A 57671-nucleotide genomic window follows, 5' to 3' on the forward strand; every position below is an offset into this window, starting at 1 on the left:
TGACCGCATCCACTCCAACGATGGAGCTGATTGACTGCACCGCCGGATCAGAAAGAATGGCTTCTGCTGCTGACTGCTGCAAAGCAGACATCCGCTCGAAAGAAACCTCAGGCGCTCCCTGCACTCGGACTTGCAACTGGCCCGTGCTTTGCGTGGGAAACAGGCCCTTGGGCATGGCCCAGTACAACAAGCCCGTAAGCACCAGCGTGGCCAACGCCACGAGCAAGGTCAGCGGTTGATGCCTGAGCACCCAGGTCAAACCCCTATCGTAGCGGCCCACAACCCAGTCCATCCCCCGCTGCACTGAGCGCCCTATCCCACCCGTGGGTGCATGCAGGGTACGCAGCCAGCGCGCCGACATCATCGGCACAAGCGTGAGGGAAACGACAGCTGATATCAAAATGGTGATGGCCAGCGTCACCGCAAACTCACGGAACAGGCGGCCTATCACCTCCTGCATGAACAGCAGCGGAATCAGCACCGCGATCAAAGACACCGTGAGCGAGACAATGGTGAAGCCAATCTCACCAGCGCCTTCCATAGCCGCCTGAAACGGCTTCTTGCCCATCTCCATGTGCCGGGAAATGTTCTCAATCATGACGATGGCGTCATCCACCACAAACCCGGTGGCGATCGTCAAGGCCATGAGACTCAGGTTGTTCAAGCTGTAACCCAGCAAGTACATGGCCCCCATGCTGCCCAACAAGGATATGGGCACCGCGACGGAAGCAATGACGGTGGCACGGCCACTGTGCAGGAAGAAAAAAATCACCAGCACCACCATGACCACGGCAAGCAACAGCTCCATCTGAACGTGCTGAACGGAAGCGCGGATGCTGGTGGTGCGGTCCGTCAACACCTCCACGCTCACGGTCGTGGGCATGCTCTCGCGAAGACCGGGCAGCGCTTTTTTGATCGCGTCCACGGTACTGATGACATTGGCGCCCGGCTGTCTCTGCACATTCAAAATGATCGCAGGCGTCAGCGATGTTTTTGGGGGTGCAGCGTCTTGCGTGGTGGGATCCGCCTGGATAGCAGCCCAAGCGCCCAAGCGGCTGTTTTCCGAGCCGTTGATCACCCGGGCAACGTCTTTCAGCCGTACGGGTGAGCCATTGCGATACGCCAGGATCAGCTCCTGGTAGTCCGCAGCCGTCATGAGCTGGGAATTGGCATTGATGGTGTAGGAGCGCTGGGGTCCGTCAAAGCCACCTTTGGCGCTGTTGCTGTTGGCTACGCTGATGGCCGAACTCACGCTGTCCAGACCCATGCCCAGCGCGGCCAGCGCATCCACATTGCCTTGAACACGAACAGCCGGGCGTTGCCCGCCCGCCAGCGTGACCAGACCCACGCCACTGATTTGGCTGATCTTCTGGGCCAGGCGCGTATTGACCATGTTCTGCACTTCGGTCAACGGCAAGGCCGTGGAGGAAATGGCCAAAGTGAGAATCGGCGCGTCGGCCGGATTGACCTTGGCGTAGATTGGCGGGGCGGGAAGGTCGGCCGGCAGCATGGAAGCCCCCGCATTGATGGCAGCTTGCACTTGCTGCTCAGCGGATTCCATGGACTGCGACAGTGTGAACTGCAAGGTGATGATGGACACCCCCGCCGCACTGGTGCTGGCCATGCGATCAAGCCCTGCCATCTGGCCAAACTGGCGCTCCAGGGGCGCCGTGACCGTGCGGCTCATCACGTCAGGACTACCGCCCGGGTAGAGCGTTTGCACCTGGATGGTCGGGTAATCGACCTCGGGCAATGCCGCCAGGGGCAAAAAGCGCAGACCCACCAAACCTGCCAGCACAATGGCGACCATCAATAGGCCAGTCGCAACGGGGCGCTGAATGAAAAGTCTAGAGATATTCATGGCGCACGCGCTGGCTTATTCTCTGCGTGGCCCCTGGCCCTGGGCACGACGCTCACGCATCTGCTCCAGGTAAGCGCGCCGTTCGTCTGGGGACATGGCCATGAGTTTCTGCCGTGTCTCAGGCGACAAACGACTGGCCCACTCTGGCGAGCTCGCAGCCGAGGCTGGTGTGGCAGCACTCCGTGCTTCAATGGCACCAGCTGCTGGACGGCTGGCAGCCGCCGATGCCTGACTGGCTGAAGGGCCTGGGGCCGACGCACCGCGAGCTCGCCGGTTAGTGGCCCCAGCTCCGGGCGCAGCACCAGCGGGCCGATCTCCAGCCAGTTGCACACGAGCGCCGTCCTTGACGGCATCACCGCCTTCGGTCACGACCAACTCTCCGCCATTCAGGCCAGAGACGATCTGAATCTGGTCCGTGGTCGCCAGCCCTCTCTTGACGCTTTGCATGTGAGCCACACGCTCACTGTCGATCACATAAACGTAGTCACCCTTGGGTCCTGTGCGTACTGCGGTCACAGGTACGAGGACGCCAGAAGCCACGCCCAACCGAAGCTGGATATTGACGAACTGCGATGGGAAAAGCTCACTGTCTGCGTTGGCAAAACGTGCCTTGGCCCTGACCGTGCCAGTGGTGGTGTCTACCACGTTATCAAGCGTGGAGAAACTCCCGCGCTCAATTACCCTGGAGCGCGTGCGGTCCAATGCCACCACAGGCAGTTGGCCCGTTCGCTGAGCCGCCAACACATCCGGCACCCGATCCTGCGGAACTGCAAACTGGACGTCTATGGGAGCCATTTGAGTCAGCGTGGCAATGGTGGTGCTCCCTGCCTGCATCATGTTGCCGGGGTCCACTGCGCGCAGACCCACTCGCCCCGTGATGGGCGATGCAATGCGGGCATAGGAGACATTCAATTTGGCCGCATCCTCGGCAGCGCGATCGCTCTGAACCGTGCCTTCAAGTTGTTTGACAAGCGCCGCCTGGGTATCTACTTCCTGTCTGGCAATGGAGTCTTGAGCCCAGAGCGTCTGATAGCGCTGCAAAGTGACACGAGCTGCAGCCAGCTGAGCTTCATCGCGTGCACGCTGGCCCTGTGTCTGCGCCAGCGATTGTTCAAACGGACGAGGATCAATGACCGCCAGGATGTCGCCCTTCTTGACGCCCTGCCCTTCGGTGAACCGGACTTCTGTCAGCACGCCCGACACCTGGGGTTTGAGAGCCACCGTGACCACGGGGGTCACGGTTCCTAGAGCTTCTATGTAAATGGGAAGCTCGCCCCGGTGCGCGCTGGCCGAACCCACGGTCACGGCCAGCCTGCCGGCGCCCGCCCCCGGGGGTGGCCCGCCACTGACCCTGCCTGGGGCAGGTGCTGGCGCCTTGGATCGCTGTACGAGCCACCAGGCGCTTCCCACTAGCAAAGCCATTAGCAAGAGCCCCACGACCCAGCTCAGCCAGCGGCGCCGGGGCTGGGCCTGAACGGCCGTAGCTGCAGCAGAAGTATCAGGCGGCGTAGCTTGCATGGTCTGAAATGAAGTGGGATTAACCTGGCGTTTGGGCTTGGAAATCGTAGCGTCTCACCAAGGACGCTCAGTGTCGGCCATCTTAAGATTTGTAAAGCTGAACATACCAGGGCTCAAAGTGGAGATTTAACCTGCAGCGCTGACGAGCCTCTGGGCTGCGTCTCTAGTCGCAAGCTGTTCAGTTAAACCCAGTCCGTTCGCGCTGAGCCTGTCGAAGCGTCGCACCCGGCTTCGACAAGCTCAGCCCGAACGGGTATTTGTGTTCTTAAATGAACAGCATTGTTTCTAGTCGTGTAACCGCCACCGGGCAACTCGGAGCGTGCTGCCCGCCTCATGGGCCACCGCCAGAGCGAACACCACCCTTACCGCACTGCTTCTTCCATGCCTTACTCCTGCCAGACCACCGTGCCCGTAAGCCAGGTCACCAGAACGATGACCCCAAACGCCAGCCTATACCAGGCGAAGGGCACAAAACTATGATTCGAAATGTAACGTAGAAGCCACCGAACGCAGATCCAGGCACTGATAAAGGAGAACACAAGCCCAACCCCAAACAATGGAATATCCGCTGTCGACAGGATTGCACGCTCCTTGTAGAGCGAATAGACGCCGGCACCGATCAAGGTAGGCATGGCGAGGAAAAACGAAAAGTCCGTTGCCGCCTTGCGAGACAGCCCAAGCAGCATGCCACCGATGATGGTGGCACCGGAGCGACTGGTCCCCGGGATCATCGCCAGGCATTGCACCAGGCCAACCTTGAGCGCATCCCATGCGCTCATGTCCTCCACGGTGTGGATACGCGCGGCACTTTGCGGGCGCCGCTCAGCCCAGAAGATCACGAAGGCGCCCAAAATGAAGGTAGTGGCCACAACAAGGGGCGTGAACAGGTGCGCCTTGATGACTTTCCCAGCCAGCAGGCCTAAAACCACTGCCGGTAAAAAGGCTATCAAAACATTGACCACGAAGCGCTGCGCACTGCGGCTGGTGGGCAAAGCCACGGCCGTCTCCATGATCTTCTGCCAATAGACGATGATGACCGCCAGGATGGCGCCGGTTTGGATCGCAATCTCAAAGACCTGAGCCTTGGTACCTGTGAACCCCAGGAGGCTTCCAGCCAGGATGAGGTGGCCCGTGGAAGATATGGGCAGGAACTCCGTCAGTCCCTCTACGATGCCCATGATGGCTGCCTTAAGAAGTAAAACGGTGTCCAAGAGAGTCCTTTTTCTGCAATAGCTCGATTCGCGGCTTCGGGCGCGGATTCTACGTCCGCCAGGCGTGATGGCGCGTGCACCCCCCGATTGTTTCAGTGGTCGTCAACGGCTTGCTGTGCCCGTCCCGCTCGCTCCTCGGATGCGGCATTCCGCGCCAACAGGCTGCATTTCGTCGCAAGAGGCTGGCAGGGCTTCGCTCTGCCCGGCACAGTCATGCCATCGACACCCTACTTTCAGGAGTTTCCATGCTGTTGACCGACCTGCTGATCGCCCACCCCGAAGAGATTTCCACCATCATTGGTCATACCCCCGCCTGGGTAGGCGGGCTTCTGGCAGGACTGGCTTGGTTGGGATATTCCGCCAGCCGGCCCCGCGACGTCCACATCTGGCGCCTGGCTTTGATGCCGGTGGCCATGGGTGGCCTCGCCCTGTGGGGCGTCCACTCGGCATTCGGCGCCGGAGGCCGTCTGGCAGAGGTGCTGGCCGTCTGGGCTGCGTGTTATGCCGGAGTGATCGCCGCAAGTTGGAACATGAAAGCACCGCAGGGCACAACCTACCGGGCCGCCACGCGCAGTTTTCATATGCCCGGCAGCTGGATTCCTCTTGTGCTGATCATGATGGTCTTTCTCATGAAGTACGTCATAGGCGTGCAACTTTCCATGGAACCAGCGCTGGCCAGGCATGCTGGCTTCGAATTCACCGTGGCTGCCCTGTACGGAGCGCTTTCAGGCATGTTCGCCGCCCGTTCGCTTCGCGTGCTGCGCCTTGCAAACCGCCCAAGGTCTTCCCTGGTGAACCTGGCCTGAGATCGGCCCAGTACCGGAAATATCGAGAATGCGTCGCCGAGACGCGCAAAATGCACCTCATGAACACTCCCACCACCCCCATCATCGTCCACCACCTGGAGCAATCGCGCTCGCAGCGCATTCTGTGGCTGTTGGAGGAACTGGAACTGCCGTATGACCTGGTCCTCTATCGTCGCCACCCACAGACCATGCTGGCACCGCCCGAACTCAAGAAAATCCACCCGCTAGGGAAATCTCCCGTGGTCTGCGTAGACGGCATGACGCTCGCTGAGTCTGGCGCCATCATCGAGACGCTGAACGAGCAATACGGCAATGGGCGGTTGAGCCCCACCCCTGGGACGCCAGAAGCGCTCCGCTACAGGTATTGGCTTCACTACGCCGAGGGCTCTGCCATGCCGCCGCTTCTGCTCAAGCTCATTTTTGACCGAATCGCCAACGCCCGCATGCCATTTTTTGCCAAACCCATTGCCAAAGGCATTGTCGGCAAAACCATGAGCGGGTTCATTTCTCCCCAGTTGAAAACACATCTGGGCTTCATGGAAAGCGAATTGGCAGAGCGCGACTGGTTCGCTGGTGCCGAGTTCACTGCCGCGGACATACAGATGAGCTTCCCTCTGGAAGCGGCTCAAGCACGCGCTGGGCTTGACTCCAGCTATCCACGCCTGACCGAATGGCTCAAGCGTATCCACGCTCGTCCGGCGTACCAGCGAGCGGTCCAACGTGGGGGTCCCAGCGCCCCACTTAGCTGAAAAGCACACGACTGAGTTGCTCGATCGAAACTCCCCATGCGCATTGACTGGTCTGCCACGTTGCGCCACCTGCTACAGGTCGTGGCGTTCTGTTGCATCGTGGCGGTGCTCACCACCACGATCTGGCCCAACAGCCTGTATTGGGTTCAAGTGGGCAATGCCTTGTGCGTAGGCTTGATCACGTGGGGCGTCATCGAGTTCGGCCGCTACTTCATCGATGAACGCCACTGCCATCGCTCCGCCAATGGCGGTCATGGGTGGCCCAAAGGCTGGAGAGGCCTTGGCCTGGCGGGCATCGGAATAGGCTGCGGGTTCTACTTTGGCACTGCGCTGGGAAATTTCCTCTTCGGGACAAGCAGTCTGCGCAGCACACGCGACGACCAGATTGGTTTGGTCGTGACCGTGGTCGCGGGCGCCGCAGCGACTTTCTACTTCCACTTGCGTGGCAAGGCCGCCAATCTCATGGCAGACAAAAATGCCGCCGAGAGAGACGCCACCGAGGCGCAGCTCAAGTTGCTCCAGGCTCAGCTTGAGCCGCACATGCTGTTCAATACGCTGGCCAACCTGCGCGCCTTGATAGCCATCGACCCAGCAGCCGCACAACTCATGGTCGATCGAATCAACGACTACTTGCGCGCGACCCTCAGTGCGTCTCGATCAACCACGCATCCACTGGCATCCGAGTTTGACCGGCTGCGTGACTATCTGGAGTTGATGTCTATCCGCATGGGTGCGCGTCTGAAGTGCTCCATCGAACTGCCCGAGGACCTGCGCGGGGTCCTGGTACCTCCTCTCATCCTGCAACCCCTGGTTGAAAACGCCATCAAGCATGGGCTGGAGCCTAAAGTGGCTGGCGGCCTCATCACAGTCAGGGCCCGGCGAGAGGGCGCGGAGGTATTGGAACTCGAAGTCTCGGATACCGGCGTTGGATTTGAAGCGACACCTTTGGCCCCTGCCCAGGAACATACCAGTTCAGGCAGTTCTGCAAAGGGTTCAGCAACCGGCTTCGGCTTGTCTCAAGTGCGTCAGCGTGTCGCCACTGCGTACGGGGTCAGCGGCGTCTGCATTGTTCGATCGAATCCAGGCGCAGGCACCACCGTGCTCATCCGCCTCCCCCTGAAAGGTGCCAGCCTATGAAAGCCCGGCAACCCACGGCTCTCATCGCGGAGGATGAACCCCTGCTGGCTGCAGCTCTTGAAGCTGAACTCGTCAAAGCCTGGCCCGATCTGCGCATTGTCGCTGTGGTGGGCGACGGTGCCAGCGCAGTCGACCGAGCACTCGAATTAAAACCGGACGTTCTCTTTTTTGACATCCGGATGCCCGGTCTGAGCGGCCTGGACGCCGCTGCCGAGCTCACCGACGCATGGGACACCTCCAGCAAGCCTTTTCCGGCACTGGTGTTCGTGACCGCCTACGATCAGTATGCCGTTCAAGCGTTTGAAGCCAATGCACTGGACTACATCCTGAAACCGGTGCAACCTGCCCGATTGATCAAGACGGTGGAAAAGCTATGTCTGGCCATCGACCGGGCGTCAGAGCCGGCTGGTAGTGCCGCGACCGCCGACGATTCTCTTCAAACCACAGCCCACCAACTGGCTCTGATGATGAACGCACTTCAGCCCCCTGCGCCCACACCCATTGCGCGGCTGCGCCAGTTGCAAGTCAGCAGCGCCGCAGCCAGCAACGTGATTCGACTGGTACCTTTGTCGGACGTTTTGTATTTACAGGCAGCAGACAAGTATGTCCGCGTCATCACGGAAGGTGGCGAGCACCTGATCCGCACACCGCTGAAAGACTTGCTTGCGCAGTTGGACCCTGAGGAGTTCTGGCAAGTTCATCGGGGAACGCTGGTACGGGCCGGGGCGATTGATTCCGTACAGCGAGACGAAACCGGCAAGTACCTGATCACGCTGCACAAGCATTCAGATCGTTTGCCCGTCAGCCGGCTTTACAGCCACCTCTTCAAGCCGATGTAGATCAATCAGGCGTAATGCTTGAGTGACGCCGTCTGCACGGGCCTGCATGGGTTCATCAACGCCGGCCCGCCCTGGTCAGCAGAAAAAAGCCCACTCTTGCGAGCGGGCCTAAGGGTGGTCACCTTGGAGAAATCGTTATTCGGCTCAACTAAGCGCAAATAGGCGATACAACCGGACTTCAGCGCCAATGCCCATGGCCGTGTCCGTGGCCATGACCTCGGCCATGTCTGGCGCGCCAGTCATGTTTGTGGTGCCCTCGCGGCCCGGCAGGCACATAGTAGACCGGAGCAGGCTGATATACAACCCTTGGCGGAGGCTGATAATAGACAGGAGGTGCTACATAGACAGGTGGCGGAGCCCTGTACACGACCGGTGGTGGCATATACACGGGCTGCGGTGGGTAATACCCGACGCCTGAGCCCACTCCCACTGAAATGCCTGGGCTGCCAATCCCGACGGACCAGTGAACATCGCCGCGCGCCTGGGCTGCAGCACTGAAGCCCAAAGCTGCGGCGCCGACCAGACCGAGGGCGATGAAGCGCTTGAAAGCGGTTGCGGGGCCTGACTGAACTGGGTTCATATCAAATTCTCCTAAAAAGGCCGTGTAGGAACTACACAAAAAAGCTCGTGACGGTAAGACGCAATGCCCGGACAAACTCCAGACAAACGGCAAGCTTGTATTTATTAAACGTTCAAGACCCGATACAGAGCACATCCATTAGGTGAAAGCCGTGTCAAGCGGTAACACCAAAAATGCCACAGGGAGCCGGCCCTGCTCCTGCCCAGCGGCTCCAATGCCAGACCTGCGCCTCTGAAAAGAGGCTGCGCAAATCGATAAAGCATTTGTCCCCCTAGAATTCAGCTATGTCTTCTCCTTCCGAACCGGCGAAAACCGGCAACGCGGCCAAATCGGCCAAAACGCCCGACGCTCCAAAGCCAAGCAACTTCCTGCGCCATATCATTGAGGCCGACCTTGAAAACGGCGCTTATGCTGGCCGCCGGTGGGGCGGCGCCCCAGGTGATGGACCCCATCACGCAGCCGGCATTTCTGACCCTGCCAAAATCCGCACCCGATTCCCGCCTGAGCCCAATGGCTACCTGCACATCGGCCATGCCAAAAGCATCTGGCTCAATTTCAGTCTGGCCGAGCAATATGGCGGCGTGTGCCACCTGCGCTTTGACGACACCAACCCTGAAAAAGAAGAACAGGAATATGTCGACAGCATCCGCGAAGCTGTGAAATGGCTAGGCTACGACACGCTATTGGCTGATCAGCCGCAACAGCCGGGCACAGAGCAGCCCCACGAGTATTTCGCCAGCAATTATTTCGATTTCATGTATCGGGCTGCCGAATACCTGACCGAATCCGGCTACGCCTACGTAGACGAACAAACGCCGGAACAGATGCGCGCTAATCGCGGCGATTTCGGCACGCCCGGCACCAACAGCCCGTTCCGTGACCGGACCCCTGCCGACAACCTGCGCATCTTGCGCGAAATGCGCGATGGCAAGCACGCAGATGGCTCCATGGTGCTGCGCGCCAAGATTGACATGGCTTCGCCCAATATCAATATGCGCGATCCCACCATCTACCGTATCCGCAGGGCCACCCACCACAACACAGGCGACAAGTGGTGCATCTACCCCATGTACACCTTCGCGCACCCTCTGGAAGATGCGCTGGAACAGATCACGCACAGCATTTGTACGCTGGAATTTGAGGACCAGCGCCCGTTCTACGACTGGCTTTTAGAGCGCCTTGCCGAAGGCGGTCTGCTGACAGCGCCCCCGCCCAGGCAGTATGAGTTCGGACGGCTCAACGTGGGCCATGTCATCACCAGCAAAAGAAAGCTGCGTCAACTGGTGGAGGAAAACCATGTGTCCGGCTGGGATGATCCACGGATGCCTACATTGGCAGGCCTGCGTCGCCGAGGCTACACGCCTGAATCACTGAAGCTGTTTGCCGAGCGCAGCGGCGTTACCAAGACCGGCGGCGCATGGACCGACTATGCGGCCCTGGACGCTGCCTTGCGGGAAGCGGTCGATCCCAAGGCCGTCAGAGCCATGGCAGTGCTGGAGCCCATCAAGCTGGTCCTGGAAAACTGGTCGGAAGTCTTCGGCAGCGATGAGCATCTGGAGCCTTGCGTCGCGCCACGGCATCCCCATCACCCTGAAATGGGCCAACGCAGCTTCAAGCTCGGAAAAGAGGTCTGGATTGAGCGCACAGACTATGAAGAAACGCCTCCGAAAGGCTTTTTCAGGCTGTTTCCGGGTAACAAGGTCAGGTTGAAATACGGCTACGTCATAGAGTGCACGGGCGCCACCAAGGATGCTGCCGGCAACATTGAAACAGTGCTTGCCAAGATCATTGCCGACACCAAATCAGGTACCCCCGGGGCCGACAGCGTGAAGGTCAAGGGTGTCATTACCTGGGTAGGTGTGGCCGATGGCAAATCTGCAGAAGTACGCCTGTATGACCGTCTCTTCACCGAAGAACAGCCCGATGCGGGTGGGCGCGATTTTCTGTCAGTACTCAATCCCGGCAGCTTGACGATTGTGCAAGCCATGGTGGAGCCTGATCTGATCAATGCTGCACCCGAGGATCACTTCCAGTTTGAACGCCACGGCTTTTTCGTGGCGGATCGGCATGATCATTCCTCAGAACAAAATGGGCAGGGCCGGCTGGTGTTCAATCGCATCACTGGACTAAAAGACTCCTGGGCCAACAAGTAGAGCGTCTTGGGCCGTCACTTACAAGATGCCGATTCAAGAAGATGATTTGGCACTATGAAGGATTGATCTTATTAACCAGGGCGTGGACCACGCCGAATGGACATTGATTATCCAGCCTCTGCGACCGGAGGCTGGATAATCCTTGAAAAACTGCCCAAGTGCGGAAGTTTGGACGTTTGGAAGTTCGAAAGTATTGCAATTGCAGCGAAGGCTTGAAAGCCTCCTCAAAGCTTTCCTGCGGCAGCCCCCTCTGTGCGAAGAGTAAGCTCAACCAACTCTTCAATAATCAATGCCCGATAGTAATAAGCAAGCCAGGCGCCGCATGCCAGGAGCGTCTGACTCAACCCCTCTGGTGTCGCATCCGCCACTTCGATGAGCAAGCCCGCTTTTCCGGATTGCGCCAGTTCCACATAACGAGCCATGAACTGATCTTCTCGGCCTACTGAGGGCATCCCTCCTACCTCTGCCGCGCGCTCTGAAAAAGCCGCGATGATGGCCTGCGGAGTGGCGACTGCAACGGCCCCCACGCCTTCCACCTCATTGACCTTTAAAGCGGCCGCCTCGGCCGCTTTGGTGTCAGCGAACATGGCAAAGAGGTGGCCTTTCGGATAATAGGCTCCCATCGAGAGGTGACTGCTGGGGACAGCAAAAGCATTCATAAGAAACTCCGTTCCTGTTGGTTTTTTGTTTATTCTTCCTCGTTTCCTGCAACACCTCTGTAGGACGGTGACGCGGGATACCGCCTGCGGCTTTACTAGATAAAACTTTCTTACTTCTCAGCGATAACGCCAAGGAAATTAGTGCAACTTTTTTCCTCACATTCCAGTTCTGCCTTCACAATCCACGCATGTCGTTATCTGAAATCGCGCTTTGGTCCGCGCTGGCTGGTGGGGTGTTTACACTTTTCACGCTGACTTTGAGCCTGTTCCTCTCCGATCGCCGGAGCCCCGGCACGCTGAGAAACGTGATGTTCGTATTGGCGATTGGCGTTTCGGTGATATTGGTATGCGGACTCCCTGAAACGCTGTTCCCACACCTCAATACACTCGCCTGGCGAGTTGCGAAGGTTTCGGTGGGCCCGCTTTCTGCGGCCCTGACGCTTTCTTATCTGAACCTCTGGATGGGCGGCAGCCGCGAGGACAAAGTCGTGCACCACCTTCTGCTTTGGGGATCGCGCGCCATGCTCCTGGCTGGGCTGGCCCTGGCAGGCTCAGCCGCCTTGATGCCCGACCAACAATACTCCCAAGTGCTCGCAACCGCAGCCGTGCTGAACTTGATGGCAGTGGTTCTGGGCATTGGCGTCACCCTGCGCGCCTCGGTTCTGGGCGACCCCCTTGCTGGTTGGATGGCCATTGCCTGCGTCATACTTTTTTTCATGACGTCCGGCTTGTATCTTCGGGCCTTGGATGTTCCTCTGGGGCTGGGAGTCTGGGCATTCACCGCTGCCTCAACGCTGGCCTATTTTCTGTTGACGTCCATCCTTGTCAGCCTGCGCAATCACGAGAACCGGCGTTTGTCGCAGTTGGCCAGACTTGACCCGACGGTGGAACCCATCACTGGACTGCCCAGTGGAGCCAGCCTGGTGTCCAAGGTGGAACACACGCTCTGGCTGGCCGGACGCAAGCAAAATAGATCTACCGTCATTTGCGTCTACCTCAGCAATCTGTATGAACTGGCTGACACCGTGGAGCGCGGTGCAGACTCTCAGATTCTCCCTGTGATGGCCGCCCGGATTCGTCGTATCGTGGGGTTTCGCTGTGTGGTGGGTATCTACCACCCCCGCTGCTTCATCATCGTTCAGGACACAGACCGGCACAGGGAGCGCTCCAGTTCCGTCCTACCGCGCCTGCGCACACTCTTGCCCCAAGCCATGCAGGTCCTTGGGCCAGATGCGCAGACCCACACCTTCCATCCGGAAATTGGAATCGGGGTGGTTGAAACTGCCGCCACCAGCTCCAAGGTGCTGGATGTCCTTCATGAAGCGGAACGTCAGGCGCAATACTCAACGCCTGTGGAGTCCGAAGACAATATCGTGACCGTTCAGTAGCAGGTGGGGGCCCGAGCGCCACCGCATCCCCGTCGCAGGGCTCCAGGGAGCCTCCAGGCTCCTAGGCTGCAAGCTGCGCGTCCACCTGCAGGTGCGAGCGAGCCAACTCCCATACCTTGAGTGGAGACTCGGTTTTCAGTTTATGGTCGCTCCAAACCTGGCGCCATAAGCGTGCGCCTCGGCGGCCGTGGTGCATTCCAAGCATGTGGCGCGCAATGGCGGACCAAGGGGTACCGTCCTCCGCCGCGTCACGCACCATATAGGCCACCATCTCAGCTTCCACTTCGTCCTGCGAAAGGCCACAGGCAGAGTTTCCGAAGAAGCGCGCATCCCAGTCGCTCATGATCCAGGGGTGGTGGTAGGCTTCGCGCCCCACCATGACTCCGTCCACATGCAGAAGATGCTCAGCTATCTGCTCGTTGGTAGTCACCCCTCCGTTGAGCACAATGGTCAAGTCCGGAAAATCTCGTTTGAGCCTGTAGACCAGTTCATACCGCAGCGGTGGAATCTCCCGATTTTCCTTGGGGCTCAGCCCTTTGAGCCACGCATTGCGCGCATGCACAATAAACACTCTGCAGCCTGCCAGGCTCACCGTGCCGACAAAATCGCGCACGAAGTCATAGCTTTCTTCGCGGTCAATACCAATGCGGTGCTTCACGGTGACGGGGATATCCACGGCATCCACCATGGCCTTGACGCCATCAGCCACTAACTGCGGTTCTGCCATCAAGCAGGCGCCAAACGCACCGCGTTGAACGCGTTCACTGGGACATCCGCAGTTCAGGTTGATCTCGTCATACCCCCAGCGGGCGCCGATGCGCGCGCATTGAGCCAGATCTGCGGCATCGCTTCCCCCCAATTGGAGGGCCACGGGATGCTCGCACTCGTCCATGCGCAAATGGCGCCGCTCTGCTCCATGAAGCAAGCCGCCGGTGGTCACCATTTCGGTGTAGAGCAACGTGTTCTTGGTGAGCAATCTGTGGAGGTAACGGCAATGCTTATCAGTCCAGTCGAGCATGGGCGCAACAGACAGGCGCCAAGGGGCATGTCGGTCGGATTGGTCTCTGGCGCCGATAGACAGACTTTCGCTGATTGCGGTTGCGTTCCCCTGCATTGCCCTGATTTTCCCTGGTTTCGTCGTATTTCGAATTCAAAAATGCCGCTTCCAATTCAAGGCAGCACAGAGCGGGAATTACAACATGCCGGCATGAAGACAGCATTATTCGAGGACATAGCCGCCACAGCCTTCGTTTCGGAGGTCCTTAGGTCTGTCTACATCATCAAATGCCCGCAGTCAGGCCTAAAATTGCCAGGTGAACCAGATTTTGAACATTTCCGCCTATAAATTCGTCTCGTTGCCCGACGCAGAGGCACTGCGCTCGCTGCTGCATGAGCGTGCGCAGGCAGCAGACCTCAAGGGCACCATCCTTCTGGCCGAAGAAGGCATCAATCTTTTCCTGGCCGGGCCGCCCGAGGCGGTGCGTGGCTTCGTGGCGCAACTTCACGGGGACGCTCGCTTTACCGACATCACCCCCAAGGAAAGCTGGTCAGCCACCCAACCGTTTCGCAAGATGCTGGTGAAGGTCAAGGGTGAGATCATCCGTATGAACCATCCCACCATCCGTCCCGCCAATGGGCGTGCCCCTGCGGTCACGCCCGCCACCGTGCGGCGCTGGCTGGAACAGGGCGCAGATGACCATGGCCGCCCGGTCGTGACCCTGGACACCCGCAATGACTTTGAAGTCGATCATGGCACTTTCGAGGGCGCCATCGACTGGCGAATTACCAAGTTCACCGAATTCCCGGCCGCTTTGCAGGCTCACAAAGCCGACTTGCAAGGCAAAACCGTCGTGAGCTTTTGCACCGGGGGCATCCGCTGCGAAAAGGCGGCCATCCTGATGCAGGAAGCAGGACTGGAGCATGTCTTCCAACTTGAAGGCGGCATACTCAAGTACTTCGAGGAAACCGACGGAGCTCATTTCCAGGGCGATTGCTTCGTATTCGACGAACGCAGGACGCTGGGCCAGGACTTGAAAACAACCCCCTCGTGAAGACGGGGGTTTTTCTATCGTTGTTGCTTCGATACTTCGACGTAGAACCTGGCTACACAACGGCTGCTGCAATGGCAGCACCGGCAGAACCGGTATAGGTGGCCGCAATGGCTGCCTCAAAACGCGCTAGACTTCAACAGACCGCCCCCTAGCCAAGGCTGCATTCGATTCGAGCAGCACCAGCCATTTTTTTTCAGCAACGTTAAGCTGCAAGGAAGCAAGATGAGCTCGATTCACTGGCTATTTGGTAGCGCTCGCCTGCGCGCACTTTCCCTGGCACTCTCCTTCTGTGCTTCGGCGGTTTCTGCCGCTGACGCGTTTCCCAGCAAATCCGTCACCATTCTCGTCAATGGTGGTGCCGGCAGCTTGCCTGATAACTTTGCTCGCCCTCTGGCCGACCGCCTGCGTCAAAGCCTGGGACAAGCCGTGGTCGTGGAGAACAAGCCCGGGGCTGGCGGCATGGTGGCGCTGCAGACGCTCAAAGCCAGCCCCGCGGATGGTCATACGCTGGCCATCATCACCAATGCCCATGCGGTGTGGAATCCCTTTGTGTTTTCCAAACTGACCTATGACCCGGACGAGTTGCTTCCGGTGAGCCCGCTGGCCGTGATTCCCATGGCTCTGGCAGTAAATCCCAAGGTGCCTGCGCAGACACTCGAGCAACTGGTGGCATTGGCCAAAAACCAACCCGGAAAGCTCAACTACGCTTCGTCATCCAACGGCAGTCCGCCTCATGTACTGTTTGAATTGTTCAAGGAGCAATCCGGAACCAGGATCGAACACATTCCTTTCAAGACCGGCCCTGATGCTTTGACATCCGTGACCGCAGGCGATACGCAGATCTATCTGGCTGGCACTTCTCTGGTGGAGCCCATGGTCAAGGACGGCAGGCTTCGCGTGTTGGCAGTGAGCCCGAGCGTCAAAAGCCCAAGCTTCACGGGGGTTCCCACTTTCGCTGATAAAGGCTACAAAGGATTTGAGGGCGCTGTCTGGCTGGGTGTGGTCACCAACAAGGGGGTTCCCACTGCAGTGGTAGATAGGCTTAACCGGGAAATCGCTGTGATCTTGCAAGATCCAGCGGTTCAAAAAGTCATAGAGGCGCAAGGTTCCCTGCCCTACCATGCATCACCCGCAGCATTCGCAGAGCGCATTGCACAGGACAAGGCGCTGTGGACACCCATACTGAAGAACCTCGATCTCAAGGCCAACTGAGCAGGCAGTGAACGAATTCCGCACGCACGGAATTCATACACCCAGCTGAGCCTGAATCAAGAACCTGATTGAAACCCACAGGGATTTTTACAAGCCATATGAAATTGATTGACGACATCGTGAGCCAGGCCGCGTATTTGCGCACGGTCAGGCGTGACATTCACGCTCACCCTGAGCTGGCATTTGAAGAGACGCGCACGTCGGATCTGGTGGCAGGCCTGTTGACGCAGTGGGGCATTCCAATTCACCGTGGTCTGGGCAAAACGGGGGTCGTGGGCATCCTCAAACATGGCAGCTCCACGCGCGCCATCGGACTGCGTGCCGACATGGACGCGCTGCCCATGCAGGAGTCCAATCAGTTCGAGCATGCCAGCCAGCACCCCGGCAAAATGCACGCCTGCGGACATGATGGCCACACGACCATGCTGCTGGGTGCGGCGCAGTACCTGGCACAGCACCGCGATTTCGACGGCACTGTCTATCTCATATTTCAGCCGGCCGAGGAACACGGGGGTGGGGCACGCGAGATGATGCGCGACGGCTTGTTTGAACTTTTTCCCATGGATGCTGTATTTGGCATGCACAACATGCCAGGCATTCCGGTTGGAACCATAGCAGCCTCGCCGGGGCCCGTGCTGGCTTCCAATAACGAATTCAGGATCACCGTGCGCGGCAAGGGCGGCCATGCTGCCATGCCCCAGCTGTCTGTGGACCCTATTGCCGTTGCCAGCCAGATCCTGCCTGCACTTCAGACCATCATCACGCGCAGCAAAAAGCCTCTGGAAACAGCCGTGGTGTCGGTCACGATGATTCACGCGGGCGATGTGCCCAACGTGATTCCGGACACCTGCGAAATCCAGGGCTCGGTGCGGGCCTACACCGCAGAGACCCTGGACCTGATCGAGCGTCGCATGCGCGAGATCACGGAACATGCGGGTGCCATGTTTGGCGCGGCATGTGATTTTGAGTTTCGGCGCAACTACCCCTCCACCGTCAATCACGAGGCAGAGACCGCCGTCGCCCGTCAGGTCCTGTCAGAGATGTTGCCTGCTTCCCAGGTCATCACGCAAACACCGATCATGGCGGCCGAAGACTTTTCCTTCATGCTTGAAGCCGTCCCCGGTTGCTACGCCTTCATTGGTAACGGCGAGGGCGATCACCGCGATCCAGGGCACGGAGCGGGGCCATGTGTGGTGCACAACACCAGCTACGACTTCAATGACGACCTGCTCCCGCTTGGGGCTAGTTTCTTTGTGCGGTTGGTGCAGCGCTGGTTGGAAAAGGCCTGAGTCTCCCCGTAAAGAACGCCTAAGGAAGCTGCGCCCTGAATGGTATTTTTCTGGGACCGCCGAGCTCCTCACAATGCTGCCGAGGAGCTGCCCCTTCTCGAGTAGTTCGTCTTGCAGGCTGGTCGCTTTGGCGCACACCATATATGCAAACCGACTATGAATATCAACAATTGTTCGTTGAGGTTTTATCGATGAATTAACGAGAATTCATACCTTACCTGACTCAAAAAACGTCTCGAAAGGCATGACTCGCTATGGTTTTTCACCTGCCCCCCGTTCGCACGATGGTGGCCGCGCTGGCCACGGCGGCCTCGGCCTCGGCCTTTGCAGCCGAGCCCATTCCAGTTGGATTCTTCTCCCACCTCTCGGGCAACTTCGCCGAGTACGGCGCGAGCTTCAAGAACGCCGTCGAGCTCTACATCGATAAACTCAACGCTGACGGCGGCATCAACGGACGCCCCATCAAACTGCTGATCGAGGACGACCGCAATTCTCCCCAGGAAGCGGCCACCGTCGCCCGCAAGATCGCCTCGTCCCCTGGTGTGGTGCTGGCCATCGGTTCGTGGTCCACCACGGCATCGCTTGCTGCCGCACCCATCTTCACCGAGGCGAAGATTCCACAGATAAGCCCGACCTCATCGCACCCCGATTTCAGCCGTCAGAGCCCGTACCAGTTCCGCCAGAACAACACCGACGACATCCTGGCCCAGTACAACGCTGACACCATCCACAAAAAGCTGAAAGCCAATCGCATCGTCATCCCGTACTCCCAGGACGACTGGGGTGTGTTTACCGTGAAGGCGACGTCGGCGTCCATCGAAAAGGACGGAGGAAAAGTGCTGCTGACCGAAGCGGTCATTCCAGGCTCTAAAGACTTCCGTCCGTTGATCAGCAAAATCAAAGCGGCCAATCCCGATGGCGTCTTTTTGGCGCTACCCTACCAGGAAGCTTCGATCTTCATCCAGCAACTGCGCCAAGCGGGCGTCCATATCCCCGTCGGAGGAGGCATTCCGTTGACCTCGCCCAAGTTCATCGAACTGGCGGGCAAGGCCGCCGAAGGAGTGGTGGTCCACAGCATATTCTCACCAAGCGATCCGTCGAAGAAGGCCTTCGTGGATGCATACACCGCTAAGTACAACAAGTCGCCCGACCAGTTCGCGGCCCTGGCCTACGACGCCGCCGGGGTCGGCGTCGCGGCCATTCGCCGGGTGGTCCAGTCTGGCAAGCCACTGACCGGCCAGGCCGTACGCGACGAGCTGGCCAACGGCCCTGCCTATCAGGGCGTGACCGGTGTGTCCAAGTTCGAAAACGGTAACGTGAAAAAGGCCCCGACGTTCCTCGTCGTTCGTGGTGGCGCGTTCCACGTCCTGAACTGAGCGTTCCCGGTTCCCTCGCCATCTCGAGCCTGCTGGCAACAGCACGCCCGAGACGGCCATTTACCTGCTGCCCCATCCATGCTCGAACTCTTCGCCAGCCAGATCATCAACGGTCTGGCCATCGGCCAGGTCTATGCGCTGATTGCGCTGGGATTTTCGCTGGTCTTCGGCGTCTCCAACCTCATCAACTTCGCGCAGGGCGCCCTCTTCATGCTGGGCGCTTTCATCGCGTTCAGCGGTGTGACGGTGCTGCACCTGCCGCTGCCGGCCGCAGCCCTGCTTTCAGTGGCGGTGGTAACGCTGTTGGGCGTGCTGCTTGAACGCGTGGCCCTTCGCCCGCTGGAGAACGCGCCCTACATCGCCCCGGTGCTGTCCACGCTGGCCATCAGTCTCATCATCGACCAACTGGCCGAGATCATCTGGTCGCCCGAAGGCCAGGCTTTCCCGGTGCCGTTCGAAGAGCAGACCTACTTCTTTGGCGCCGCCTACATCACCAGCACCGATCTGCTGATCTTCGGTTTTGGCGCGCTGGCCACCATCGCGCTGACGCTGTTCCTTTCCCGAACCTGGTTGGGCCGTACCCTGCGGGCCACCGCGCAGGACCGCGACGCCGCTGCGCAACTCGGTGTACGCACTGCCAATGTCAAGCGCCTCGCCTTTGGTCTTGCGGGCGCGCTGGGCGCGCTAAGCGGCATCCTCGTGGCGCTGTACTTCAAGAGCGTGTTCCCGCAAATGGGGCTGCCCTACGGGCTCAAGGGCTTTGCCGCCGCGCTGCTCGGCGGCCTGACGAGCACGCCCGGGGCGGTGCTCGGCGGGCTGTTGCTAGGTGTGGTGGAAACGCTGGCCAGCGCTTACGTGGGAGAAGGCTACCGCGATCTTGTGGCCTACACACTGGTGCTCGTGTTTCTCGTGTTCCGGCCGCAAGGCTTGCTCGGTGACCGCCGGCTAGATGCGCTCGGTGGTGCCGGCGGCGCTGCCGGCGCCATGCCCAGCACCAGCGTGCTCGCGTCCTCGTCGAGCCAGCGTAGTGCAGTCCGGGTATGGGAGCTGCCCCCCTGGGGGTTCCTGGCAGCGGGCGCGGGGCTCGCTCTGCTGCCACTTGCTACGCAGAACGCGTACCTGCTCCAGTCCGTGGCGTACGCCATGATTTTCGCCCTGCTCGTAGCCAGCGTCACGCTGGTCTCCGGATCGCTCGGCATTCTGTCCATCGGCCACATGGCTTTCTATGGAGTGGGCGCGTACACAGTGGGCATCCTGGCGCGCAACCACGGATGGCCTGCCGAGGCCGCTCTGGTTGGCGCGGCCCTGGTCACCGCGGTGATCGCGATGGTTGCGGCGTTGCCACTACTCAAGCTCAGCGGCCACACAGCAGCGCTGGGCACGCTCGCAGTGGGCCAGATCGGCTACCTGATCTTCATGGTGTGGCTCGACGTGACGCGCGGCCCCATGGGCTTCATCGGTATTCCAGCGCCCCGGCTAGCGCTGCTGGGAGGACTCACGCTCTCCAGCCTGGTAGACAAGTTCCTGCTGATTGCCGCTGTGGCGGCGGTGGCGCTGGCGCTTGCCCAGCGCCAGCTCGACTCGGGCCTGGGCCGCGTGTGGCGCGGCATCCGCGAAGACCGTCTTGCTGCACACGCGGCCGGGCTGCCGGTGCGGCGCTACATCTTGCTGGGCTTCGCGCTTTCGGGCGTGCTCGCGGGCACCGCCGGGGGCTTGTTCGCTTACGTGCAGAACGTAGTGAGCCCGGAGAGCTTCACCGTCAGTGCTTCGATCTTACTGCTGACCATCGCGGTGCTCGGCGGCTTGGGTAACATCACGGGTGCGGCGCTCGCGGGCTTCACGCTCACTTTGTTGCCCGAGCTGCTGCGGCCGTTCGCCGAGTGGCGAATGATTGCCTACGGCGTGGCGCTGCTCATCATGCTGCGCATCCGCCCGCACGGCCTGCTGGGAGCGCGCTGACCATGAACACACGCATCCATAACGAAGGCCATGGTCTTCAGGTCGAAGACCTGAGCCGCCACTTCAGCGGTGTGAAGGCCGTCGACAACGTGAGCTTCTCCCTCGCACCCGGCGAGACCGTGGCGCTCGTCGGCCCCAACGGGGCAGGCAAGTCCACTCTGATTCAGCTGTTGAGTGGTGTAGAGAAGCCCACCGCAGGTCGCATCATGCTGGACGGGCGGCGCATCCACGGCCTGGTACCCGAGCGCATTGCGCAACTCGGCCTGAGTCGAAGCTTTCAGACATCGCGGGTATTCCCCTCGCTCAGCGTGTGGGACAGCGTGCGACTGGGCACACAGGCTGCTTTGCTGCGGAGTCGGCACGGCGGGCTGGTTAACCCGTTCACCGAAGTGGCTGGCGAGCTGCTCGGCTTGCCTGGCTGGCGCCGCCGCCGTGCCGAAGCCGAGGCCCGCGCCGAAGCCGCCCTGCAGCGCTTTGGCGACAGACTGTGGCCGCGGCGCGAGCAACCCGCATTTAGCCTGTCGTACGCCAACCGGCGGCGCCTGGAGATCGCGCGCGTGCTCGCCGCACACCCCCGCTTCGTGTTGCTTGACGAACCGGCCGCCGGCATGAACCCGAGCGAGACAGCCGAGCTCACCGACCTGTTGCTCGCTCTGCGAGCTGAACAACCCAAGCTCGGGATTCTGGTGGTCGAACACAAGCTCTCGCTCGTGCGTCGCATCGCCGACCGTGTGGTCGTGCTCAATCAAGGTCGCGTGCTCGCCACCGGTACGCCGGCCGAGGCGCTGGACCACCCTGAGGTCGTCGAAGCCTATCTGGGTCGTGCCCGCACGCGTCCCACCCAATCGGATGCCCACCTTGGCTGATACCTCCCCTTCTCCCCTGCTGACGATCGATGGCATCGACGTGCACTACGGCGCCGTGCAGGCGCTCTACGGCGTGAGCCTGGTGGTGCACGCCGGAGAGGTTGTCTCGGTGCTGGGGGGCAATGCCTCTGGCAAGTCGACTACCCTCAAATCCGTTCTCGGCCTCGTCACCCCCACGCGCGGCCGCATCGTGCTCGACGGCCGTGAGATCCAAGGCCGTGCACCGGCCGACGTCATCGACCTCGGTGTGGCCAGCGTGCCCGAGGGGCGGCGCGTCTTCCCCGAGATGTCTGTGCATGAAAACCTGTTGCTGGGGGCGTACCCGCGCCGCAAGGAAAAAGCCGCGATTGCAGAGGACCTCAACGAGGTGTTCACCGCCTTCCCACGCCTGGCCGAACGGCGGCGCCAGGCGGCAGGCACGCTCTCGGGCGGCGAGCAGCAGATGCTTGCGCTAGGCCGCGCCTGGTTGCGGCGAGGCCGGCTGATCTGCATTGACGAGCCCTCGATGGGGCTTTCACCGATTTTCGTGGACGCCGTCTACGAAGTTCTTTTCCGCTGGAAAGCCGCCGGCCAGACGATCCTGCTGGTGGAGCAGAACGCGCGCATCGCGCTCGAATTGGCGGACAACGCCTACGTGCTTCAGCACGGGCACGTGGTGCTTCAGGGAACGGCGGCCGAGCTCATAGCCAACCCCGCCGTGCAGAAGGCCTACCTGGGTGCCTCCTGAATGACGGACGCCATAGCCTTCACCCACCTGCTGCCCATGCTGCCACTGCACGCGCAGAGCTTTGCACCATACGGCACCGTGCTGGGCGCGCCGCCAGCTGGTCCGCTGGTACCGGCCTTCCACAGCGTGGGTACCGACTTCTGGCAGACCCACGTGTTCAACACGGGAGTGGGCGGAGAGCCGGAGTTCCTCTGGGTCCGCTACCGCGACCACAGCGTCGCTATCGGCGTGCTCGAAGTGCACCACCTCACCGAACAAGCCATCGTGCCGCTGACGGGCGAGATCATTCAGATCGTGGCCACCGGCGACACACCCGATCCCGCCAGCTTTCGCGCATTTCGCGTGCCGGTAGGCTTAGGCATTTGCATGCGGCCCGGCTGCTGGCACACCACGCGCGTCACGGGGGGCGAGGTGACCTGCCTGATGGCCACCCGCCGCTCCACCACCACCGACCTCATCGGCCACTTTTCCCATGCGCTTCCCGCCGCCGAAAGCGCGCTTGCCAGCGTCCGGACCCGCATCACCTGCGCTTGACGCGCGCCACCCGAGTACCGACTCCATGACTACTCTTCATACTCTCGAAACAGACGTGCTGGTGATCGGCGCCGGCGGCGCCGGTATGTCCGCGGCCATCGGCGCGGCCGAGTCCGGCCGGCAAGTGCTGCTGGCCGACCGCAGCCTCATCGGCAGGGGCGGAGCAACCATCATGGCGCAGATGACCGTTGCCGTTGCGCTGGGCGAGCAGGAGCCCGACCACTGGCGCCACCACCTGCGCGACACGCTGGCGGCCGGCCGAGGATTGTGCAGCGAGCCGCTCGCGCGCATCCTCTGCGAAGAAGGTGTAGATGCGATCCGCCTGCTCAACCGCTGGGGCGTGGGCTGGGCCAACGCCAACGGCCACCTCACCCAGGCCCATGCGCCAGGCCACGACCGCCCTCGCTGCGTGTATGTGGACTATCTCAACACCGGGCCAGCAATCGCTAAGACACTTCGCAATCAGGTGGCCCGCACGCCACAGGTGCGCCGCGTGGGCGACCTGGCCGTGGTGGACCTGCTCTTGCACGAAGGCCGCGCGGTGGGCGCGGTGGCGCTGCACCTGACCACCGGCGAGCCCGTGTTGATTCGCGCAGCCACCACAGTGATCGCCACCGGTGGGCTCACCCGGCTGTACCGCCGCAACAGCGCATCGCTCAATATGGGGGGTGACGGCTTTGCCCTCGCGCTGCGTGCGGGCGCGCGGCTGCTGGACATGGAGTTCGTGCAGTTCTTTCCCATAGGCCACCTCGCGCCCCGTCTTGTGGGGTTCGACCCGATCATGTGGGACCCTTTCCGCTACAAGTTGGGCGGGAGGCTGCTCAACCGGGACGGTGAGGAATTCATGGATCGGTACGGCAACGGCAACGAGGCTGCCGGCTACACCACCACGCGCGACGCGGCCACCTACGCGATCCTCAAAGAGGTCGAGGCCGGTCGTGGCTCGCCCGCTGGTGGCGCATATCTGAGCTTTCGCCATGTGCCCGAGTCGGCGTTGCTTGAAGCGTTCGGTCCGATCATCGGACGGCTTAAGGAAGCCGGCATCGACCTCACACAACAGACGATTGAAGTGTCGCCTATCGCCCACTATCACATGGGCGGCATTCGAGTGGACACCTCGCTCGCCACCGATGTGCCCGGTCTTTACGCAGCGGGGGAAGCGGTAGGCGGTGCCAACGGCGCCAACCGGTTGTCCGGCAATGCCATCACTGAAGCCATCGCGTTCGGGCTCCGCGCCGGTCGTTCGGCTGCGGCAGACGTGATGCACGCCGCGCTGCCTTCGGTCGATGTACTGCGTGCGCAGGCCGCACCGCTGCTCGAGGCGCTGTCAACGGTCGAGCCGCGCGCCGATGCGCCCCCCAACGTGGCCGCGCTCATTGAAGTGCTGCAAGACCTGATGCAACGGCACCTGGGTCCGTTTCGCACCGAAGTCGGCATCCGCCAGGCGCTGCTCGACATCCGTGCTCTGCGCCAGCGCGCCGGCACCGAATTGCCCGGAGGCGGCCCGCAAGATCCGGTGCGCCTGGACGCACTCGATCTGCGCAACATGCTGCTCGTGGCCGAGTCGGTCGCGCACAGCGCGCTAGCGCGCACTGAGAGCCGAGGTGCCCACCAGCGCGAAGACCACCCAGGCCAGGAAGACGACTGGACGCTCAACCAGACCATCGCCTGGCGCGACGGCCTGTGGACCCTGGCCACGCAGCCAGTGGAGCGGCTCGCCGATCAGCCCGAAACCGAAGAAGTCCGCGCATGACCACACCCTCAGACACCTCATCCATTCAACTTCGCGTGCACCGGGGCGGCGGGCCGCAAACGCCCATGTTGCAGGACTATGAAGTGCCAGCTCACGCGGCGGCCTCGCTGCTCGATGGCCTGCGCTGGTTACGCGCCAATGCCGACGACACGCTGGCCTTCCGGTATTCCTGTATCAACGCCAACGCGTGCAAAGAATGCATGGTGCGCCTCGACGGAAAGACTGTCTACGCCTGCACCGCGAAACTGGAGCCCGGCCGCACCTACGACGTGGCTCCACTGCCCAACAAACGGCTGGTGCGCGACCTGGTCACCGAGATCGCGCCTTCGAAGGAACGGTTGTTCGAGGGAGAAGATGGCGATGGCGATTGAAGCGCCTTCCTCGCCGGCGAGTTTCGTCGTCACCGACGGCCGCGACCACTTCACTGTGGAGCGACCATGGCAGCACCCCGGGCCCGACGGCAGCGACGTGCAGGCGATCAGCCAGCTCGCGTTGGACCGCCACGGCCGTGTGTTCGTTCTGCAGCGTGCGGCGCCCGCGCTGCGCATTTACCTGCCTGATGGCAGGCTCGAACGCAGCTTTCACCACCCTTTGCTGACCAGTGGTCACGGTCTGCATGTGGATGCGCGAGACCGCCTGTGGGTGACCACCTACGACGCGCATCAGGTGCTGGCATTTGACGCCGACCTGCGACCCGTGATGGCTCTGGGCAGCCACAACCTGCCCGCTTGGGAGAAACCCTTCAACCACCCCACGGGCGTGCACATAGCCCCCGACGGCGACATTCTCGTGAGTGATGGATACGGCAATTCCCGTGTGCACCGCTTCGCACCTGACGGCCGGCTGCGCCGCAGTTGGGGCAGCCCCGGCAACGGCCCCGGCGCGTTCAACACACCGCACGCCGTGTGGGTCTTGCCCGACGGCCGCGTACTCTGCGCCGACCGCGACAACGACCGCATCCAGGTCTTCGACGGTACAGGCACCCTGCTGGCCATGTGGGAGGGCCTGGTGCGCCCCATGGCCTTGTGGGCCACCGCTGACGGCCTCACCTTGTATGTGAGCGAGCAGGTGCCGCGCCTCTCTCGGCTGGACACCACGGACGGCCGCGTGTTGGGCCGCGCCCGTGCATTCGGTATCTATGCCCACGGCCTGGCAGGCGACACGGCCGGCAACCTCTATGTGGCCGAACAGGGCGCCACGTCTCTGGTTGCGCAATTCCGAAAACGGATCACACCATGACCGGCACCCGAAAAAATGCCCCCCCGCGTTCCACCCCAACCGCAGGCGAACGCATTCGCATCCTATCTTCCGCCCACCTCGCCAACGGGCCCCACGCGGAGCTGTCGGAGCTGGAATTCGGCCTGATCATTGCCCACAACGCTTTCAGCCGCTGGGTCATGCGCTGCATGTCCGCAGCCGGTGAGCCCGACCTGGCTTTCAACGACATCCTGGTCCTGCACCATGTGCACCACCGCGAGCGCGGCAAGAAGCTGGCAGACATCTGCTTCACCCTCAACTACGAGGACGCGCACGTCATCAACTACGCCCTGAAGAAACTCGCTAGCCTGGGCCTGGTCAGTGGGGAAAAAACGGGCAAGGAAGTTCTCTACACCACCACAGCCGATGGCGCTGCCCTGATCGAGCGCTTCCGGGATGTGCGCGGCCGCTGCCTGCTCGCCAGCGCCGAAGGCGAACAGGCCGACGGCGACTCTCATTCCCACGTGGCCAGCCGCCTGCGCCTGCTCTCGGGGCTGTACGACCAAGCCGCGCGCGCCGCCTCTTCACTATGATGACAGACACCGACTACACCGACAACCACGCCAACACCGCTGGCCGCTGGGAATTCTGGATCGACCGGGGAGGCACGTTCACCGACGTGATCGGCCGCCGGCCCGATGGCTCTCTGAGCACCGTCAAACTACTCTCTGAAAACCCAGGCCTCTATGCCGACGCGGCGGTTGAAGGCATCCGCAGGTTGCTCGAACTCGCGCCCGGAGAAGTGGTGCCGGCCGAGCGCATCGCCGTCGTGCGCATGGGCACGACGGTGGCCACCAACGCGCTGCTCGAGCGCAAGGGCGAGCGCGTCCTGTTGGCCGTGACGCGTGGCTTTCGCGACGCTTTGCGCATCGCCTACCAGAATCGCCCTCGCCTCTTCGACCGCGAGATCGTGTTGCCCGAACAATTGGCCAGCCACGTGGTGGAGATCGACGAAAGGCTCGCCGCCGATGGCAGCGTGGTCACGCCGCTGGACGAAGATCAGGCCTGCGAATTGCTTGCCCAAGGACGCGCTATGGGGTTTTCGGCCATCGCCATTGCCCTGATGCACAGCTATCGCAACGCGGTGCACGAAGAGAAGCTTGCGGCCATCGCACACGCGATGGGTTACACGCAGGTGTCAGTCTCGCACCGCGTGTCTCCACTCATCCGCTTTGTTGCCCGGGGTGACACGACCGTGGTGGACGCCTACCTGTCACCGGTGCTGCGCCAATACGTCGATCGTATCTCGGCGGCGTTGCCCGGGGTTCGGCTGCAATTCATGCAGTCGAACGGCGGGCTGACCGACGCGCTGTCATTCCAAGGCAAGGACTCGGTGCTCTCCGGCCCGGCGGGTGGCATTGTCGGCATGGCTGGCGTCTCCGTCACCGCAGGCTACGACCGGGTAATCGGCTTCGACATGGGCGGCACGTCCACCGATGTGTCGCACTACGCAGGCGAATACGAACGCGCATTCGATACACTTGTGGCAGGTGTTCGCCTGCGCGCACCCATGATGAGCATTCACACCGTGGCGGCCGGTGGTGGCTCCATCCTGCGCTTTGACGGCACGCGTTTGCGGGTCGGCCCGGAGTCCGCGGGCGCCGACCCAGGCCCGGCCTGCTACCGCCGTGGCGGCCCGCTCACCGTGACTGACGCCAACGTACTGTTGGGCCGCATTCAAGCAGCGCATTTTCCAGCTGTGTTCGGTCCCCACGGCAACGAGCCACTGGACGCCGATGTGGTGCGAGCACGCTTCGCCCAACTCGCCGACGAAGTCTCCAGTGCCACAGGGCGCGTGACCACGCCCGAAGCGCTCGCGCAAGGTTTTCTGAAGATTGCAGTGGGCAACATGGCCAACGCCATAAAGCGCATATCAGTGCAGCGCGGCTACGACGTCACGCGCTACACCCTCACTACCTTCGGGGGTGCAGGCGGTCAGCACGCTTGTGCGGTGGCCGATGCACTCGCCATGCCCCGGGTTTTGGTGCACCCGCTAGCGGGCGTTTTGTCAGCCTACGGAATGGGGCTTGCGGTTTCGACAGCCATGCGCGAACGCTCTGTAGAGCGCCGGCTCGACGCCGATGGCGCCGCAGCAGCCCTGCATGTGCTGGACCAATTGGCCGCTGCCGCCAGAGACGAGCTGGCCTCCCCTGGCGCCGAATCCGACGGCATTCAGGTCGTCCGGCGACTCTACCTGCGCTATGAAGGCACCGACACCACCCTGGCCGTGCCATGGGGCTCTACTACTGACATGATCGCCACCTTCGAGCTCGCGTACCGCCAGCGCTTCGCGTTCCTGATGCGAGGCCGCGATCTGGTCATAGACTCGGCAGTGGTCGAGGCCATCGCCGGTGACAGACCCGCCGAAAACGTGCACCACTTTTCTCGCCCGGCTCGGGAAGCCGGAACGACGCTTCAAGCGCTCTCGAGCGTGCCATTCGAGACTGAGCAGGGCAGACAGCAGGCGCCCCTGTATGCGGCGTCGCACCTGCGAACGGGCGACGCCATCTACGGCCCGGCCATCATTACCGACGCGAACGCCACCACCGTCGTGGATCCCGGCTGGCGCGCCACGGCCTCTGCGTCTGGCAACTTGGTGCTCGAACGCCATGTCCCCCGCCCACGGGGCCACGCCGTCGGCACCGATGCCGATCCCGTGATGTTGGAAATCTTCAACAACCTGTTCATGTCCATCGCTGAACAGATGGGCTGGCGGCTGCAGAACACGGCGCACTCAGTCAACATCAAGGAGCGCCTTGACTTCTCCTGCGCCATCTTCGACACCGACGGCGAATTGGTCGCGAACGCGCCCCATATCCCCGTGCACCTGGGTTCGATGGGCGCCAGCGTGCGCGCCGTTATCGACCGGTTCGGCACTACGATGTGCCCAGGCAACATCTATGCATTGAACGATCCCTATGCTGGCGGCACCCACCTGCCCGACGTTACTGTCATCACTCCGGTGTTTGACGAAGCCGGTACGCGAGTGCTGTTCTACGTCGGTTCGCGCGGCCACCACGCCGACATCGGCGGGCTTACACCGGGATCGATGCCACCCGACTCTCTCACCATTGAAGACGAAGGCGTGCTGATCACCGATTTCCTGCTGGTCGAAAACGGACAGCTGCGGGAAGCAGCGCTGCGCGAACTGCTGAGCAGCGCCCGTTACCCCTCGCGCAACATCGACCAGAACATCGCAGACCTCAGCGCCCAGGTCGCCGCCAACGAGAAGGGTCGCGAAGAGCTGCTCTCCATGGTGCGCTACTTCGGCCTTGACGCCGTTCGCGCTTACATGCGTCACGTTCAGGACAACGCGGAAGAGGCGGTTCGCCGCGCCATTGGAAAACTGTGGGACGGTCGTTTCACCGTGTCGCTCGACAACGGCGCACAGATCAAGGTCGTGCTCACAGTACACCACGCATCGCGCAGTGCCACACTGGACTTCACCGGGACCTCGGCCCAACTGCCTAACAACTTCAACGCTCCGCGTGCCGTCACCACAGCGGCTGTTCTGTATGTGTTTCGAACGCTCCTTGATGACGAAATCCCGATGAATGCAGGCGGCCTGAAGCCGCTCACTCTCATCGTCCCCGAAGGCTCCATGCTCAACCCACGCCATCCAGCTGCGGTGGTGGCGGGCAATGTCGAAACGTCTACCTGCGTGACGAACGCTCTCTACGGCGCCCTCGGTGTGCTGGCGGCCAGCCAGCCTACGATGAACAACCTGACCTTCGGCAACGCGACTCACCAATACTACGAAACCATCTCGGGCGGCTCGGGAGCTGGTGATGGCTTCAACGGCACCTCGGTCGTTCAGACGCACATGACCAACTCACGCCTTACCGACCCGGAGGTGCTGGAGCTGCGCTTTCCTGTGCGGCTTGAACGCTACGAAATCCGTGGCGATTCAGGCGGTACTGGCCGCTGGCACGGTGGCAACGGGGGCACGCGGACGCTGCGATTCCTCGAACCCATGACAGTCTCCCTGCTAGCCAACGGCTGGCAGCATCCCGCCTTCGGACTGGCTGGTGGTCAGCCGGGCTTGCCCGGCCGCGCGCGGGTGATCCGCAGCAGCGGCAGCGTGGAAACGCTCGACCATGCCGACAGCGCCGAGTTGCAGGCCGGTGATATGTTCGAGATCGACACGCCCGGCGGTGGTGGCTTCGGTGAAGTGCCGGAGGCAGTGCGATGACCTCCCCCGCATCGGAAGCGCGTTTGCGCGTGCGCCTTGGTGAACATTCTGGCCACACGGGCGGTCTCGCGCCGGGTTACGTGCAAGCCAACCTCGTCATACTGCCCGAAGCTTACGTGGCCGACTTCTTGCGCTTCTGCCAAGGCAACCCGCAAGCCTGTCCTCTGCTGGCGGTCTCCGAACCCGGCGACCCAGCCCTGCCCCGCGTCGGAAGCGACATCGATATTCGAACCGACCTGCCTCGCTATCGCGTCTGGCGCAATGGCGTACTCGCCGCAGAACCCACTGAGATCCAGGCGCTCTGGCGTGACGATTTTGTTAGCTTTCTGATCGGTTGTTCGTTTTCCTTCGAACAAGCATTAATTGAAGGGGGAATTTCGCTTCGGCATGTGGAGCAGGGGCGCAACGTCGCCATGTACCGAACCAGCATCGCAACCCAGCCTGCTGGTCCATTCCGTGGGTCATTGGTCGTCTCGATGCGGCCACTGCGCCCGAGCGATGTGATCCGAGCGATCCAGATCACGTCACGCTTTCCAGCGGTTCACGGGGCACCGGTGCACATCGGTAAACCCGAACTGATCGGCATCGACGATCTAGCCCTTCTCGATTATGGCGATGCGGTCGAGATTCGCGACGACGAGCTCCCCGTGTTCTGGGCCTGCGGCGTCACACCTCAATCGGTAGTGCAGGAAGCAAAAATCCCTTTATGCATCACCCATTCGCCAGGATGTCTTCTGATTACGGATCTGAAAAATACACACCTTGCCAGCCTCTAGGGTGCTCAGAATCATCCAAGTGGGCCGTTTGCGCAGTTGCTCTTTCTCTACAGCCTCCATCGTCCGATAGCGGGAGCCTGTACCGCATCGCGCCGATGACCACGCTAGCGATCGGTTTAACCCAGAGCGGTGCGTTCCTGCTTGGCATGCCAGCGCCTGAAGAATCGAAGATGCCGAGCAGGAGCTCGGCGGTCCCAGCGGGCATCCAAAAATCCCATAGGCGCGCCGGCCATGAAACCATCTACAAGCCGGAAGGCACCCTGCCTAAGCCAGACGCCGCAGCAGTGCTGGCGCAATGAGCGCAGTAGCTTGCACGCCGGTCATCTCGGCGTGCAGCAAAGGCACTTCCAAGGTATCTACCCGCGCTGCATAGGGCTTCCATCCACTGGCTTGCAGTTGTGGCTTGGTGACATGATCCCTGGCCGCACGCACATGGGTGATGGTGCCGTCAAAATATTGATGGTGATGCTGCCGAATCAGACGGTTGGTGTCCGTCACCAGCCGCACCACGCCGTGTAGCGCTTCTTCGGGAAGATGGCCCAATGCGGTACCGCCCTCTTGCAGGAAATTGATCACGGCCTCGCGTGTGGTGAGTTCTGGGTGGCCTTCCGGATCATGACCGGCCACGGCCAGCAGGGCTCGCAGGGCCTGAAGAGGGGTGGGCTCAGGCTCGGCTCGCCACACATCGGCAGGATAGGCGTCCAGGAGCGCAACCAGGCCCACCTGGTGGCCACGTGCCCGCAATTGCACAGCCATCGCCTGGGCAATGATTCCGCCAACAGACCACCCCAAGAGGTGGATGGGGCCGCGGGGGTGAAGCTCGAGCACGCGCGACACATACTGCTGCGCCAGCTCGTCGATGCTAAGAGGCAGTGGCGTGTCGGGCTCAAGCGCCGGAGATTGCAGGCCATAGACACTCCGCGTTGGCCCCCATGCGGGTTGTGCGAGCGCGCGTGCCAGCAGGCGATATCCCCACGAGATACCGCCAGCCGGATGCACGGCGAACACCAGGGATTCTGCAGGGTCTCCTGCGGCAAGCTGGATGAGCGGAGCCAGCCCGCTGTCGAAGCTCACCACCTCGGCATCGATAGCCGAGCCGAGTGCCCCCAGGCTGGGGTTGGAAAAAAGCGAACCCAGACCCGGATTTCGCTGCCAACGGTCTTGCACTTGCGCAAGCAGCTGTACGGCCATGAGCGAGTCCCCGCCCAGACTGAAGAAATCCGATTCGGTGGTGATGGGGGTGCCTGGCTTGAGTTGAAGCACCTGGGCAAACAGTTCGGCCAACGCCACTTCTGTTGCTGTTTGAGGTGGTTGGCCTCCAGCCAACTCAACATCTGGCATAGGCAAGCGTGCACGATCAAGCTTGCCGTTGCTGGTGACAGGCCAGTCATTCAGTGCGACGAAAGCGCTGGGCACCATGTAATCTGGCAAGCGTGCCGCCACATGGGCGTGCAGAGCGCTGCTGTCGTATGCCGAGCCAGGTTGCACATAGGCAACCAGACGCCTGTCACCTGGGCGATCCTCGCGTACCACGACGCCAGAGCGCACCACCTGGTCAAATGAAGCCATCGCTGCTTCTATGTCGCCTAACTCAATGCGCAAGCCACGCAGCTTGATCTGGTGGTCATTGCGGCCCAGGAACACGACTGCCCCATCCTCACGCCACCGCGCGAGATCACCTGTCTTGTAGATTCGTTCACCTGTGCAATGAGGGTCAGGCAGGAAGCGCTCAGCGGTCAAATCATCGCGCCCCAGGTAACCGCGGGCCAGCTGTACGCCACCCAGATAGAGATCGCCGGCCACACCTGGCGGAAGCGGATTCATCTTCGCATCAAGCACATAGAGCCGGGTGTTCCATACCGGATACCCAATCGGTACGGGGTGCGAATGGTCTTGGGTATCGGCTGGCCAATAGCTCACGTCCACCGCGGCTTCGGTAGGTCCGTAGAGGTTGTGCAGTTCGCTTTTCAGTGTGGCATGCAAACGCTCTCGGAGCGTGGCAGGTAATTCTTCTCCGCTGCAAAAAATCCGGCGAAGGAACAGGCCGCGTGAACCTGGATGGGCCAGGAAAGCCGCGAGCATGGAGGGCACAAAGTGACAGGTTCCAATCTTGCGCTGGCGAATGATGGATGCCAGCCACGCAGGATCGCGGTGAGCCTGCGGTGGTGCAATCACCAAGGTGCAACCGGTCACCAGCGGCAGGAAGAACTCCCATACCGAAACATCAAAAGTAGCTGGTGTTTTCTGGAGTATGCGGTCAGTCTCGTCAAAAGCATAGTACTGGCGCATCCACTCGATACGATTCACGATAGCCTGGTGCTCAATCAACACGCCTTTGGGCTCTCCGGTAGAGCCTGAGGTGTAGATGACGTAGGCAGCGTCTTGCGGATCTGGACTGGCCAGACTCAGCTCTTGGAAGCTCAGCTCTGGCTCCAGGGGCCAGTGAGATGGATCGATGATGGGCAGCGCTGAAGGCAAGGATGCTGCATCGGCCTGGCACACCAAAGCGCATTCTGGCCGCGCAAGAGCAATCACACGAGCAAGACGCTCTGGGGGGTGTTCCAGGTCAAGCGGAAGATAGGCTGCGCCGGATCGCAATACCGCAACCAGGGCAATCACCAGCTCCAGCGACCGGGGAAGCGCCACGACGACCAGACTCTCGCGCCCAACACCTCTCGTGCGCAGCGCGAACGCCAGTGCGCGCGTGCGCAGCTCCAACTCACCATATGTAAGCTGATGACCTTCAAACTCCAGCGCTACCGCCTGCGGCGTGCTGGCCATGCGCGCTTCCATCAAGGCACTGAGCGTTGTCTGAGGAACGTCATGGTCCGTAGCGTTGACATCCACAAGATAGCGTCTGGCTTCGGCAGGGCTGGCCAAGGCGATGTCGCCGACTGTGCGTGCGGTCAGGGCCGCTTCCAGGAAGGCCAGCAGGCGTTCCTTGTGCGCCGTGACGGCGGCCAGACTGTATAGATCAGGATTGGCTTCGATCTCCAGGTCAAGGCGGTGGACGCCGTCGCCTCGAAAACCCAGGGTGATATCGTCGATAGGACCGGTACCCAGAATCTCCAGATCAGTGCTCACACCCACGAACTCCAGAGCTCGATAGAAGGGCTGCACGTTGATCAAAGGCCCATAAAGCCTGCGTTGTCCACCCAATAGTCCAAGGTCGCGCCTAAGTTGCTCACTGCGGTAGCGACCGTGGCGACGAGCCCGAGCTTGCTGGCCTGCCATGTCCTGGAGAAACTGGGTCAAAGGCAACTCCAGCGTCGCAGCCACCCGAAGTGGCAGGACATTCATCACAGTGGCCGTGGCGCGCGCACTGGCGCTGCCCAACCTGCCCATGTAGGGAACGCCCACAACGGTTTGCGCTGCACCTGACATGCGCTGCACATAAAGGGCTGTCAGCGATGTGAGCACATCCGGCCAAGGCAGTTTGGCTGATTGAGCGAAAGCCAACAGCCGAGCGGAAAGCGCCGGATCCATAGCCATCGTCAGGCGATGGCAAGTTGACGCGCTATTGGCTCTTCCGAACGCCATGCTGGACACCTCAGGCGCATCTCCAAAGCTCTCGCGCCAGAATGCGGCGTCCTTCATCCGGCGATCACTTTCGCCGTAGCTGGCGTCCTCCTCCACCAGGGTTTTCAAACCATTCAAGGGCGAGCGATCAGCCGCACCATTCACGTGGCGTGCATAAAGCTCGCTCACTCGGGCGCCCCATAAGGCCATGCCATAGCCATCGTTGGCCAGATGGTGGGCACGTTGGTACCAGACATAAGTACCGGGCCCCAGAACGAAAAGGCATTGCCGAGAAAGCGGCGCTTTCACCGGGTCAATTGGTGTTTGCATGTCGTGCAACATCACCTCTCGCGCCCGGTGAGCAGGATCTGGGGCCTGGCTGAAATCAATCCGCTCCAGGCCAGGGACGCGCGAAGCGTCCAGCCATTGGCGCGGTCCATCGGTACCCTCACGCATTGCCAGGCTCAGTGACTGCGCTTCACGCGCAGCTTGCAACGCAGCTTCGGTGAAGGCAGGTTCGTTCAGATTACCGCGAATCCACAGGGCATGTCCTGTATTGAAACTGGGGTTCTCTGGCGCAAGACGTTGCGCATACCAAAGCCCCAGTTGGGCTTCGGTCAGCGGCCACGGCTGAGAGGTTGAAGTAACGATGGCGTGAGGGCTCCGGGTCGCGGTCGCGGTCGCGGTCGCGGTCGCGGTCGCGGTCGCGGTCGCGGATTGTGTAGCAGAGGGCTCGACTTGCGATTCGAAAACGGCTTTCACGCCTGACCCTGGTGCTTCTTGATCACACTCCACCACCCGCCCAAGGTCGTATGCTCACCCAGCTCAAAGATGTCGACTTGCAGGCCTGCTTGAGTCCACTCGGCAACAAGTCCTAGCAGGCGCATGGAATCGAGTCCAAGATCCATCAGGTTGTCGTCCAGACCAATGTCATCAGGCGATTCGCCAATCAGGTTGGCAATGTCGCCACGGATGCGCTCCAGGGTGAACGCCGATGCGTCGGATGCGGGTGAATTCGTCATGTCACTGGATGGTTGGAAGAATGTACGGCCGGAGCGTTCTGAGCATCGAGGAACTCGCCACGCAGGCGAGCACGCAATTGCTTTCGGCTGGTCTTGCCTACAGCCGTGTTCTCGAACGCGTCTACAAAGACGATCTGGTCCGGAATCTTGAAAGCGGCCACCCCTCGCTCGCGCATCCAGGCCTTCAATACAGGCGCGCGCGGCTTCTCGCCACGCACGATGATGAATGCGCAGATGCGCTCGCCCAGATATTCGTCGGGAATGGAGACGACGGCAGCATCGAACACCTGCGGATGCGCCAGGAGATGGTCTTCCACTTCTTCTGCAGATATTTTTTCGCCAGCTCGGTTGATGTGATCGTTGGCACGGCCTTGTACCGTGAGGTAGCCGTCGGCTGACTGTTGCACCACATCCCCGGTGCGGTAGAAACCATCTTCTGTGAAAGCCCGGGCATTGGCAGCGTCGTCATTGTGATAGCCCCTGATGGTGTAGGGACCGCGTGTCAGCAGATAGCCGCTCTGCCCAATGGGGACTGGTTGCCCTTGATCGTCGACCACCAGAACTTCGTCATCCGGACTGATAGGGCGGCCTTGGGTATTCAGAACGACGGATTCACCATCATCCAAACGCGTGTAGTTGACCAGGCCTTCTGCCATGCCAAATACCTGCTGCAACTGACATCCAAAGCCGGCAATCACTCGGCGCGCGGCTTCTGGCGTGAGTTTGGCACCCCCGACCTGGAGCACCTTGAGGCTGGACAGATCACGCCCCGTGTGCTGCGCCGCTTGCGCCCACAGCAGCGCCAGCGGCGGCACCAACCCGAGATCGGTGACATGCTCGCGTTCAATCAGCGCAAAGGCGTCTTCCGCTGCGGTCGAGCGCGAAAGTACAACAGTGCCTCCGGCGTACAGCACGCCCAGCGCTCCGGGAGAGCTCATGGGAAAATTATGAGCCGCTGGCAAGGCCACCATATAGCGGCTGTTCTCGGTTATGGCGCATATCTCGTTACTCGCCCGGAAGCTGTATATGTAGTCGTCGTGGGTGCGTGGGATGAGCTTGGAAAGGCCTGTGCTTCCCCCCGATATCTGCAAGAACGCCACCGATTGCGGATCGGGGTCTGGTGCGGAAAGCCGAGCGGCATCGTGCTTGAAGTCTTGGAGCGCAGCGAACTCGGCCGCATCTCCAGATATGACCACCTGCTTGAGGGCAGGCTCGCGTGCCAGCAATTCGCGCGCCAAAGTGCGGTAGTCAAACCCACCGTATTGCTGCTGAGCCACGTAGGCCGAAGCCTGTGACTTTCGGACGAAGTGGCTGATCTCCGTGATCCGGTGCGCCGGCAGCGCGTAGACCGGGATCATGCCTGCCAGGAACAGCCCGAATGCGACGCCGTAAAACTCTGCGACGTTGCCGATCTGAACGACGACCCGATCTCCGCGTTGCAAACCCAAGGCCAGCAGACCCGACGCGACCGTCTCCGCCCGCTCACCCAGTTGCGCATAGGTCCAGCGCTTTTCATGGTCGACAATGGCGGTACGCTCTGAGTAACGCCCTACTCTCTCGCGCAAAAATCCAGGGAAAGTCTCGCCGCGCCAGTACCCAGCCTGGCGATAGCGTTGAACGAATTCCTCTGGCCAGGTTTGGCGCAGGGCAATGAGGGGCTCTGACATGGTCCGTGTGAATGTGAGTTCGCGGTGAGTGAGTTCAGATTTCGGGGCTCGAAGCGGTCGCTGCCTTGTTCGCCCGAACAAGGACAGTGCCCACACTCAGGATGAGCAAGCCACTCGCAACGAATAGATAGGGCAAGGCGGGGGCCACTTGATAAAGCATGGTGCCTGCCAACGGCCCCACCACCATGCCCAGGCCTTGCGCTGCCGCCAGCGTTCCGGCTGCAGCACCCTGCTCATGGGAATCCACTGCATTGGCGGCCATGGCTTGAAAGGTCGGAAAAATCATTCCCATGCCGAAAGCACCAACCCCATACCCCAGCAGGATGGTGGTTTGGCCATTGGCAAGCGTGACGCTGGAAAAACCCAGCGCAGCTATCAAAGCGCCCAACCAGATCCAGCGGATCGGAGGCACGCTTTTCAGGCGCATGACAAACTGCTGAGAAAAAATGAGCGCAAAACCCACCACCGTAAGGGATAGACCTGCCACCCTTGCGCCGTCTGCTTCGCTGAGGCCAAGACGATCCATGGCGAAAAATCCCACCAGAACCTGCGCGATGGCCACTGAGCCCATGGCCGTGAATGCGGTCAAACTCAAGTGACGCAGGCGCGGGTCCCACCAGGTCATCGCTGCGACAGGACGCTGGCCCGGCGCTAACTGTGCGCTAAACCCGGCCTTCTGCGCCGCATGGGGCCCGTCAGCAGGCAAACAAAAAGCAATGACGAGGAAACCCAAGGCAGGCAAGACGGCCGCCGCATAGAGCGCGCCCCCCAGGCTCAGGGTGGCCAACCATCCTGCAGCGGCAGGCCCGGCCACCATACCGAGCGCATTGGCGGTGCCCAGCTTGGCCATGACGGAGGACCGATCTCCTGGCAAGGTGTTGTCTGCCACCGCGGCCGCAGCTGTAGGCGGCACAGCGGCATAGAAGGCGCCGATCAGGGAGCGGGTCACAATCAGCAGCACCGCCACGGCAGTCACGCCAGCATATCCACGCAAAGCGACATCAACCCCAGCAGCCAGCCCTGCATAGACCAGTGCAAATACGGCCAAGCCTATAAGCAACACCCGCTTGCGGCCATGGCGGTCACTCACACGCCCCCACCAGCGCGCCATCAACATCCAGAACACCCCACCGACCGTCAGTGACAGGCCTGCAATCCACTCAGGCAAGCCAAGACGGCGCACGATGGGGCCGATCACCGCCACGTAGGACATCATGGCCATGGTCCCCGTCAAGGCTGCGAACAGCAGCGGAAACATGCGAAAAGGCAAGGGGGTGGAATTCATGGCGTTCAGCGCGCGGCAAATTCAAGCGTAGGAGGGATGGAAGCCGGCCGCATTGGTCCGTGGCTGACGCCAGGAAAGGGCTTCCACGTCACTGCCATGCCTTGCCGCAAGGCCTGACGCTCCGCAAGCTTGGGAGCAGCGTCCGGGGGTACCGAGCGCCGCCGCTCACGTGCGGCCAAGACCATAGCCGGATCGAGGCCCGGACGTAGAGCGCGCGTTTCGTTCTGAACTTCCAGCCCGGAACTGCCAGCCATCAATAGCAGCTCAGTGGTGCGTCCTGCGGTAACCGCTCTGGCCTTGGACTCGACCGTCAAGATGAACCCACCGTGCCACCACAGGGAAGCATCGGCCGCGGCGTACCTCGGAAATAACTGCGGACGCGTGAAAAGTGTGTACAGCGTCAGCAGGCCTCCATACGAGTGGCCCCAGAGGGTGGTCCGTGCAGGATCGCTGGGTATGCGCCTGCGAATCTCAGGCAGCATCTTCTGCTCCAGAAGATCCAGGAAAACATCTGCCCCGCCACCCAGGCGCTTACGCATTTCGTCGTCCCACGTGGGGTCCTCTCCTGGCACGGGGGGCGTGTAGTCAAAGGAACGTGCAGCCACGTCCACGCCAAGATGGGTCTCATAGCCTAGAGCGGCAATGGCCACTGGGCGGTTGCTGTCGGCCATATGCTTCAACTGGTCCTCGGTCAGGGAGGCAAAAGACGCATTGCCATCGAGCATCAGCAGCAAAGGATAGCCCGCAGCCGGTGGGGGCGCCTTGGGCACTGCCAATTGCACTCTGTAATGTCGCTTGCCATCTGCAGATTCCAGCTTGAAGTGTTCAAACCGGTAGTGAGGCGAGCCCACATCGGCAACGCTCTTGCCTACGGGGCGGTTCAAAGAGTACGTGGACAGATCCAGATTGGTGGGCGGAATGGGTTGATCAGATGGAGCGGCGATCATCGACTTCGTGCTGCTTGCGCAGCCCTGCAAAAAAGCGCCGCCGGCCAAGGCAAGCAAGACTATCCGGCGAGGCCGATGGAAAGAGCGGGTCATGGGTCTATGGTGACTATCAAGGGAATCGGGCGGGTAGGATGTTCAATCACTGTGACGGGTTGCCCGTAAATGGAATGGATGCGTTCACCTGTCAGGACTTCACGTGGTGTGCCGTCAGCCATCACACGCCCACGGCTCAACATGATGATCCGGTCCGCGTAGGCGGCTGCAAGATTGAGATCGTGAAGCACGGCAATCACACAGTGCCCGGCCTGCGTGAGGCCTCTCATGCTGCGCAGCATGGACTCCTGATGCTTCAGGTCCAGTGCTGCGGTGGGTTCGTCCAGCAAGATGAGGGGCGTCTGCTGTGAGAGCACACGTGCAAACGCGGTCCGGGCGGACTCTCCGCCAGAAAGCGACTGCACGTCGCGCTGCGCGAGGTGAGTCACATCCGCAGCTGCCATGGAAGCTTCAACAATCTGCGCGTCCTGAGCAGGTTGAGGCGGGTGCGGCAGGCGCCCCATTGCAACGACTTCATGCACTGAAAAAGCGAATCGCACGGCATGGTCCTGCGGCATGACTGATCGCTCGCGCGCAAGTTCACGCACACGCCATCGGTCAATCGCTTTGCCATGCACCTGCACACTGCCCTGGGTCGGAACGTGGTCTCCAGCAGCAAGAGCCAGCAAGGTCGACTTGCCAGCGCCATTGGGCCCCACCAGAGCGGTGAGCGTGCCAGGCTGAAAATCGAGTGACACGCCTTGCACCAGGGCTTGACCGTCTATCGCAAAGCTCGCATCGCGCAAGCTCAGCAGCGGCTGTCCGGAGGTCGCTTTCATCGCGCGCCTCCTGGCCGCTGGCGCAATACCAACCAGAGGAAAAATGGCGCGCCAATGGCGGCAGAAAATAACCCGAGCGGAATCTCGGAAGGTGGGTCCAGGGTACGCGCGGCGGTATCAGCCACCACAATCAAAGCGGCCCCGGTCAGCGCTGAAAGCGGCAATAGCCAACGATGCCCAGGCCCCGCCAGCAACCGCACCACATGAGGAACTACTAGACCGACAAAGCCTATGGTGCCCGCAAACGCCACCCCGGCTCCTACCAGGAGCGCAGAACAAGTCACCAGCAAGACCCGGGCACGCCGCACATCCAGGCCGATGTGCTGAGCCTGCCGCTCACCCAAGGCAAGCATGTCCAGCGGTTTGGCCAGCCATAGCATCCCGATCACGCCAAGCAAGAATACAGGCAGGGCCGCAGCCAGGTCGGACCAATCTGCAGAACCCAGCGATCCCATCTGCCAGAACACCAGTGACTGCAACTGCGCGGCATTGGCTCGGTAGGTCATAAACCCGATGGCGGCCGAGCAGGCAGCCCCAATGGCAATGCCAACCAGCAGCAAAGTGACTGTTCCGCTGCCTCTTCCGGGTCGAGCCAACAGGTAGATCAGCGTGGTCGACACCATGCCACCGACAAATGCTGCCACAGGAACGGTCCATTCACCCAAAGCGCTGGCTCCCATCACGATGGCGCTGACCGCTCCAAGTGCGGCGCCTTGGCTCACCCCCACCACACCAGGATCAGCCAAAGGGTTTCCAAAGAGCCCCTGCAACCCGGCACCGGCCATGGCCAAGGCCGCGCCCACGAGCGCGCCCATGAGTGCCCTCGGAATACGCAAGTTCCAGATGACAGCCATGTCGCGAGCCTTCAAGCCTTCAGCATCGCCAATGCCAAAGCGCTCCAGCACAATGCGAAAGACGTCTGCAGGCGCCACCTTCAGCGGTCCTATGCCAAAAGAAAGCACCATGGCGGCAATCAGCACGCCAGAGAGCAATAGAAGCAGCAAATATCCACTGGGGCGTCGAACGCCCGAGCGCAATGGTGTGGTGGCAGAACTCACTTCGAGGTCAGCCCCTTGAGTGCGCTTGCAAGTGCAAGAGCACCCGCACCGGAATGCACGCCCACGATCTTGAGCTGCTCATCAGGCATGACCCAGATGCGGTTGTTCTGCCCGGCAGGCGTCTGTTTGAGCGCGGGGTATGCGCGCCATATTCCGGCTTCACCCCCGAAGAGCTCCAGATCACTTCGTGTCAGCAACACGATTTCCGGTGCGGCAGCCACCATGCCTTCGTTGCTCAGCGCCGTGTAGTCGCCAGCTTTGGCATCGTCCCCGACATTGATACCCCCCGCCAGCCGAATGAGCTGAGCCGCAGCCGTGTCTTTGCCGCCCACCGTAGGCCGACCGCCGCCGCCGGTGGCAGAAATATGAAGAACGCGCGTGCGGCGCGGCAGTTGCCCAGCAATCGCCTCTGCTTGCTTGTACTGGCGCTCCAGTTCACGCGCCAGGTTTTCACCTTCGGTTTTCAGGCCGAACGCCGCTGCAGTCTTGCGGATTTTCTGGGGGGCCGGCTGCAGATCATCGATCACAACCGACGGCAAACCTGTCTTGCGCAGGGTTTCAGACAGCTTGGCATGCCGCCGCAAGCTGTTGCCCACGAACAGCGTGCCATCCAGGCTTAAAACGCCTTCAGCTCCCGTGGTGCGGTTGAACAGAAAATGATGGGACGCCTTGCGGCCGGCCAAGGTGACAGAACTCTCTGGCGCTGCAAACACGCGGCTGCCCAGGCCAAGCGCCTCCATGATGCCAATGACATCGTCCCCACCCACAATAACGCGTGACGCATCGGTAATTCGCACCGTGGCGCCATCGTCAGACGTCACCGACGTAGGGAGTTTGGGGGTCGCGCTGGAGACCTTCAGGCTATGCGGCTGGCCAACAGCGAGCCAGCCGGCCGGCAACGCCTGTGCATGGGTTGGGACAGGGAAACTCAGAGCGACGGAAAGAGCTAAGGTGGCACAGACGCCGGTCAGTGCCGCAAGGCATTTTTCTTTGGACATGTCGGTGGGGTAGATTTATTTTTATCAACAAGAAAGCGGAAGGCTCGGCTGAACCCATCGCTTGGCACCCGATGAAGGAGATTTCTCTTGATCAGGAACCCAGCCGGGCTTCATTGAGCCGCAGCCCCTTCGCGTGTGGACGCCATAGGAATCCAGCGCTTCACTTGTGGCAATACAAGTAGACTCACTCGGCCGATGCCAGAAGACAGCCAGAGCGAAAACGCCACGGCCACAGGCGATCACCGCTCGCCGCGCTGGCCCTGTGGCCAATCGAGAGCGAGCGCCATCGAACCGCCCTGCCCCACGGATGCCAGAACGCGGGGCGAGAGAAGCATCGATCCTTGGCGAATCAACGCAGTTTGATATAGGAGATGCGGTCACCTTGAGGATCATCTGAACCCCTTGCTTTGTTCACAGCGAAGACACCACCTTTGCCGTCGATCACAGCGTGGTTGGGAAAAGAGCCGCCAGCCAGATTGGCAACGATCCGCCCATTGATATCCACCACCGTCACCGTGTCTGATGCGCGGTTAGACACGTACGCCAGGTTGCTCACCGGGTCGAAGGCCACGTTAAGCGCGCCAGCCCCCACCTTCACATCGTGCAGCACGTTGCCGCTTGCGACATCGGCAATGATCAAATTGTCAGAGCCCTGAGACGCCACCAGGACGCGGTTGGTCCTGGCATCGTAGGCAACGCCGGAAGCCGACCGGGCACCTTCGAGAGCAAACACTTTTTCCACCTGATCGGTACGCGTGTTGATCACCGCAACTTCGTTAGTGGACATGCTCACCGTGAAGAGACGGTGATTGGCTGCGTCGAGCTCAAGGCTCATGGGTGAGAACTTGCGATCGCCAGGCCCCTTGACCGTGGTTTGCAGAGGAATTTTCTTCAGCACGGCGAGCGTCTTGGTGTCGAAGACCACAATGTCGGCCTGGCCGACGGGTGTCGCGTAGGCCTTACCCAGTGCAGCATCGACCAGCACGTCACGCGCATGCGGCACCACACCAGCATCAAACTGCTTGATCAGCTTCAAATCAGCCTGGTTGTAGACGGCCACAGTATCCTGGCGCGTGTTGGTGACCCAGACAGTGCCGTTGGCATCGTCCACTGCCACGCCGTAGACGGCAAATCGATTGACGGCCGGGGCGTTGCCCGAAGCGGTTGCTGCAGCAGGTACAAGACCCGCTTCGACACGGGCCTCAATGGCCAGAGTCTGAGGGTTGATCTTGACCAGTTCCGTCTGGCTGATGGGGGGGCGGCCAACTGCAGATGTCACGAAAACTCGGTCACTCTTGGCGCTGTATGCGGCCTGGTACAGGCCTGGCACCAGCTTCTGCACTTTCACATCAAAGCGCTCCTGCCCTGACAGAGGCACATTGGGAGAGACCTTGAGCGGAAGCAACACGGCTGCGGCCGGCTTGGCGGCATTCACTGTGAGCGAATGGTTTCCGGTCTGCGCGCCTTGTGGCACCTGAAACTGTGTCTGGAATTTTCCATCAGCACCCACCACGGCAGGCGCCTGGTTCAGAGCAGTCCCCCCGTAGTAGATGGTCACTTCCTGGCCGGGCTTGAAGTCCTGGCCAGCAAGCTTCACCTGGCTTCCGGCCAAAACCACGGGCGTTTCGATGACATTCACACGCCCTTTGAAGCTCGCGTCGGGCGCCTCAAAGCCAGGAGAGGCACATGCCGCCAAGACAAGGGCAAGTGAGACCGCTGCGATAGGTCTGATCATGGCGATGGGAGGTTTGGTCATGAATTTCCTTTGACTTCTATTCACACAGCACGAACTGCCACAAAAAATGGGCAGCGAATGCTTTACTTCGAGCCTCCGATGTTAAATGATAATTATTATCAATTGGTAAAACCCCTCCCCCGAACCTCCCAATGTGTTTCGGAAGCAAGCAAGCGTTTTGGATAGATAAGCAGGACCCGCCTCTCTTGCAGGCAGTGTGCTGGCGAAGAAAAGTCCTTTTGTGGCAATGGCTTAGTCCATTCCCACACTTCCTGGGAGTTTTACTCGTTTCGAGCCGGGTGCCACCATTGGCGTTTCGCCGCGGCGAGCACAAGCATCAACCGCGGACAAGGCCCCGTAGTCCAGTTTTTAGTTGGTTCGCAGACTTCTCGGGAGCTGCGCGGAGCAATGAGAAGATTTTCCGCATCATCGAGAGGGTTTCGGTGATGGCCCTTGTCACTGCGGCCTTCCGACACGCTCTATTCCCGGCATGAAGCCTTCCCTCATGTGCGGGGCAAACGTTGCCGCATCGATCCCCAGAACTGCTCCACGGCTGGGTCGCAGTTCCGACCGCAGAAGCAACCCGGACCGGTGCCAGAGCTGGGAATCTCCTAGTTGATGAACACGTCCTGGATCAAACGTGGCCCTTTCGGCGCAGAGCCACGACGCCGGCAAGCATGCTGCCCAACAGAATCAGAGCCCACTCACTCAGTGCAGGCACCGCGGTGGCGGCGACGGAAGTAGCCCTCTCGCAGGCACGCCACCACGGCGTACTGCCTGTAGCAACGTCCCATGCCGGACTTTCAACGTAAGGTTTGCTCAAGTTGTTGGCGCACAGGCTCGAGCTGTTGGCAAGCAGCGAGGCCGGGGCGGCAGGTGGGTTGCCCGTCAGCCGGTTATTCCCCACCGTGAAGGCCGTCAGATTCAAGCCTGTGAGGTCAGGTATGGAGCCTGTGAGTTGGTTGTTGTGTGCCCAGAAAAGCGTCAGGCTGTTCAACCCTGCCAGCGAAGGCAATGAGCCCGTGAGGCCGTTGTGGTTGACACGGAAGGTTTCGAGGTTGGTCAACGCAGCAAGCGATGGGATCGTGCCGGTCAGGCCAGGGCCATTGGCGGCAACAGAAAAGTTTCGCAGCGTGGTCAAGCTCGCCAGATCGGGGGGAAGGCTGGTGACATTGCTGCTGCCGTCGCCGTTGGTGCTAAAGGCGATGAAGCCGCGCAGTTCGGTCAGCCCCCCAAGCGCAGGCAATGGGCCACTGAGCTTGTTGTCGGGGAGGCGGATGGCGACGACATGATCATAGGTGCCGTCGTTCAAGCCGCAGGTGATGCCAAACCATGAACCAGGACCGTTACCTGTGCACACGGTGGAGCCAGGGTTATCCCAGCCAGTCTTGGCAACCCAGCCAGGGCCGTTGGTACTTGCGTAGAGGGCGTCGAGCACAGCACGCTCGGAAGCGGGAATGTCAGCCAAGGCGGGTGACAGGCTAACGGTCAGCAGCAATGCAGCAACGGCTTGTAATTTGGAAGACCACGACATGAAAAACCCTCTAATTCAGGAATGAAATAAGCGCTTCGCGCAGAACCAAGTCAAGCTCTGAGCTGGTCGGCTTGCATCAACATGTTACGAACAGCAGGTCTTGCGCGCATCACCCAGTTGGGTGATGCGGTCAGCGCGCAGCAGCGGGCGTGGAGCGAGAGCCGTCGCCGTCCAGCATCAACCCCATCCGGCTGGCCGCCACGATCGCCTGGGTGCGTGTGGTGACGTCCAGACCGCGCAGCACGGCGCTGACATGGGTCTTGGCAGTGTTTTGGCTCAGACCCAGCTCAAGCGCGATCAGCTTCATCGGCTTGCCCTCCAGGATAAGCCGCAACACCTGAGTCTGGCGGGGCGTAAGCCCCAGTTCGGCGGGCGTCGTGCGCGGCTGCACCGGTATCGCCAGCGCCACGCCTGCGAGGCTGAGCGGCGGCACATAGATCCCGTGCGCCAGCACAGTGCGCAAAGCCTCGAACATCTGATGTGACGAAGCCGACTTGGGAATAAAACCCATCGCGCCCAGCTGGATCGAACGCACGATGGTCACCTGGTCCTCCAGCGATGACATCATCACCAGCGGCACACCGGGATGCCGCTCGCGCACCTCCTCCAAAGCCTGCAGGCCATGCGTGCCCGGCAGAATGACGTCGAGCAGGATCAGCTCGATGTCTGCGCTGGCCTCAAGGGCGACCAGCGCCTCGCGGACGTTGGCTGCGTGACAGACCTGGACCGCCGGGTCCAGCTCCTTGAGCAGCAGCGCTACGCCGTCGCGAAACAGCGCGTGATCATCGACCAGCAGAATCTTCATGGTCCGAGTCTGCACCGGATTTCACCAAACCGCATCCCCCGCTTGGGTGATCTGCCAGCGCCGCCTCAATGGCGGCCAACAGCCGCTCGGCGCCAACCGGCTTGTGCAGCAGTGGCAGGCCCGCGTCAGCCACACGCCGCAGGTCGGCGGCAGCGATGTCGCCGGTGACGATGATCGCGGGTACGGCCTGGCCGATGTGCGCGCGCAGTTGTCCAACGGCGGCCAGCCCGTTTTCACCCTGGCGCAGCCGGTAGTCGCACAGGATCAGGTCAGGGTCGCGCAAGTGCTCGCCCAGGAGCGCCACGCATTGTTCGGCCGATGCGGCAGTGACCACGTGCGCGCCCCAGCTGTTGCACAGCGCCTGCATGGCCCGGCGCGTATCGGCCTCATCATCTATGACTGCGATGAATGCCCCCGCAATGTGCTCTGGGCGCGCCAAGCCTTGTGGCCGAGGCAGCACCACCGGGAGTGCCTCGGCCAGGGGCAGCAAGATCGAAAAACAGGTGCCACGACCCGGGACCGAGCGAACTGTGAAGGGATGCCTCAGCAGAGCAAGTGTGCGCTTGACGATGGCCAGGCCGAGCCCGAGCCCCTTGTCGCGGTCGCGCTCCGGATTGTCGACCTGGAAGAACTCCTCGAAGACGTGCGGCAGTTGGGCCGGCGCAATGCCAATGCCGGTGTCCCACACCTGCAGCTCAACGCCGTCCTTGCGCCGCCGGCATCCAACCAGAACCTTGCCGCGCTCGGTATAGCGGATTGCGTTAGACACCAGGTTGTTCAACACCCGCTCCAGCATCGCCGCATCGGTGCGCACAGCACAGCGCGAGGGCACCACAGCCAGCCGCAGCTGCTTACGCGCCGCTTGCGGCTGGTGGCTGGCAGCCACCCGATGCAGCAACTCGGCCAGGGCATGATCGCCCAGCGCTGGCCGAGACATGCCTGCATCGAGCTTGGAGATATCTAGCAGACCAACGAACAAAGCCTCCATGGCAGCGACCGACACCTGGATATGCTCCACCAACGTGCTCACATCTGCCGTGACAGGCTGCCTGCGCAGCACCCCCACCAGCAGGCTGATGGTGTGCAGGGGCTGGCGCAGGTCGTGGCTGGCCGAGGCCAGAAAGCGGGTCTTCGCCTGGTTCGCCTGTTCGGCTTCCTCGCGTTTGGCCACCAGTTCGTGTGTGCGCTCAGCCACTCGGGTTTCCAGCAGCTGATACGAATCGCCCAAGCGCTCGGCCATCTGGTTGAAGCGGGCCGCAAGCTGACCCAGCTCGTCGCCGCGCGCCAGGGCGATGCGGTGATCAAGATGGCCTTCACCAATGCGGTCAGCACCTTCAGCAAGCTGCTGGATCGGTCGCACCACCCGGCGCGCCAGCACGATGCCGACGGCCGAGCCCGCGACGACGGCAAGCGCCAGGATCAACAGCGTGGCAAACAGGGCACGGCGCACCGGCGCATACGCCTCGTCGCGCGGCTGCTCAGTGATCAGCCGCCAGCCGGGAACGCTCAGCGTGGCAGCGCGGGCAACCATCGCGCGGCCCTCGGGCGTTTTGAACTCGATCAGTCCATGATCGCTGCCCGCAAGGCCATCAGCGAGCGCTGCGCGCACCGGCGGGCGCGCAGCGCCATCAGGGCGAGCCAGCACTTGCAAGAAATCGGGGTGCGCCAACAGGTGCCCTTCGCCATCGATCACATAAGCAACACCCTCGCGGCCAAAGCGCGTTTCACCAATGCTCTCGCGCAATTGCGCCAGATCAAGCTGCGCGGCGAGCACCCCGCTCTCCGGGACCTTGCCGCGCAGCGCCATAACCACGCGTGGCTGGTTGACGATGAAGGTCGTGGGGCCGAACCAGGGGGCTGCGGCGCGAGCGTGTACAAACTCGGGCGACTGACTGCGGTCTTCGCCCAGACCAATGCGGTCTGGTGCCATGCGCGAGATGCGCACGCGCTCGCGACCCTCGCCGTCGATCCAGTAGAGCGACTCGATAGCCAAAGATTGCTTCATCAGGCGGTACAACTCGAGCTGAACATCAACGTCCACATCGCCAATATGGCCCGAATCCATCAGCGACAGGCTGGAGCGCAGCAAGGCACCAGCCTCTCCGAAGAAGCGCTCAATGCGAACCGATGCCTGCGTGGCTTCAAGGGCTTGCAGAGCCTGCAGGGCCACACGTGTCTCGCGTTGGATCAGCCACAGCTGCGCACTGCCGCTGGCCAGAATGACCAGCGTGACCAGCCCGGCCACCCAAAGGGCATAGCTGCGCCACAGGCGGTGCCTGGGCAAGCGCATCAGGGCGCTTTCCCGCTAACGCTCCCCGGCGTGCTAGCGACTTGCGGCCTGATCAGGCGGACGGCGCGCGCAATCATCGCAGGAGGTAGTTGTACGCCCATCTGTTCGGCTGTGTCGAGGTTGATGCTCAGCCCCGCTTCATACAGCTCCTGGACTGGCAACTCGGCCACCGCGCGGCCGCGCAGCACTTGATCGACATACTGTGCCGCGCGGCCGCAGAAATCAATGCGCCCGATGACGCCATAGCTGAGCAAGCCTCCGACGCGGTTGCTGAACCAGGCGTGATGCGAGATCGCGGGTAACCGCAACCGCAGCGACTGGCGCGCATGCTCGGCCAGCATCCCCGGCGAGTCGGGCCGGATCATGACGGCATCGACCTTGAGCCGAGCCAACTCCTCCCAAGCACCGGCAACGCCGGCCTCGCCCGAAAAATGCACCCGGAACAGTTTGGCGCCAGCGCGTCGTACCATGTCCTGGACAGGCCCAAGCCCGCCCTCCCCCGCTTTGGCATGCAGAGGGTTTCCGCTATTTTCGATCTGACCGATACGGCGTGCGCCGGGGAAAGCTTGCAGCAGCACTTCCAGTGGCTTGATGCCATGCTGGCCCGTCAGGCTCAGCACCACACCCGTCACATTGGCCAGTGGACGCGCCTGCGCATCAACGACCCCGTCCAGGTTGCCAGGGCCGATGACAATGATGGGCAAAGTCTTCGTGGCCTGCATCAGAGCTTCGGTTGGTGCGACCGTAGTGCTCAGCAGCACATCTGGGCGGCGCGCCACCAATGCCTGCGCCAGTGGTGCAAGGCGCGCCGGATCGTGGCCCGCGTCGTTCCATTCGATCTTCACTTGCTTGTCAAACGACCAGCCGGCCACTTCCAAAGCAGCGCGCAGCTCGTCCATGCAACGCCTCTCCGGATCGCTCGGCCCGCCCCCCAGGTAGGCGATGACGCGGGGGGTGGCCGTGGTCTGCGCCAAGAGGGGTTGACCGCCCATCAGCAGGACTGCGCCCGCGCACACGGCGACGGTAGAAGAGAGGAGCTTTGACGGGATAAGGGGCATGTGATGACTTGGATGCAACTAAGCCGGGTGCGACAGAGTCATTATGCGATGGAGCTCTCGATATGCAACATTTAGTTTCAGAAGAGACGCGCTTGCGAAAACGTATTTCTGCCTCCCGTGGTGGTGGGAATCTGATCTGCACTAGCACCGCATGAGGGCCGCAAGCCTCCGCCACTCGATTCAGGTCGGCCCACAGCCGTACAGCTCGCGTACTCGTCGCGCAAAGGTATTTAAGGCGTCTTTCTGGCCACAAAAAACCCCAGGCTCGGACGCAAGTCCAAACCTGGGGTCAGGTCCGCGCAAACGGTCAGGCCGCTCGCGCGCAAGCCGAGCTTGAACCTGTCAACCCATGTGCAGGCCGCCGTTGCAGGAGAAGTCCGCACCGGTGGTGAAGCCAGAATCTTCGCTGGCCAGCCAGGCGACGATAGAGCCAATTTCCTCGGGCGTGCCCAGGCGCTTGACGGGAATGGTGGCAACAATCTTTTCCAGCACGTCTGGGCGGATAGCCTTGACCATGTCGGTTCCGATGTAGCCAGGGCTCACGGTATTCACCGTGACGCCCTTGTTCGCCATTTCCTGTGCCAGAGCCATGGTGAAACCGTGCATGCCTGCCTTGGCAGCAGAGTAGTTTGTCTGCCCAGACTGACCCTTCTCTCCGTTCACGGAGCTGATCTGGATGATTCGGCCCCAGCCACCTTCGACCATGTCGGGCACCACTTGTTTAGTGACGTTGAACATGGAGTTCAGGTTGGTGTCGATCACCGCGTCCCAGTCTTCACGGGTCATCTTCAAGAACATGCGGTCACGCGTAATACCCGCGTTGTTGACCAGCACCTCGATAGGACCATGTTCGGCTTTGGCCTTGGTGAACGCATCCGCAGTGGATTGCCAGTCACTGACATTGCCGACGCTGGCATAGAACTCATAACCCAGAGCCTTCTGCTCATCGAGCCATTTCTTGAAATCGCGTGTAGGGCCGCAGCCAGCGATAACGGTCATGCCCTCTTTGTGCAAGCGCTGGCAAATGGCGGTCCCAATACCACCCATACCACCCGTTACGTATGCGACTCTTTTACCCATCATTTGTCTCCTTAATCAATCAAAAAATAGTTAACCAACTTCACGGATACCCGCAACCAGCCGCCGTCTCCGGCCAGACCGCTGCGAGCTCCTGTTGCGCAGTTGCAGCCAATGGCTTATCGCTCAAGAGCCAGCGCCACACCCATGCCACCACCAATGCACAGACCCGCCACGCCTTTCTTGGCGCCACTGCGCTGCATCTCGTGCAGCAAGGTCACGAGAATCCGGCAACCGCTGGCACCGATGGGGTGCCCGATGGCAATGGCGCCACCGTTGACGTTCACTTTGGCGGGGTCCACACCCAATAGCTTGTTCACCGCACATGCTTGTGCAGCGAAGGCTTCATTGAGTTCGAACAGATCGACATCGCCCACATTCCAACCAGCGCGCGAAAGTGCCTTCTGAGTGGCACCTACGGGGCCCAACCCCATGGTGGCGGGGTCCAGGCCGACGGTGGCGTAGCTGGCGATGCGTGCCAAAGGGGTCAAACCCAAGGCCGCAGCCTTCTTGGCGGTCATGACGACCACTGCGGCCGCACCGTCATTGATGCCGCTGGCATTGCCTGCTGTGACCGTGCCTGCCTTGTCAAAGGCTGGGCGCAAACCGGCCAGGGCTTCCGCGCTGGTCTTGGTGTTGATGTACTCATCGGATTCAAACAGCACGGGGTCACCCTTGCGCTGAGGAATACTCACGGGGACGATCTCGTCCTTGAACTTTCCTGCGGCCTGCGCGGCAGCCGCTTTTTTCTGGCTTCCGAGGGCCAGCTCATCTTGCTGGTCGCGCGTAATGCCTTCCTGCTTGGCCACGTTCTCGGCGGTGATACCCATGTGGTACTGGTTGTACACGTCCCACAGGCCGTCGACGATCATGGAATCGATCATCTTCCAGTCGCCCATGCGTTGGCCGTCACGGCTTCCCAGCAGGACGTGCGGGCTCGCGCTCATGTTCTCCTGGCCGCCCGCGACCACGATTTCGCTGTCGCCTGTCACTACGGCCTGGTGCGCGAGCATGACCGCTTTCAAGCCGGAGCCGCAAACCGCGTTGATGGTCAGCCCAGGAGTGGCTTTGGCGATACCAGCCTTGATCAGCGCCTGACGCGCAGGATTCTGGCCGGCGCCAGCTGCGAGCACCTGGCCCATGATGACCTCACCCACCTGATCGAGGCCAAGCTTGGCTCGCTCAAGCGCAGCTTTGATTGCAATGCTGCCCAGTTCGGTCGCAGACACTTTGGCCAGAGAGCCACCAAACTTGCCAACGCCAGTACGCGCGGCTGAAACAATCACAATATCTTCCACTTAGATCTCTCCTTTTGAAATCGGATAGGGCAAGTACCAGAACGTCCAAACGTTCTCAGGACCTTGCCTTCACATAACGCCCCGGTGCGGGTTCACTCGCCTTGTATTTGCCAGCTTTGCCGTACGCTTTGGGGGCAACGATCTGTTTGCCCGCGTGACCTTTAAGCCAGGCCGCCCAATCTGTCCACCAACTGCCGGGCACTTCCTTCGCACCGGCCATCCATTCTTCCGCTGTCTTTGGAAATTTTCCATCGTCGCGCACCCAGTGGCTGCGCTTCTTGGCTGCAGGTGGGTTGATGACGCCCGCAATATGCCCAGACGCGCCCATCATGAAGCGCTTCTTGCCTGGAATCACCTGTGTAGACGCATAGGCACCACCAATGGGAACAATGTGGTCCTCACGCGAGCCGTAGATATAGAACGGCATGTCCAGCTTACGCAAATCAATCTTCTCTCCCGCGACCGTGCACTTGCCTGGTTTGACAAGGTTGTTTTCCAGATAAGTATTGCGCAAATACCATGCATAAAACGGGCCAGGAAGATTGGTCGAATCGCTGTTCCAGTAAAGCAGGTCAAACGGTGGAGGTGTCTCGCCTTTCAGATAATTGCCGACCACATAGTTCCAGACCAGGTCATTGGGTCTGAGGAAACTGAACGTGGAGGCCAGGTCCTGGCCCTTGAGCATGCCCCCCTGCCCCATCTGCATCTCGCGAAACTTCACCATCTCTTCATCGATGAACACATCGAGGATGCCGGTATCGGAAAAATCAACCAGCGTGGTCAGCAAGGTTGCAGAAGCAACCGGCTTTTCCCCCCGCGCTGCCAACACCGCAAGGGCGCTCGTCAGAATGGTCCCACCGACGCAAAAACCCAGCGCATTGATCTGCGGTGCGCCCGTGATGTCCTGCACCGTGTGAATGGCCTTGATAGCGGCATCGTCGATGTAGTCGTCCCAGGTTTTTTCAGCCATGGACTGATCAGGGTTCCGCCAACTTACGACAAAGGTCCGGTGCCCCTGACTCACCGCATAACGAATGAGCGAGTTCTCTGGTTGAAGATCGAGAATGTAGAACTTGTTGATGCAAGGCGGCACCAGCAGGAACGGGCGCTCAAAGATCTTGGGGGTGAGAGGTTTGTATTCGATGAGCTGGAAAAACTCATTCTCGAACACCACCGCGCCTTCGGAAGTCGCCACGTTGCGGCCGACCTCGAAGAGGCTCTCATCCGTCATGGACATATGGCCCTGCTTCATGTCGTTCAACATGTTCTTCAGACCCATGGCCAAGCTTTCGCCTTTGGTCTCTACGGCTTTTTGCTGAGCTTCAGCATTCAAGGCCAGGTAATTGCTGGGAGCGGATGCAGCCATCCATTGCTCGACCGCAAAGCGCAATCGATTCTTGGTCTTGGCATCGCCTTCAGCGGCGTCGGCCATCGCCAGCAAGGTGCGGGCGTTGAGCAGATACACAGCCGCCGTGAACGAAGCGAGCGGATTGTTGCTCCAGGCTTCGGCTTTGAAGCGGCGATCCTTTAGCGGCTGGCTGGATTGCAGGGACTGGTTCCACAGCTGAGCAGCCTCCTTGATGTACTCCGCCTGAAGCTGCTGCAGCTTTTCAGGTGAGAACTTGAGCGCTTGCGCTTCAATGGACGGCGCGTGTCCTGCGAGCTGGCCTACGTCGATATTCTGGAACGCCTGAAAGGCCTTGGTCCAGCCTTCAGTAAAACCCTGCCCAAGAGACTGGTTCATGGCCGTTGGAAAAATATCGGCCATCCCAGGCCACAGACCGCCGGCGGGGTTTTGAATCATCGAATCTTTCTCCTTACTTGCAGACGCGGGGCTTTGACGAAAGTATCAGTCGCCTTCGTGACTACCGCCTGACAGCATCAATATACGCTGAGATTGGGGCGTCTTCAGGCTGCGGCCTCTCAGGACATACCACTAGGTAGCCACCTTCGCACGCGGTCCCGTTTACATCAAGCAAAGAGTTTCATGAAAATTCACTTCTTTGGTGCATTTTGCTCGGCGGGCCTCTCAATTTTTCGGGGTGGGCTCCCAACTGGCAATTCCGCGCCCTTCCTGATCGGCCAAGCCCACCAACAAGGCGCGTCCATCAGACAGCACTCGGAATTCACCGAACCGCGCCTGCTCAAACCGGGCTCCCTGGCCTTCTGCAAAGAAGTAGGCATCCGTCACCAGCACCCAATCCCCCTTGAGTTGGCGCAGCGGCAATCGGATCTCCCCCTCTGCCAAAGTCTCACCCGAGCCATCCAGACGAACAAGTTCTGCCTCTGCACGTGTGTTCAGGCGGGCAATCACAACGGCATGTTTGGACAGACGATAGCTCGCCGATTCATTCAACGTTTCCAACATTTTTGGCGGAATCGAAAATCGCAATTGCATGTAGTCGCCCTGCATGAGTGAGCGAGGGTCTACCGGCGCCAGCGGAACCAATATGCGCTGTCCATGAGCTATGACTTGCTCCTTGCGCCAGACATCTGCATTGGCCAATCCCAGAGCAAGTACGCCTCCCACGAGAATCCATCCCAGTTGCCGCTTGGAACGCGGTGCCGTAGCCTCCTTGGAATGCTTGCGCGAGCGCGGCCCCCATTGCAATACGAACACGCCCAACGCCAGAGCCCCCCCCATCACGGCCAACCCCAACGCCTTGGTCACCAGCGGCCAGGCCAGGCTGTAATAAAAATTGGACAACAACGCCAGCGCCACCACCGCCGCTGCAATCACCAATCGCCAGCGCGAAGTGGCTGCCGCCACGGCAGCCACCAAGGCCACCATACCGAGAGCAGGACTGAACCAACTTGCTGCAGCCATCACCACAAAGCTCAGGGCCAACAAGGTATCACTGTGCTGAACCGCAGAGCCCATGTGCGGGCGTCCGCTGCGCCAACGCCGAACCAAGGCGAATCCGCTTGCAAGCGTGATGATGACGGCCACAGAACGTGAAACTCCGTCTATCCAAGTCGTCGAGCCATCGCCCCAGACATTGCCGACGAAGCCTAGAAACAGCGCAGGGAAGACGCTCAAGAACAGCGCATTCGCCAAGATTCCAATGGCGAATCCGTCGGCCAGCGCGGCGAGACGTCCTGCATCGGGCTGGCCTAAGAATTTCTCCTCGCGCCAACTCCACCAAGCCCAAATCACGGTCAAGCACATCAAGCCTAAAGGCCACCAAGTCACCCACCATTCGTCATGGGCTCCCACCGTTTGAAGGCTCAGCAACAGTACGGCGAACAAGGCAGGCACCAAGACGAACCCTATGAGCCTGTTAACCCATAGAGCACGAGTCAGGGCGGCGCTACCCAGCAGAGACACCACCAGAAAGACGCCTGCAGCAAGCATAGCGCCGGCTCCGCCGTCGGTATCGTCCATCCAGCGCCACAACATGATGGTTGCGCCCAAGCCCCACCACACGATCGCTAGGCAAATAGCAAAAATATGGCGGGTACGGCGCAGGCACAACATGGCTGCCCCCATGCTGAGCGCTCCCACCACATAGCCTGCGGCCGTCTCGGAAAGCACGTTTCCCAAGCCGAAGCCAAGAAAAATCAACAAGGGTACGCTGCACGCCAGGGCACCAAGAAGCACTAGCGCAATCAACAGAGGAGAGGGTTCTGCATCGCCCGGGCCCACGCCCCAGTTCTCCGGAAGCCACCCTCGCGCTTGCGCCTGTTCAATCCATGGGCGATCTGTGCTCATGCCATTTCTCCATCAACCCAGCTCTGCTGCTGACGCATTAACCAGCTTGCACTGAGGCCCAGACAGACGAGGCCGAGTAAACCCAGCACCAGCAGTCCACCAATCTCGGTATCGTTGGCAAACAAGAGGCGTGCGGCCAATGCCATGATCAGCACGTTGGCTGCCAACAATGCCAACGCCAGGGTTGGCAGGTCTCGCCAGCGGCTGCGCAAGCTCATCCAAATCACACCCGCGACCAGCAGGGCCGCCAATGGCCACGCGAAGGAGATGGACTCGGACATGAACAGCCCTGCCAGACCAAGCCCTGTCCAGGCGCTGAGGGTCAAGCCCAGCGCAAGCCGATGAGACCAGCGCCCCACCCCGCCAGGCAAGCGCAACCACCTGACATGGGCAACGGCCAGTGGCAGCAGCCCCAGCACCAGCCACGCCATAAACGTCACGGACAACTCGACGCCGTGGGGCTCGGCGGAATCGAACCAACTCACCAATCCAAGTGGTCCAGTCCAGAGACTGAGCGCCAAGGCGGCGACAGCCACCCACGGTGTCCATAGAAGGTCGCTGCGTGTACCCAGAACCCAGGGCAGCGAAAGCGCGGCCCATGCGGCAAACAACTGCCAGGCGTCAGCGCCAGTTTGATAGGTCTGGCCGATAAAAGCCAGCAAGCCCCCCAGGGCGAGGAAAGCCCCCACGAGACAGGCTTCGCGAGCGCGCGGCAAAACGCAGGCGGCCACCAGCGTCGCCAGCAAGCAGCTTTCAACCACCGCAAGCCTCGCCCCCCGCGACAACTCCTGCCAATTGGCGGCTATCCAGAAGATCAGGCCGGAACCACCCAACAACGCGGCCACGATCAATAGACCACGCCTCAAATTCCTCGTCAGAGTTTCCTCACCGGGAGGCAGCGTCGCTCCGGCATAAAGCAGCTTGCGCCAGTCGGCGTCATGGGCTGTGCCTGAAGATTGAATGAGCTCAGCAGCCCGATAAAGCTTGGTATTCATGATTTGAAGGACTCAGATTTCTCTGGGGTTATCCCTTATGGCACTGGACAAAGATGTGGATAACCCATGGCAAACGCTGTATGGCATATCCAAGTGGTTGATCTATAAGGTGCGCTTTTGAACTGATTAAATATTAAGCAAAAGGGCAACTATCCACAGTTGAGCAGAGTCGGGCCGCCTCGATCAGGCTCGCCAGATGCAGGCCGCCATGCGACCCGTACCGCCCAGTACAGACTGATCGCGGCGGTAGGAGAAGAAGCGGCCTGAGTCCGTGACGGTGCACCAGTTGCTGGAGCCATCGTTGCCGTAAACCCGCGTCACCCCGTCGGCCTTCAGGCGTCGACGGGCCAAGCCCTGAAGGTTGGCGAGATATTTGTTTGCATGGGTACTCACGAAACACGCTTGCGCACCCGGATCATCCCGGACAAAAGCATCTTTCACCTCGGCCCCGACCTCAAAGGCCTCAGGGCCTATGCACGGGCCCAGCCAGGCCATTAATTCAATGGGGTCCTGATGCGCCAGGTGATGAGGAACCGCCGAGGCCGCCATTTTCCGGAGCGCGCGCGCCGTGTGCTCCAGCACCCCAGCCGCCAGACCCCGCCAACCCGCATGGGCGGCCCCCACCACGGCCCCCGTTGCGTCTGTGAATAAAACCGGAAGACAGTCTGCAACCATGACCGTGCAAGCTACGCGGGGATGGGCGCAAATGGCACCGTCTGCCACCGTGCCATGCTCCGTGGTCGTATCCAGAGAGGCCACCGTGACACCGTGCACCTGATTCAAGAAAACGGCTTGCGCTTTCAGGCTGTGCTGTAGTGCGGCGCGGTTGGCCGCCACATGAAGGGCATCATCGCCGACATGATCGCCCAAGTTAAAGCGATCCCAAGGGCTCTGGGATGCGCCCTC

45 protein-coding genes (2 of these 45 cut by a window edge) are annotated in these 57671 nt (G+C 61.1%); 20 read left to right on the forward strand and 25 right to left on the reverse strand.

Annotated features, from left to right (window positions below):
* From ABIE13_RS23610 to ABIE13_RS23620, 3 genes are all read right to left on the reverse strand, one after another.
* Positions 1 to 1861 carry the 5' portion of an efflux RND transporter permease subunit gene (locus ABIE13_RS23610; RefSeq protein ID WP_354448069.1) on the reverse strand. The gene continues 1319 nt to the left of window position 1, outside the view, so only the first 1861 of its 3180 coding nucleotides appear in the window; its start codon is at positions 1859 to 1861; its stop codon lies off the left edge, out of view.
* A 15-nt stretch (positions 1862 to 1876) separates the two neighbouring features.
* Positions 1877 to 3379 (reverse strand): efflux RND transporter periplasmic adaptor subunit, encoded by a 1503-nt coding sequence (locus ABIE13_RS23615; protein WP_354448071.1) that lies wholly within the window; start codon positions 3377 to 3379, stop codon positions 1877 to 1879.
* A gap of 386 nt (positions 3380 to 3765) precedes the next feature.
* A complete protein-coding gene (locus ABIE13_RS23620; protein WP_354448073.1) occupies positions 3766 to 4590 on the reverse strand; it encodes an undecaprenyl-diphosphate phosphatase in 825 nt (274 codons plus the stop codon).
* 245 nt (positions 4591 to 4835) lie between these two features.
* On the opposite strand from ABIE13_RS23620, the gene ABIE13_RS23625 reads away from it, so the two are divergent.
* From ABIE13_RS23625 to ABIE13_RS23640, 4 genes are read left to right on the forward strand one after another with little or no spacing between them, the layout of a single operon-like run.
* Entirely contained in the window at positions 4836 to 5396 is a 561-nt protein-coding gene (locus ABIE13_RS23625) for a DUF6622 family protein (RefSeq protein WP_354448075.1), read from the forward strand.
* Positions 5397 to 5455: 59 nt separating this feature from the next.
* On the forward strand, positions 5456 to 6145 hold the full coding sequence (locus ABIE13_RS23630) for a glutathione S-transferase (protein ID WP_354448077.1): 690 nt from the start codon (positions 5456 to 5458) through the stop codon (positions 6143 to 6145).
* Positions 6146 to 6181: 36 nt separating this feature from the next.
* Positions 6182 to 7282 (forward strand): sensor histidine kinase, encoded by a 1101-nt coding sequence (locus ABIE13_RS23635; protein ID WP_354448078.1) that lies wholly within the window; start codon positions 6182 to 6184, stop codon positions 7280 to 7282.
* Complete coding sequence (locus ABIE13_RS23640; RefSeq protein ID WP_354448080.1) at positions 7279 to 8121, forward strand: LytR/AlgR family response regulator transcription factor; 843 nt, start codon at positions 7279 to 7281, stop codon at positions 8119 to 8121. Before ABIE13_RS23635 ends, ABIE13_RS23640 begins: the two co-directional genes overlap by 4 nt.
* Before the next feature lie 178 nt (positions 8122 to 8299).
* Here the strand turns inward: ABIE13_RS23640 and ABIE13_RS23645 are convergent, their stop codons facing one another.
* Positions 8300 to 8701: a hypothetical protein gene (locus tag ABIE13_RS23645; protein ID WP_354448082.1), complete on the reverse strand. Its 402-nt coding sequence runs from the start codon at positions 8699 to 8701 to the stop codon at positions 8300 to 8302.
* Between the two features lie 284 nt (positions 8702 to 8985).
* Here ABIE13_RS23645 and ABIE13_RS23650 point away from each other — a divergent pair, with 284 nt between their 5' ends.
* The gene (locus ABIE13_RS23650) at positions 8986 to 10854 is read left to right on the forward strand and encodes a glutamine--tRNA ligase/YqeY domain fusion protein (protein WP_354448084.1); all 1869 of its coding nucleotides are present in this window, start codon (positions 8986 to 8988) and stop codon (positions 10852 to 10854) included.
* A 224-nt stretch (positions 10855 to 11078) separates the two neighbouring features.
* Here the strand turns inward: ABIE13_RS23650 and ABIE13_RS23655 are convergent, their stop codons facing one another.
* A complete protein-coding gene (locus ABIE13_RS23655; protein WP_354448086.1) occupies positions 11079 to 11513 on the reverse strand; it encodes a hypothetical protein in 435 nt (144 codons plus the stop codon).
* A gap of 188 nt (positions 11514 to 11701) precedes the next feature.
* On the opposite strand from ABIE13_RS23655, the gene ABIE13_RS23660 reads away from it, so the two are divergent.
* Positions 11702 to 12901, forward strand: a complete 1200-nt coding sequence (locus ABIE13_RS23660; protein ID WP_354448088.1) for a hypothetical protein — start codon at positions 11702 to 11704, stop codon at positions 12899 to 12901.
* Positions 12902 to 12962: 61 nt separating this feature from the next.
* On the opposite strand, the gene dusA is transcribed toward ABIE13_RS23660, so the two are convergent.
* The gene (gene dusA, locus ABIE13_RS23665) at positions 12963 to 14015 is read right to left on the reverse strand and encodes a tRNA dihydrouridine(20/20a) synthase DusA (protein WP_354448090.1); all 1053 of its coding nucleotides are present in this window, start codon (positions 14013 to 14015) and stop codon (positions 12963 to 12965) included.
* Between the two features lie 199 nt (positions 14016 to 14214).
* Here dusA and ABIE13_RS23670 point away from each other — a divergent pair, with 199 nt between their 5' ends.
* The 14 genes from ABIE13_RS23670 (at position 14215) to ABIE13_RS23735 (ending at position 30893) form a co-directional block, all read left to right on the forward strand.
* On the forward strand, positions 14215 to 14952 hold the full coding sequence (locus ABIE13_RS23670; protein ID WP_354448092.1) for a sulfurtransferase: 738 nt from the start codon (positions 14215 to 14217) through the stop codon (positions 14950 to 14952).
* Positions 14953 to 15174: 222 nt separating this feature from the next.
* Entirely contained in the window at positions 15175 to 16164 is a 990-nt protein-coding gene (locus ABIE13_RS23675; RefSeq protein ID WP_354448094.1) for a Bug family tripartite tricarboxylate transporter substrate binding protein, read from the forward strand.
* 98 nt (positions 16165 to 16262) lie between these two features.
* Positions 16263 to 17453, forward strand: a complete 1191-nt coding sequence (locus ABIE13_RS23680) for a M20 aminoacylase family protein (protein WP_354448096.1) — start codon at positions 16263 to 16265, stop codon at positions 17451 to 17453.
* A gap of 254 nt (positions 17454 to 17707) precedes the next feature.
* Positions 17708 to 18829, forward strand: a complete 1122-nt coding sequence (locus tag ABIE13_RS23685) for an ABC transporter substrate-binding protein (protein ID WP_354448098.1) — start codon at positions 17708 to 17710, stop codon at positions 18827 to 18829.
* A 78-nt stretch (positions 18830 to 18907) separates the two neighbouring features.
* Positions 18908 to 20788 (forward strand): ABC transporter permease, encoded by a 1881-nt coding sequence (locus tag ABIE13_RS23690; protein ID WP_354448100.1) that lies wholly within the window; start codon positions 18908 to 18910, stop codon positions 20786 to 20788.
* Positions 20710 to 21654: an ABC transporter ATP-binding protein gene (locus ABIE13_RS23695; RefSeq protein WP_436278469.1), complete on the forward strand. Its 945-nt coding sequence runs from the start codon at positions 20710 to 20712 to the stop codon at positions 21652 to 21654. The genes ABIE13_RS23690 and ABIE13_RS23695 overlap by 79 nt, the downstream gene beginning before the upstream one ends.
* Positions 21638 to 22381 carry an ABC transporter ATP-binding protein gene (locus ABIE13_RS23700; RefSeq protein WP_436278470.1) on the forward strand — a complete coding sequence of 248 codons (744 nt, stop codon included), beginning with the start codon at positions 21638 to 21640 and terminating at the stop codon, positions 22379 to 22381. Before ABIE13_RS23695 ends, ABIE13_RS23700 begins: the two co-directional genes overlap by 17 nt.
* Positions 22382 to 22915, forward strand: coding sequence for an ureidoglycolate lyase (locus tag ABIE13_RS23705; protein WP_354448104.1), 534 nt, complete (start codon positions 22382 to 22384; stop codon positions 22913 to 22915).
* Between the two features lie 25 nt (positions 22916 to 22940).
* Complete coding sequence (locus ABIE13_RS23710) at positions 22941 to 24668, forward strand: FAD-binding protein (protein ID WP_354448106.1); 1728 nt, start codon at positions 22941 to 22943, stop codon at positions 24666 to 24668.
* Positions 24665 to 25039, forward strand: coding sequence for a 2Fe-2S iron-sulfur cluster-binding protein (locus ABIE13_RS23715; RefSeq protein ID WP_354448108.1), 375 nt, complete (start codon positions 24665 to 24667; stop codon positions 25037 to 25039). The genes ABIE13_RS23710 and ABIE13_RS23715 overlap by 4 nt, the downstream gene beginning before the upstream one ends.
* Positions 25029 to 25907, forward strand: coding sequence for a hypothetical protein (locus tag ABIE13_RS23720; protein WP_354448110.1), 879 nt, complete (start codon positions 25029 to 25031; stop codon positions 25905 to 25907). The genes ABIE13_RS23715 and ABIE13_RS23720 overlap by 11 nt, the downstream gene beginning before the upstream one ends.
* Entirely contained in the window at positions 25904 to 26458 is a 555-nt protein-coding gene (locus ABIE13_RS23725; RefSeq protein WP_354448112.1) for a winged helix DNA-binding protein, read from the forward strand. Before ABIE13_RS23720 ends, ABIE13_RS23725 begins: the two co-directional genes overlap by 4 nt.
* On the forward strand, positions 26455 to 30117 hold the full coding sequence (locus ABIE13_RS23730; protein ID WP_354448114.1) for a hydantoinase B/oxoprolinase family protein: 3663 nt from the start codon (positions 26455 to 26457) through the stop codon (positions 30115 to 30117). The genes ABIE13_RS23725 and ABIE13_RS23730 overlap by 4 nt, the downstream gene beginning before the upstream one ends.
* Positions 30114 to 30893, forward strand: coding sequence for a putative hydro-lyase (locus ABIE13_RS23735; protein ID WP_354448116.1), 780 nt, complete (start codon positions 30114 to 30116; stop codon positions 30891 to 30893). Before ABIE13_RS23730 ends, ABIE13_RS23735 begins: the two co-directional genes overlap by 4 nt.
* Positions 30894 to 31157: 264 nt before the next feature.
* Here ABIE13_RS23735 and ABIE13_RS23740 read toward each other — a convergent pair whose 3' ends face one another.
* From ABIE13_RS23740 to pgeF, 19 genes are all read right to left on the reverse strand, one after another.
* Positions 31158 to 35174: an amino acid adenylation domain-containing protein gene (locus ABIE13_RS23740; RefSeq protein ID WP_354448118.1), complete on the reverse strand. Its 4017-nt coding sequence runs from the start codon at positions 35172 to 35174 to the stop codon at positions 31158 to 31160.
* Complete coding sequence (locus tag ABIE13_RS23745; protein WP_354448120.1) at positions 35171 to 35434, reverse strand: phosphopantetheine-binding protein; 264 nt, start codon at positions 35432 to 35434, stop codon at positions 35171 to 35173. The genes ABIE13_RS23740 and ABIE13_RS23745 overlap by 4 nt, the downstream gene beginning before the upstream one ends.
* Entirely contained in the window at positions 35431 to 37101 is a 1671-nt protein-coding gene (locus ABIE13_RS23750; RefSeq protein WP_354448122.1) for a (2,3-dihydroxybenzoyl)adenylate synthase, read from the reverse strand. The genes ABIE13_RS23745 and ABIE13_RS23750 overlap by 4 nt, the downstream gene beginning before the upstream one ends.
* A 34-nt stretch (positions 37102 to 37135) precedes the next feature.
* Positions 37136 to 38386, reverse strand: a complete 1251-nt coding sequence (locus tag ABIE13_RS23755; protein ID WP_354448124.1) for an MFS transporter — start codon at positions 38384 to 38386, stop codon at positions 37136 to 37138.
* A 5-nt stretch (positions 38387 to 38391) separates the two neighbouring features.
* Positions 38392 to 39426, reverse strand: a complete 1035-nt coding sequence (locus tag ABIE13_RS23760; protein WP_354448126.1) for an alpha/beta hydrolase — start codon at positions 39424 to 39426, stop codon at positions 38392 to 38394.
* Positions 39423 to 40205 (reverse strand): heme ABC transporter ATP-binding protein, encoded by a 783-nt coding sequence (locus ABIE13_RS23765; protein ID WP_354448128.1) that lies wholly within the window; start codon positions 40203 to 40205, stop codon positions 39423 to 39425. The genes ABIE13_RS23760 and ABIE13_RS23765 overlap by 4 nt, the downstream gene beginning before the upstream one ends.
* Positions 40202 to 41263 carry a FecCD family ABC transporter permease gene (locus ABIE13_RS23770; protein WP_354448130.1) on the reverse strand — a complete coding sequence of 354 codons (1062 nt, stop codon included), beginning with the start codon at positions 41261 to 41263 and terminating at the stop codon, positions 40202 to 40204. The genes ABIE13_RS23765 and ABIE13_RS23770 overlap by 4 nt, the downstream gene beginning before the upstream one ends.
* Positions 41260 to 42261, reverse strand: coding sequence for a heme/hemin ABC transporter substrate-binding protein (locus tag ABIE13_RS23775; RefSeq protein ID WP_354448132.1), 1002 nt, complete (start codon positions 42259 to 42261; stop codon positions 41260 to 41262). The genes ABIE13_RS23770 and ABIE13_RS23775 overlap by 4 nt, the downstream gene beginning before the upstream one ends.
* 349 nt (positions 42262 to 42610) lie before the next feature.
* Positions 42611 to 44017, reverse strand: a complete 1407-nt coding sequence (locus ABIE13_RS23780) for a YncE family protein (RefSeq protein WP_354448134.1) — start codon at positions 44015 to 44017, stop codon at positions 42611 to 42613.
* Between the two features lie 613 nt (positions 44018 to 44630).
* Entirely contained in the window at positions 44631 to 45530 is a 900-nt protein-coding gene (locus ABIE13_RS23785; protein WP_354448136.1) for an IPTL-CTERM sorting domain-containing protein, read from the reverse strand.
* 130 nt (positions 45531 to 45660) lie between these two features.
* Complete coding sequence (locus tag ABIE13_RS23790; RefSeq protein WP_354448138.1) at positions 45661 to 46335, reverse strand: response regulator transcription factor; 675 nt, start codon at positions 46333 to 46335, stop codon at positions 45661 to 45663.
* Positions 46313 to 48625 (reverse strand): hybrid sensor histidine kinase/response regulator, encoded by a 2313-nt coding sequence (locus ABIE13_RS23795; RefSeq protein WP_354448140.1) that lies wholly within the window; start codon positions 48623 to 48625, stop codon positions 46313 to 46315. The genes ABIE13_RS23790 and ABIE13_RS23795 overlap by 23 nt, the downstream gene beginning before the upstream one ends.
* Positions 48625 to 49683 carry an ABC transporter substrate-binding protein gene (locus ABIE13_RS23800; protein ID WP_354448142.1) on the reverse strand — a complete coding sequence of 353 codons (1059 nt, stop codon included), beginning with the start codon at positions 49681 to 49683 and terminating at the stop codon, positions 48625 to 48627. Before ABIE13_RS23800 ends, ABIE13_RS23795 begins: the two co-directional genes overlap by 1 nt.
* Positions 49684 to 50025: 342 nt before the next feature.
* Entirely contained in the window at positions 50026 to 50763 is a 738-nt protein-coding gene (gene phbB / locus ABIE13_RS23805) for an acetoacetyl-CoA reductase (protein ID WP_354448144.1), read from the reverse strand.
* A gap of 116 nt (positions 50764 to 50879) precedes the next feature.
* The gene (locus tag ABIE13_RS23810; protein WP_354448146.1) at positions 50880 to 52058 is read right to left on the reverse strand and encodes an acetyl-CoA C-acetyltransferase; all 1179 of its coding nucleotides are present in this window, start codon (positions 52056 to 52058) and stop codon (positions 50880 to 50882) included.
* Positions 52059 to 52113: 55 nt separating this feature from the next.
* Positions 52114 to 53862 (reverse strand): PHA/PHB synthase family protein, encoded by a 1749-nt coding sequence (locus tag ABIE13_RS23815; RefSeq protein WP_436278471.1) that lies wholly within the window; start codon positions 53860 to 53862, stop codon positions 52114 to 52116.
* Between the two features lie 225 nt (positions 53863 to 54087).
* Positions 54088 to 55770, reverse strand: a complete 1683-nt coding sequence (locus tag ABIE13_RS23820) for a GDYXXLXY domain-containing protein (protein WP_354448148.1) — start codon at positions 55768 to 55770, stop codon at positions 54088 to 54090.
* Complete coding sequence (locus ABIE13_RS23825; protein WP_354448150.1) at positions 55767 to 56765, reverse strand: DUF2157 domain-containing protein; 999 nt, start codon at positions 56763 to 56765, stop codon at positions 55767 to 55769. Before ABIE13_RS23825 ends, ABIE13_RS23820 begins: the two co-directional genes overlap by 4 nt.
* A 183-nt stretch (positions 56766 to 56948) precedes the next feature.
* Positions 56949 to 57671: the 3' portion of a peptidoglycan editing factor PgeF gene (gene pgeF, locus ABIE13_RS23830; protein ID WP_354448152.1), read on the reverse strand. The gene runs 93 nt beyond the window's last position; only the last 723 of its 816 coding nucleotides appear in the window; its start codon lies off the right edge, out of view; it ends in the stop codon at positions 56949 to 56951.

Origin of the sequence: Ottowia thiooxydans (assembly GCF_040548795.1) — a bacterium.
GTDB classification, from domain to species: domain Bacteria; phylum Pseudomonadota; class Gammaproteobacteria; order Burkholderiales; family Burkholderiaceae_C; genus Ottowia; species Ottowia thiooxydans_A.

Excerpts from the sequence above, each read along its gene's own strand:
- ABIE13_RS23820 (WP_354448148.1), bottom strand. The coding sequence starts at position 55,770 with ATGAGCACAGATCGCCCATGGATTGAACAGGCGCAAGCGCGAGGGTGG.
- ABIE13_RS23655 (WP_354448086.1), bottom strand. The coding sequence starts at position 11,513 with ATGAATGCTTTTGCTGTCCCCAGCAGTCACCTCTCGATGGGAGCCTAT.
- ABIE13_RS23675 (WP_354448094.1), top strand. The coding sequence starts at position 15,175 with ATGAGCTCGATTCACTGGCTATTTGGTAGCGCTCGCCTGCGCGCACTT.
- ABIE13_RS23790 (WP_354448138.1), bottom strand. The coding sequence starts at position 46,335 with ATGAAGATTCTGCTGGTCGATGATCACGCGCTGTTTCGCGACGGCGTA.
- ABIE13_RS23795 (WP_354448140.1), bottom strand. The coding sequence starts at position 48,625 with ATGCGCTTGCCCAGGCACCGCCTGTGGCGCAGCTATGCCCTTTGGGTG.
- ABIE13_RS23735 (WP_354448116.1), top strand. The coding sequence starts at position 30,114 with ATGACCTCCCCCGCATCGGAAGCGCGTTTGCGCGTGCGCCTTGGTGAA.
- ABIE13_RS23725 (WP_354448112.1), top strand. The coding sequence starts at position 25,904 with ATGACCGGCACCCGAAAAAATGCCCCCCCGCGTTCCACCCCAACCGCA.
- ABIE13_RS23775 (WP_354448132.1), bottom strand. The coding sequence starts at position 42,261 with ATGTCCAAAGAAAAATGCCTTGCGGCACTGACCGGCGTCTGTGCCACC.
- ABIE13_RS23755 (WP_354448124.1), bottom strand. The coding sequence starts at position 38,386 with ATGAATTCCACCCCCTTGCCTTTTCGCATGTTTCCGCTGCTGTTCGCA.
- ABIE13_RS23745 (WP_354448120.1), bottom strand. The coding sequence starts at position 35,434 with ATGACGAATTCACCCGCATCCGACGCATCGGCGTTCACCCTGGAGCGC.
- ABIE13_RS23700 (WP_436278470.1), top strand. The coding sequence starts at position 21,638 with ATGCCCACCTTGGCTGATACCTCCCCTTCTCCCCTGCTGACGATCGAT.
- ABIE13_RS23815 (WP_436278471.1), bottom strand. The coding sequence starts at position 53,862 with ATGATTCAAAACCCCGCCGGCGGTCTGTGGCCTGGGATGGCCGATATT.
- ABIE13_RS23780 (WP_354448134.1), bottom strand. The coding sequence starts at position 44,017 with ATGACCAAACCTCCCATCGCCATGATCAGACCTATCGCAGCGGTCTCA.
- ABIE13_RS23690 (WP_354448100.1), top strand. The coding sequence starts at position 18,908 with ATGCTCGAACTCTTCGCCAGCCAGATCATCAACGGTCTGGCCATCGGC.
- ABIE13_RS23705 (WP_354448104.1), top strand. The coding sequence starts at position 22,382 with ATGACGGACGCCATAGCCTTCACCCACCTGCTGCCCATGCTGCCACTG.
- ABIE13_RS23800 (WP_354448142.1), bottom strand. The coding sequence starts at position 49,683 with ATGCCCCTTATCCCGTCAAAGCTCCTCTCTTCTACCGTCGCCGTGTGC.
- ABIE13_RS23685 (WP_354448098.1), top strand. The coding sequence starts at position 17,708 with ATGGTTTTTCACCTGCCCCCCGTTCGCACGATGGTGGCCGCGCTGGCC.
- ABIE13_RS23720 (WP_354448110.1), top strand. The coding sequence starts at position 25,029 with ATGGCGATTGAAGCGCCTTCCTCGCCGGCGAGTTTCGTCGTCACCGAC.
- dusA (WP_354448090.1), bottom strand. The coding sequence starts at position 14,015 with ATGCAGGGGAACGCAACCGCAATCAGCGAAAGTCTGTCTATCGGCGCC.
- ABIE13_RS23785 (WP_354448136.1), bottom strand. The coding sequence starts at position 45,530 with ATGTCGTGGTCTTCCAAATTACAAGCCGTTGCTGCATTGCTGCTGACC.
- ABIE13_RS23615 (WP_354448071.1), bottom strand. The coding sequence starts at position 3,379 with ATGCAAGCTACGCCGCCTGATACTTCTGCTGCAGCTACGGCCGTTCAG.
- phbB (WP_354448144.1), bottom strand. The coding sequence starts at position 50,763 with ATGGGTAAAAGAGTCGCATACGTAACGGGTGGTATGGGTGGTATTGGG.
- ABIE13_RS23640 (WP_354448080.1), top strand. The coding sequence starts at position 7,279 with ATGAAAGCCCGGCAACCCACGGCTCTCATCGCGGAGGATGAACCCCTG.
- ABIE13_RS23765 (WP_354448128.1), bottom strand. The coding sequence starts at position 40,205 with ATGAAAGCGACCTCCGGACAGCCGCTGCTGAGCTTGCGCGATGCGAGC.
- ABIE13_RS23680 (WP_354448096.1), top strand. The coding sequence starts at position 16,263 with ATGAAATTGATTGACGACATCGTGAGCCAGGCCGCGTATTTGCGCACG.
- ABIE13_RS23630 (WP_354448077.1), top strand. The coding sequence starts at position 5,456 with ATGAACACTCCCACCACCCCCATCATCGTCCACCACCTGGAGCAATCG.
- ABIE13_RS23730 (WP_354448114.1), top strand. The coding sequence starts at position 26,455 with ATGATGACAGACACCGACTACACCGACAACCACGCCAACACCGCTGGC.
- ABIE13_RS23660 (WP_354448088.1), top strand. The coding sequence starts at position 11,702 with ATGTCGTTATCTGAAATCGCGCTTTGGTCCGCGCTGGCTGGTGGGGTG.
- ABIE13_RS23650 (WP_354448084.1), top strand. The coding sequence starts at position 8,986 with ATGTCTTCTCCTTCCGAACCGGCGAAAACCGGCAACGCGGCCAAATCG.
- ABIE13_RS23635 (WP_354448078.1), top strand. The coding sequence starts at position 6,182 with ATGCGCATTGACTGGTCTGCCACGTTGCGCCACCTGCTACAGGTCGTG.
- ABIE13_RS23760 (WP_354448126.1), bottom strand. The coding sequence starts at position 39,426 with ATGACCCGCTCTTTCCATCGGCCTCGCCGGATAGTCTTGCTTGCCTTG.
- ABIE13_RS23750 (WP_354448122.1), bottom strand. The coding sequence starts at position 37,101 with ATGTCAGAGCCCCTCATTGCCCTGCGCCAAACCTGGCCAGAGGAATTC.
- ABIE13_RS23645 (WP_354448082.1), bottom strand. The coding sequence starts at position 8,701 with ATGAACCCAGTTCAGTCAGGCCCCGCAACCGCTTTCAAGCGCTTCATC.
- ABIE13_RS23825 (WP_354448150.1), bottom strand. The coding sequence starts at position 56,765 with ATGAATACCAAGCTTTATCGGGCTGCTGAGCTCATTCAATCTTCAGGC.
- ABIE13_RS23625 (WP_354448075.1), top strand. The coding sequence starts at position 4,836 with ATGCTGTTGACCGACCTGCTGATCGCCCACCCCGAAGAGATTTCCACC.
- ABIE13_RS23715 (WP_354448108.1), top strand. The coding sequence starts at position 24,665 with ATGACCACACCCTCAGACACCTCATCCATTCAACTTCGCGTGCACCGG.
- ABIE13_RS23710 (WP_354448106.1), top strand. The coding sequence starts at position 22,941 with ATGACTACTCTTCATACTCTCGAAACAGACGTGCTGGTGATCGGCGCC.